Raw genomic sequence first — 57,287 nt, 5'->3', positions numbered from 1 at the left:
GTTGGAGATGCGCCAGGCCAGAACCTTGCGGGTGAAGCGATCCATGATCGCGAGGTAGAGGAACCCGCGATGCACCTGCAGATATGTGATGTCTGCAGCCACAACCTGCTTTGGCCGATCCACACGCAAGCCCCGGAGCAGATATGGCCAGATCTTGTGCCCTTTTGCGGGCCTGCTCGCGCTTCAGCCCTTCCAGGGCGACCTTCGCCTTGAACTCAGGCGCGTGCTGCTTGCGTTTCGACATCTTCGATCTCCTTCTTCTTGAAGATCAGAAGAGTGCCAATCGTAGCTTACGTCAGTGTCCGATCCCCGGGGCGTCGCCAAGCTGGCTCAAAGCCGGAGAGGAAGACATCTGCAGGGCTCGGGGCCGTTCGTCCGCCTTCCTTCCGCAGTCCGCGAGCCGTGTCGTCTCCACTCCACTCTTCACCGTCAATAGGGGACGGCAGGATCGCGAACGAGCAGGCAGATGAGGGATGCCATGAGCAAGAAGGCGATCGAGGCAAGAAGGCCGGCCGAGTAGGTGTTGGTGGCATCGAAAAGAACCCCGGTCATTGTCGGTCCGATCAGTGCCCCCGCCCCCCATGAAGTGTAGAGCGCGCCAATGATGGTGGAGAGCTGCCGTCCGCCAAAGAACGTCATTGCCAGAACGGGCAGGGTCGAAATGTAGCCGCCGTAAAAGGCGCCGAAGACCAGGGCATAGACATAGAGACTTCCCAGCGTCGGTGCTGTGAGCAGCCACCAGGCGACCCCCAGCGCCATGCCTGCGGACATCAGGCTTATGGTTCGGCGGCTGCCAATTCGGTCTGACAGCCCTCCGAAGAGAAAGCGCCCGGCGATGCTGGCAATGCCGACTGTGCCAATAAGCCCAACGCTGGACGCGCGATCATTGCCATTGTCGATCGCAAAGGGAACAAGGTGGACATAGGTGGTGAAGATCACCGCCGCGGTAAAGAGGCTTGCGAAGTAGAAGTGCCAGAAGGCGCGGTGCCGCAAGGCCTCCGACAGGCTCACGCCGGAAACTGGCTGCCCGCGCGCCAGTGTGGAGGAAACGGGATCGCCGTCAGGGTTCAGCCCCATCGCCTCTGGTCGCGGAACGAGGAAAAAACTCACCCCCCCGCAGACACCCAAGGCAATGATGGCGAAGAGGACATGCGCACCATCCCATCCAAGCGGAACCAGCAGCGCTTCGCCGAGCAGTGGCATCGCGAATGTCCCCAAGCCAACGCCACAAAGCGCAATGCCGGTCGCAAAGCCGCGCCGCCGCTTGAACCAGCACGGCACGAGACTGATCGACGGGATGTAGATGAACCCCCCGCCAATGCCGACGCCGACCGCATAGGACAACACGATCCCCGTGATGGTCTGGGACTGACTGGCGCAAAAGAGCCCCCCGGCCATGAGCACGGCTCCGAAAAGGACGATGCGGGTGGGGCCCAGCCGATCTGCCAGAAAACCGCCAAGGAAACCAGACAGGAACCAGATGCACTCCGCCCCGGAAAAGATCAGGGAAACCTGCGCGCGTGTCGCATCGAATTCCTGCGAAATCGCATCGAAGAAAACGGAAAACGCATAGATGAGCCCGGCGGCGGTTCCGGCAATGCAAAAGACTGCAAAAACAATGATCCAGCCATAGAACATGCTGCGCGCTTGTACGGTGGTCGGCGTGTTGGCCATCATGACTGTCCTTGTGTCAGCCAGAAACGGAAACGAGGCATTTTTCATCAGACGAAGCGGCAGGTCATGGCCATTTGGCAGGCGCACTTCATCATAGGGGCCGGGCGTGCAACCTGCACGCAAATAGAGCATTCAGCAGTTTGGGACGCCGTCAGGGGCAGTTGACGAAGGCCCGCGGACACGGCGTCCGCCTCGATACGGCGCAGTATTTTCCGACCCAGACCATGATGGGCGTATTGAGGGGAAACGCAGACGCAGCGGACCACGTCGCCGTCACTCTCTCCGTGAGCACCGATCTCGGCGGGGATGTAGCCAAGCTGTCCGCGTGCCCAGCCTCCGCCTGCAAGGGGGGGGCTGGCGATCCGTCAGCACGAAATAGTGTCCTTCCTCGATCAACTGGAGGGGCAGCCATGAGAAAGTTCTTTGAGTTTTTCATCGGACGGCAGCGCATCCGTGACGAGAAGTGTGGCGCCAAGTCCAATGAGGGTTTCGGCGAGGTCTGTTTCCGGACCTTTGATTGGCTCCAGATGCGCCGGACAGAGGATCTCCCTCTCCCGATAGCTCGGCTCAATCATGGTGGCCACGCATTTGACGGCGCGTTTTCCCGATTCCAGCGCGTAAGCGCGAAAAGTCGGATCTGCCGCGGTCTTGTGAAAATTCACGGCAGACATCCTCCAGTATCCTGATCACGGTCGAGATTTCTTCCGCAGAAACCGTCAGCGGCGGGAGCAGGCGGACGACACTGTGGACCGCGACCATGACGATCAATCCATGTTCGAGGCAGGGCCTTTATCGTTGCGGCGGAACCGGCCGTCTTCAGTCGAAGAGCCTGACTTTCGATGAAGAAATAGATGCAGGTTCGCAAATGGACATGATCGCCTCGATACAATCGTTGAACGCAAGGTGAGGGATGTTCGGTCCGGATTGCACGGGCCGGGCTGTACGCTGCCTTCTTTCAGACAGTTCGCGATAGAACAGCACATTTCCAAGTCTTCCGCGGTTGAAGTCTACGAACGTCTTGTTGCACTCGAACGCATCGAAGCTCAGGGGCAGCAAGGGTTTTTCGTTCGCAAGCTGCGCGCAACCAGTCCCCACACGTCGCCGGTGGACAAGGTGCTGGGTCTGGAGGGCGCGCGGCGAGGCCGCCGGCTTTCGCGCCAGTACCATCCGAGTGGCGGGTAGATCGAGGTTGGACAGGATGAAATCCTCACTACGGATTCGGCCAGCATGGCGATCGGTCTCATTTGCCGCCTTCTGTTGAAGCCGGGCGAAGCCGTGCTGGTCGACAACCCCACCTCGTTCGATTTCGAGGCTTTGAGGCGATTACATCAGGTTAAGGTGGTCGGCGTGCCTTTTCGCGACGGACAGCGGGATTTTGGGGCAGCTGGCAGAGCTTGTCGGCCGCCTGCGGCCGAAGCTCTTCCTCCTGGCCTCGACCCTCCAGAACCCGACCGGCTTGAACCTGCCGACGGCGCAGGCATTCGATCTTCTCGCGGCCCTGCGCTCCGCCGGCGTCTATAAGGTTGAGGACGATGTCCATGCGGATCTGGTCGATGAGCCCGCTACCCGCCTTGCCGCCCTTTCGGGTCTCAAGGGTTTGGTTTATGTGCGCAGCTTTTCGAAGACCATATCCGGAGGTCTGCGCTGCGGCTCCGTTTCTGCCGAATCCGGCACCATCGAGGCGATCGCCGCGCTGACCCTGGATTTCAGTTTTGGGCTGAATTCCCTTTCGTCAGTCGCCGTGTTCAAGCGTCTCAAGAGTGGCCTGTATCGCAGAAATCTGAGCGCCCCGCGAACCTCCATCACCCGGATGCGCGTCGACATGACCCGCAATCTGCGCGGGACAGGTTTCGAAGGTCCGATTGAGCCGGATGGCGGGATCTTCGTCTGGGCGCGGTGGACGGGGCAGCCGATGCCGCGCAGATTGCAGATGTCGCGAGGAAAAAACAAAGCCTTGTGCCGATCGGACCGATTTTCAGCCCGTCAGGCACGTTTGGCCCGTGCATGGGCTTCAGCTGCACCCTCGTGAAAGCCGCCGTCTTCTGGACGCTGTTTCGCGAGGTCTTGGCCGTTGGCCGATGGAGTGCGCCTGGCCTCAAATGGAAACGCGTCGCGGATAACCGCGGCGTAGCTTCCGGCGGCCCTCTTCGTCGCCGGACCCGAGCCCGGCGCGGATCATTCTTGCGCGCCGGCGAGGGGATCGTCGGTCACATCGTCGGTGACAGGGGGCAGGCCCAGCACATCGTGAAAGCGTTGCAGCATGGCCAACGTTCCCGGAGCCATCTCGTCGATCTTGCCCGGGATGAATTGCACCACCGCAACGGCCTTCTCGCGCTCCGCCTTGCGCGGCAGCAGCAGGGGCAGGGTTTCGATGGCGCGTTCGGGATCGAATTCGGCGATCAGCGACTGCTCGTGAATGATGCGCATGCGCTCATCTGCGCTGAGCGAGGAGAAGGGGGCGTCCTGCGTGAGCACGTGACTTGAGCGTTCCAGCCGGTCGCGACGCACACTGCCGCGATTGTCGGCCAGAAGGATAAGCATCCGCACCACTGCCTCGATGAACCCGCCATTGCCGATATGGGCCAGTGCGGCCTGAACCTCCGGCAATGTGCGCAATTCCACTTCGGATATGAGCGGCCGACCCACGGCTTTCGGCTTGCCGAACGCAACTGCGAACGGGTTGGTCCACAGCGCCAGAAAGCTCGCCTCGTAGATTGCATCCCGCGTGTCGCGCCACAGGTCCATTTGCTGTTCCACCAGCGCCGCCCATGCCCGCTCCGCCTTGAGGAACGGGTTCTCCTGATCAAGGGACTTTCCGCCACCGAAAGCCGCGGACATCGCCTCGATCCATGCGGTTGCGGGGCTGTTCCCGGAGAGCATCGCGCGTTGCAGCCGAAGAGGGTGCAGGGTGCGCGTGGCCTCCGCCAGTGCGGGATTGACCATGGCCCGCACCCAGGGGCGCAGGGCAACGTCGTAAGCTTCGGCCTGCATTTCCGAAAGCCGCGCCACGGCGGCCAGCCCGGCCTCTTCCTTGCGCGAACCGGCAATGTCCCGGATATCGCCGAGCGTGCGGTCGTGGAAGCTGACGAGGAAGGTCTTGCCCATGCCCTCGCCCTCCACATCCTCGATCTTCATCTCGTAAAGCCCTGGGCGCAGCGTTTCGATCGTCTTCAGGGTCGAGGCGACTTCGCTGTGCTCCCTTCGCGCGATCTTGGAGGAAACGAAAATGCCGAGATGGCCGACCTGATCGTGCAGCATGTAGACGATCCGCTGTCCGCGAACGCGGATTTCCTCTTCATCGGCATAGCTGTCAACGATCCAGTTGAGCGCCTGTTGCGGCGGCGTGATGTTGTCGCCGAAGCTGGTGAAGATGATGATCGGCGCCTTGACCGCCTTCACATCGATCGTATGCCCCGGTTCCAGCTGCGCCTGGTTCTTGACGAGCTTGTTGCCGACGAAAAGCTCGTCGACGATCCAGCGGATCTCGGGCTCGTTGAGGATGAAGAACCCGCCCCACCAGCGCTCGAAGTCGAGAAAGCGCTGCCGCCCGCCGTCCGGGTCGGTGAAGAGGTCGTAGTATTTGCCGAAATAGTTCCGGCTGGGGTTCAGCTGCTCGAAATTCATCACCAGATGCGCGCCGTCGAACTGGCCGCCGCCGAGATCCGACCAGAACATCGGTTGCCAGGCGCCGCCCAGCAGGCCGCCATTGTACCGCATCGGGTCCTGTCCGACCTTGCCCGACCACGGCGCGACAGGCGCCCCGTTCAGCACGATCGGTCCGGTGATATCGGGATTGGTTGCGGCCAGCAGCAGGGTCGCCCAGCCGCCCTGACAATTGCCGACGACGATCGGCTTGGGGCTCTCTGGATGCCGCCTTTGCACTTCGCGCACGAATTCCGCCTCCGCGCGCGTCACATGGGCAAGCGTCTGGTTCGGTTCCGGTTCGCGCCGGAAGCTCACGAAATAGACCGGATGACCGCTCGACAAGGCCACGCCGACCTGGCTTTCGCTCTTGAAACCGCCAATGCCGCCACCGTGCCCGGCCCGCGGGTCGATGATGATATAGGGGCGCTTGTCGCTGGAAAGCTCCACCCCGCCCGGCGGCAGAATGCGAAGAAGCTCGTAATTGCAGGCCGGTGTCAGATCGCGACCGTCGACAATGCGCTCGTAATCATAGGCGAGAACCGGCGGACAGCCGGCCGCCTCGTGCTCCAGAAAGATGTCGCCGCGCTCGCGCAGCACATCGAGGGTCCGGACCCAGCGTCGGGTCGCATCCCGCAGATAGTCGGCAAAGGCTCCTCCCAGGTTCGCTCCGGACGCGTTCATCGCGTCGGCGATGTCGGTAAGCCTCGGCATGTGCGCCCGTGTCCGCTGCGAATGGGTCTGCGAGATCTTTTGCGACTGGAGCGAAACCGAGTTCATCATCAGCTCGGCCGCGTTTGAGGCGTTGTCATAGCTTTCGGCCATGTCCGCCAACCCGCGCGCAGGGTCCGCGCCGATGAAGGGGCGCGCATCCAGCGCCGCATCGGCGGAGAAAGCCCCCTCCATCGAACGTGCTTCGCCAGCCTTCGCCATATTCGCTTCTCCTGAAGGGTCAGTCGATAATGCTGTAGCCGCCGTCGATCGGGTGAACGCCACCCGTGACATTGGCCGCCGCATCGCTCGCGAGGAAGGCCGCATAGGCCCCGACATCCTCGATCGTTGCAAGTTGATGTGTGGGCGCGCGATCCGCCGCCGCGTTGAGAAGCTCATCGAAACTGTCGATGCCGCTCGCCGCGCGGGTGCGCAGGGGGCCGGGCGATAGCGCATGCACCGAGATGCCCTTGGGGCCCAGCTCGGCCGCCGCATAACGCACCGCGCTTTCAAGCGCGGCCTTGACCGGGCCCATCATGTTGTAATGCTCGACGACGCGCGATGCTCCCTGGAAGGACACGGTCATGCAGGTGCCCCCATGTGGCATCAGTGGTTCCGCCTTGCGGATCATCCGCAGGAAGGAATGGACGGAAATATCCATGGCGATGCCGAAGCCCTCCGCAGAGCAGTCGATCACCCGGCCATGCAGATCCTCTCGCGGGGCGAAGGCGATGGAGTGCAGGACCGTATCGAGCCGCCCCCATTTCGCGCCGATCTCGTCAAACAACGCATCCACCTCAGCCGTATTGCGGACGTCCAACGGCAGAAAGATCTCTGCCTCAAGTTCCTCCGCCAGGGGGCGCACATGCGGTTCCGCCTTTTCATTCAGATATGTGATCGCCAGATCCGCACCCTGTTGGCGAAAGGCGCGCGCACAGCCATAGGCGATGGATTGCGCGTTCGCGATGCCGACGACCAGAACCTTCTTGCCCGATAGCGAAAACATCGACACCTCGTCCGTTCGCAGATTGCGTCATGCTGCAGAGCAACATAAAATTGTAAACTAAATATGTCGAGGATCGGTCGCCATCCGATCGGCCATGTATATATGAAATGAAAACACGTTTCGTATGCAATTATACATGCGGAAAAGCACCGTAAAATTCATGATAATTCGTGATTAGAAAATAAACAGGACTTCAATCTGGTGTGAAAATTAACTGAATATTAAAGTTGGTAGGTAGGTAAGATCTCTTATTATCGGAGATGGTTGTAATATTATTGATCATTTGCCTGGACTTTTGTTGTTCTTTGTTTGGTTTGAGCGGTGGTTTTATTTCTTTCTGAGGCAATAGAAAATTGTGCATGTGCGAAATGAAATGACCAGTCCGTGCGGTTCGCAACGCGCGCCGGGGGCTTGGCGCCGGTCGGGTGGCCATGTGCGGGAGGACCTGACCCGGTGTGCCATGCTGATCGACAGGCTAGATCCGGCATGAGGCCGCTCGGGCCGGAACACGCACGCCAAAGGCGTGCCGTGTGAGGCTTGGCCCTTCGTGCTGTCTGCGCGGCTCTTGCGGCCTGCGGCAACCTGTGAATAATCGAAAAATGATTGCAGAACGCTAGTAATTTCCAGCTTTGGGGAGAGCACAGTGGCTGCCGCACGCAAGGATGGCGCACGCAAGGATGGCGCGCACGGTTCGGGGTCGGGACGCGGCGACGCGCTTCAGCTTGAAAACTGGCTGCCCTATCGGTTTTTTCGGATATCGGTCCGGATTGCGGATGTGCTCAGTGCCTTTTATGGCCCTCGCTTTGGCCTTTCCCGCCCCGCCTGGCGTACCATGGCCATCGTCGCCAACCGTCCCGGGGCGAGCGCGAAGGAGATCTCTCAGGCGGCGGGACTGGACCCGTTCTCGGTATCGCGCGCTGTCAGGCAACTGGTGGAACTGGGTTTCGCCCACCGTCTTGCCGGACGCGTCGACCGGCGTTGCGTCGCCATCGAGCTGTCGCACGCGGGTTGGGAGGCATTTTGTGAAATCTCCGATCTCGCCGGGCATCTCGACCGGGAGCTGACGGAAGCGGTTGATCCCGAGGAGCTGGCGAAGCTCGGTTCCGTTCTCGACAGGCTGGAGAGCGCCAGCGCGGGTATCCTGGCGCGAGACTGGCAATCCATGGGCGACACCCCACGGTGGGAGGAGCCGGCAACGCGCGGCTGAGCGCGGGTTGGCGCGCGCGGATTGGCGCCCGGGCAGGGCATTTTCAGGTTCGGCATGCCGGGGAGGGCAGCATGCACGTACTCTTGTTTCTGGCGACCTCAATCCTGTGGGGCAGCAGCGCAATCGTCACCGCCCAGCAGGCGAGTGCCGGGGCGCCGGAAGTCTCGGTCGCCTATCGGCTGGTGCTGGCCAGTCTGGTGATGTTCGGCTGGAGCCTGGCCCGCGGGCACGGCATTGCCCTGCGCAAGGGAGATCGCCTGTGGGTGGCGTTGCAGGGCGTTCTGTTTTTCGGGGTGTCCTTCATCTCCTTCTACCACGCGACGACGCTGATCCCCTCCGGCATCGCGGCGCTGGTCCTGTCGACCTCGTCGCTCTTTGCGGCCCTTGCCGGATGGCTGTTCCTGTCGGTTCCGGTAACGCGGCGCATGCTTGCCGGCATTTGCGTGGGGCTCCTCGGCCTCGCGGTCATCGCCGCGCCCCAATTCGCGCTGTTTTCCTCCGGCCGGGAAGCCATGGCCGGGCTGGGGTTGGCGCTTTCGGCGGCCGCGGGCACGGGCTGCGGGACGGTCGTTGCGATGCGCAACCAGCGCACCGGCATCCCGATCGTCGTTCTGATGAGCTGGACAGCCCTTTGCGGTGCGCTTTTCGCCTTCACCCTGGCGCTTGCCGAAGGGCGCAGCTTTTCCGTCGACGTCTCGCTCGCCTATCTGGCAGGGCTCGCCCACCTGGCGATCGTCGCCTCCTGCGTCACGTTCTTCATGTATTTCAGTCTCGTACAACGCATCGGTGCGGCAAGCGCGTCCTATACGCTGGCCCTTGTGCCGGTGGTGGCTCTGGTCATTTCCGCGCTGTTTGAAGATCTCGCCATCGACGCGCTGGTCGTGAGTGGGGGCGTGGCGGTGCTGGCGGGGAACGTTCTCGTGCTCAGCGCAGGCCAGAGCCGTCCGGCAGCCGCAAAATCAGCTGGTTGATCCGGAGGGCTCGTGCAGCCCGTGTGCGTGGATCGCGTGCACATGGGCATGAACATGCGTATGGGCGTGGCTGTGAAGGGTCGCGGGCAGAAGCCTGCCCGCCTCCAGAACCATCGCGCGGGTCGCGAGATCGGCAATCAGGGTGGTGTCGTGCGAGACAAGGATCATCGCGCCATCATATGCCGCAAGTGCGTCGCGCAGGCGGGTCTCGTTGGCGGCATCGATGCCGTTGGTGGGCTCATCAAGCAGCAGCACACGCGGCTTCATCGCCATCAGGCCCGCCAGACAGACGAGTCGCTTTTCGCCCCCCGACAGTCGGTGAGAAATCCGCTCCGCCAGATGCGCGATGCCCAGCCCGTCAAGTGCGATGCGCGCGGTCTTTTCCGCCTCCGCCGGGCAGAGCCCCATGTTGAGAGGTCCGAAGGCCACATCCTCGATCACGCTCGGACAGAAAAGCTGATCGTCGCTGTCCTGGAACAGAAAGCCGATGCGGGGCCTGTGGAGGCGGAACTGTCTTTCCGTGCCGCAGGTCTCGCCGAAAAGGTGGATGGTCCCGCTCGCCGTCCGTTCCAGCCCGACGAGTGTGCGCAGCAATGTCGTCTTGCCCGCCCCGTTCGGCCCGACAATGGCGAGCCTTTCGCCCAAACCGAGCCGCAGGTTGATGTCTTCAAGGACGGACTGTCCGTCGCGGCGTACACAGATGCCGTCAAGATGCAGGAGGTCGCTCATGCGCGGTCTCCGACAAGGGTGGCGACCGCAAGGCCGGTCAGGAGTGCAAAGCCGAGCCAGTCCCGCGCAGAAGGGGGCTCCAGGTCGGCATGGGGAAGGCGGCCATTGAAACCGCGGCAAAGCATGGCGTCCTCCACCCGTTGCGCCCTTTCCAGGGCGCGCACCAGCAACATGGCGATCAGATAGCCGTAGCTGCGCCATGTATGTCGGTTGGAGCGCGCACGAAACCCGCGTGCGCGCATTGCCTCGTGACCGCGCCGGGCCTCCGCCCGCAGGATCGCGAGGTAGCGCACACACATGACGAGCAACCGCACCAGCTTTTGCGGCATCCGCAGGCCCTGCAGTGCCGCGCCGAGCCGGGCGGGCTCCAACGCACCCAGAAGGACCATCAGCGCGAGCGCCGCGGCGGTGATCTTGCAGGCGAGAAGGCCCGCATGGATCAGGCCCTGTGCGCTGGCGACGAGTGGGCCGAAGCTGAAAACGGGCGTTCCCTCCTCGGTGAAAGGCAGTGTGACGACGAGCAGCGCGACAAGCCCTTCAACATGCCACAGACGCCGCGCGAGACCTGCCTCCAGCCCGCCCGCAAGCGCAAACAGGACGAGACTGCCAAGGACCGTCGCGGCAAGCGTGAGGCTCTGGAGTTGTGACAGCACGATTACCACGACGAAGGCCGCGACCAGTCTCAGCCGCAGGTCCTGGGGAACCACTAGCCTCGCCATGTGCGGAGCCACAAGCCACCTCCCACAAGCCCGATGATCAGGAAGAGACCGCAGAGAATGTCTGTATAGCGCATCCGCGCATCCATTTCCTCGATGCGCTCCAGCAGGGGGGTGACCTGCCGTTGAACGGCCACATCAACCAGAACGGCGACCTCCTCGCCCGTCAGGACCTGCGCTGCCGATCCGCCTTGCGGGGGGCTGCTTGGGGCGGCGGGTAGGGGGTTGGTGGCCGAAAGGGTCTTTGACGCGCCATGTCCTTCGCCGGTGTCGATTGTCACCGTGAGGGGGCGGGCGGGCACCGGTTCGAAACGGAACCGGCCCTGCTCATCGGTCTTGCCTTCGCCCAACAGGGCGCCGGTTTCGTCATGGACGATCCAGCGCGCGCCCGCCGCGCGTCCGCCGCCAATGAAAAAGCCATAGCCTGAAATGGTTGAGCCCTGAACCGTCGCAAAGACCTTCAGCTTGTGCGCGCAAGCTTGTGTGCTGAGGCCGGCAACCATGAGAAGGGCGATGAGAAGGGCACGCAGGCTCATGACAACATCGGCCTCAGCGCATCAGGCGAGACGCGGGCGAGAAACGCGACGATGACCGCTGTGATGAAGGCTTCGCCTGCCGCAAGCGGCAGATAGGTGGCAAGCAGAATGCTGGCGACGGGCGTATAGGCGGATGATGACAGGGCGAGCGCGAGCGCGACCAGCGCACCGGTTCCCAGAACAGCTCCTGCGCCAACGACGGCGGCCAGGCACAGCCGAAGTGTCGGGTGCGGGGTTGAACGGATCACGGGCCCCAGCAACAGGCCGAGAACGACACCCGGCAGGGCGATATTGACGAGATTGATGCCCAGCGTCGTCAGTCCGCCGAAGCCGAAAAGCAGCGCCTGCAGAAAAAGCGCAACCGCCATGGCGGGAAAGGTCGCGGTGCCGATGAGAATGCCGAGAAGCCCTGAGAGCAGCAGATGCACGCTTGACGGGCCGACGGGCACGGCGAAAAGCGAACCCGCGAAGGCCGCCGCCGCCAGGATGCCCGTGCGCGGAATGGCCCGTTCGTCGAGAGTGCGCAGCCCAAGGGCGATGCCGCCCGCGGCGAGGGCCGCCCCCGCGATGAGCACGGGGGCGGAGAGAACGCCATCGGGAATATGGGCCACGCCGGATCTCCGCCTATTGCTGTGCGGAGGCGCTATCTTGCGCACGCACCCAGATGAGGCCGCCTTCCTCAACCGGCACGGCCTTGCCGTCCGGGGCGGTCATGGAGGCTTCGCCGGTCACCAGCGCCGCGAAGCCCCACCACCCCGCATGCGGCATGGCGTAGGAAAAGGTGCCGTTTGCATCCGCTGTAATCACTTGCGTGATGAAGGCCTCATTCGGTGCCTGGATCGATCCGTCATTGATGAACTCCACCTCGATCTCGGCAAACGGCACGGGGGCCTCGCCTTTCATCACGACGCCGGAAAAGAGATTTCCGGTCCAAAGGCCGGTCGGGCGCGTGAGCGGTCGGATTTCCACCGGAAGGCCGACCATGGCGTCCCAGCCCTCGCCGGAGGCGTAATTGTCCACCACCACCTTGGCGTAATGCTTGATGAACTTGCCTTCTGCGGGCTCCCAATAGGGAGCGGGATCGACAAAGAAGACGGAGGCCCCCGGTTCGGCAAGTTCGCGTGAGACAGTCCAGCCCTCACCACCGCCCGAAGGATTTTTCGCGATGTCGGGCAAGAGGTCGATGATCTCACCGTTGTTCAGCATGCCCAGCCGCTCGGGCCGCTCCATCGCCATGATCGGTCCGCCCTCGAAGGGATGGGTGAAGAGCATGTCGAGAAGCACCGTTCCGCCTTCGGGCAGGACGTCCTCGGAAGGGATGATCTGAAGGAAATGCGCGGATGCGGGCCCATTGGTGAGCAGCAGAGCAGAAAGTGCGAGGCTGGCAAAGGTGGAAAGGGCAGAGGGTCTACGCATGGTGCATCCTTCGGACGGACGTGAGGTGTGGCGGCGGCAGGGGAGCGGCTGAGCCGCGAAGTCTGGAAGTATGATAAGTTTAGTAAAAAATCACACTGCTCCGGTCGGCGCAAGGGCTTACGCAACGTTTGTGCTAGGCTTTGCGCGAAGCGCGAAGCGAGGGAGGAAACATGCAACGCATCACGATCACGCTGGATGACGCTCTGGCTGAGGAGCTCGATACGCATATGAAGGCGACGGGCGCGGCGGGGCGGTCTGAGGTGATCCGGGATCTCGTTCGCCGGGGGCTGGCCACGGTGCCTGATGCGCCGGGCGAGGCGCAGTGTTTCGGCATCATCAGTTGCGCCATCGACCAGTCGGTCCGGGGGCTCGCCGCCCGTGTGCCGCAGGGCAGGCTCGACCGCCACGACCAAACGGTTGCCACCCTTTCCGTGCCGCTCGACCACACCACCTCGATCGACGTGACGGTGATGACGGGACGTGCCGCCGATGTCACGACCTATGCCGAGGCGCTTTTCGCCGAGCGTGGCGTGATGCACGGGGCGTTGGGGCTGGTGCCGGTCGCGCGCGACAGCGAACCGCATGTTCATGGACATGGGTCCGAACAGGCTCACACGCATTACAAGGTCCGGACCTCGCTCTAGATGTGGAGCCTTAAGCTAGATGTGGAGCCTCAAGAGGGTATCTCCGCCCTTCGTGCCCTTGGCATCCCGGATAAAACCGACAATGCTGAGCCAAGTCGAAAAAAAGGCAGGGCGCCCGGCGATTGAAACGGGCCCCGGATGGGGGGACGAATGGGGCGTTCGCAGGGTGACGCGCGACAGTTTCTGGAAGGGCTTTTTCACGCCGCTGTGGCGGCCGCCCAGCCACGTCAGAGCATTGCGCGCTTTCTCCCCGATCCGCCAAGGGGCCGCACGATTGTTGTTGGCGCGGGCAAGGGCGCGGCGCAAATGGCGCGGGCTCTGGAAGACCTTTGGCCCGGCCCCCTGGAAGGTATCGTTGTCACCCGTTACGGCTACGCAGCCGAGTGTCGTCGGATAGAGGTTCTGGAGGCAGCCCATCCCGTGCCGGATGAGGCGGGGCTTGAAGGGGCTGCCCGGCTTCTGGAACGGGTGGCCGGGCTGACGGCGGACGATCTCGTCATCGCTCTTGTCTGCGGCGGCGGATCCGCGCTGCTTCCAGCCCCGCCGGACGGCTTCACTCTGGAAGATGAAATCGCGCTCAACGAGATCCTGCTCGCCTCCGGCGCGCCGATTTCCGCGATGAACACGATCCGCAAGCAGTTTTCCCGCATCAAGGGTGGCCGGCTGGCCGCCGCTGCCTATCCTGCGCGCGTTGTCAGTCTTCTGATTTCCGACATTCCCGGCGATGAGGCGGCTTTCATTGCCTCCGGCCCCACTGTCGCCGACAAGATGATGCCCGCCGATGCGCTGCGGGCCGCCGAGCGCTACGCCATCGCGCTGCCGCCCGCGATCCGGGCGCATCTGGAAACAGCAGAAGGCGCCCCCTCCCCCGATGATCCGCGCCTCAAGAACACCGAAGCCCATGTGATCGCATCGGCCCGCGTTTCGCTGGAAGCCGCTGCCGATGAGGCGCGCAAGGCGGGCGTGACCCCGGTCATCCTGTCGGACGCGATCGAGGGCGAGGCCCGCGAGGCGGGACTTTTCCATGCAGCGCTTGCCCTGGAAATCGAGCGACGCGACGAACCGTTTGCCGCCCCCGTCGTGCTGCTGTCCGGCGGGGAGACGACGGTGACCCTGAAAGGCTCCGGCAAGGGCGGGCGCAACAGCGAATTTCTGCTGTCCTTCGCCGCCCGAATTGCCGGATCGCAGGCGATCTCCGCGCTGGCCGCCGATACGGATGGGATTGACGGCAGTGAGGACAATGCGGGCGCGTTCGCCGATGGGGAAACGGTCGCGCGCCTTGCCGCCGCCGGTCTCGACGTCAATGCCTGCCTTTCGGACAACGACGCCTGGACGGCCTTTGCCGCCATAGGGGGGCTCTTTGAGCCCGGCCCAACCGGCACGAATGTGAATGATTTCAGGGCGATCCTGATCGATCGCCGCGATTGAGAGAGGTTCTGGGAGGAACAGGCATGACGATGAACAGGGATGGGGCCTCTTGAGCGGGGCTGAGCGGAAGGGGCCGCTGGCCGGGCTGAAGGTCGTGGAAATGGCGGCCATCGGGCCGGTGCCTTTCGCGGCGATGGTGCTGAGCGATCTGGGCGCGGAGGTCGTGCGCATCGATCGGCCGGGAGAGGACGTGACCAACCCGCGCGAGATCACCTGCCGTGGGCGGGCCGCGCGCATCGGGCTCGATCTCAAGAACCCGAAGGACGTCGCGCGGGCCCGCGGGATCATTGCCTGCGCCGATGTGTGGATCGAGGGGTATCGGCCCGGTGTTCTGGAGCGCCTCGGCCTCTCGCCCGATGATCTGATGGCGGAAAATCCTGGCCTCATTATCACGCGGGTCACGGGCTGGGGGCAGGATGGTCCCTTAAGCCCGCGCGCAGGCCACGATCTGACCTATATCGCACTGTCCGGCGCGCTTCATGCCATTGGCCCGGCGGACGGTCCCGTGCCGCCGCTCAATCTCGTCGGCGATTATGGTGGTGGCGGCATGCTGGCGCTTGTCGGCCTGCTTTCGGCGCTTTTCGAGCGGTCCCGCTCAGGCCGCGGTCAGGTGGTCGATGCCGCCATGACCGACGGTTCGAGCCTCATGATGGCCTATCTCTACGAGCTGATGGCGGGTGGGATGTGGAAGGACAGGCGCGAGGCCAACATGCTCGACGGGGCGGCCCATTTCTACGCCGCATATCGGTGCCGCGATGACCGTCACATCGCTGTCGGGCCCATCGAGCCGCAGTTCCATGCGGCCTTCGCCAGGGTGATGGGCGTGGAGGACTTCGGGGCCGATCAATATGATCCCGCGCTCTGGCCGGAACGCAGGGCAAAGCTGCAGGAGATCTTCCTGACCCGCGATCGCGATGACTGGATCGCCGCTTTCGAAGGACTGGATGCCTGCGTCGCACCGGTTCTGGGCATGGGGGAGGTGATGGCGCATCCGCACAACGCGGCGCGCCGCACCTTCATCGAGAAAGCGGGCGTCGTTCAGCCTGCGCCCGCTCCCCGCTTTGGCCGCACCCCCGGTGCGCTTGTAGATGAGGACGCCTCCGATCCGGGGGACGTTCTGGCCCGGTGGGGCCTCGCTGGCGAGGACCTGACCGCAATACGGAAACGGCCCTAGGCGGGGCTATTCGCCGACGGGCGGTGTGCCATGGGTGTGGAAGGAGGGGATGGTCTGGAGCCCCCAGGCCTGCCCCTTCTTGCGCTCTTCCTCTGTCCAGGTGACGGTTTCCCAATCGGGCGCGAGGATTAGGCGCGCGCCCGCATTGCAGACCTCCACCCGATTGCCCGCCGGCTCATAGACATAGAGAAAAAAGGTCTGCTGGACGGCGTGCTTGTGCGGGCCGGTTTCGATGTGGATGCCGTTTTCCAAAAAGATGTCGGCCGCCTGCAGGATCTGTTCGCGCTGGTCGAGCGCATAGGTGACATGGTGGAACCGCCCATGCGCGCCGGTATGGTCGCCCGTATAGGCGATGTCGTAGCTCTTGTTGTTGACCGTGAACCAGCAGCCGCCGAGATGGCCGGAATCGAGCATGATCCGCTCGGTGATGCGTGAGCCGAGCGCGCGTGGCATGAAATCGGCGATGGCATCCACATCGCTTGCCAGCAGGTTCAGGTGGTCGAGACGGCGCACGCACACACCGCGTCCGTGATAGCGCTGTGCCTGGTTCTTCAACGCAGGCTTTTCGGAAGTCGGCGCCACATATCGGTTGGTGTCGTAATAGATCTCGAAGATGTGTCCGTCCGGATCCGCGAACCGGTAGGCGGCGCCGTGACCGAGATCGCCGTCACTCCAGCCGATGCCCGCTCCCATCCCCTCGATGGCCTTCACCCGGCGTTCCAGTGCCTGCGGGCTGGAGGCGCGATAGCCCACGTGGCCGACGCCGGTCGTGTTGGACGCGGTGAGTTTCAGCGTGTGAAACTCGTAGTCATCCCATGCGCGCAGGTAGACGCTGTCGCCTTCCGTACCGGATGCGGTCAGGCCCAGCACGTCGACAAAGAAATCGAGGCTTTGTTCCGGCTTGTTGGTGAAGAGTTCGACATGGCCCAGATGCGCGATATCGTAACAGGGCTCCATCATCGGCGTGAATGCGGGCATGGCGTGTCGTTTTCCTCGTCCGGTCGGTCGTCTTGAGCGTGGTTCGTGTCGCCTGTTTTGCGAAGTTTCCGTAAGGGAGGCAATGGATAAAGCCGACCGCAGTGATAATATCTGGCTATTGCGATATGGAACTTCCGGGCCACTCGAACGATCTAACAGGGGCAGGCCTGTGTCTCGAAACCCGGCCTGCATGTGTTCAACACGAGAGCGGATGGGAATGCGTTCATGTCGGGAAAAGAGAAACTAAACATTGTTGGCCTTTGTGGCAGCCTGCGTGCGGGCTCCCTCAATCATGCCTTGCTGCGCACCTTGCCCGATCTGGCCCCGGACCGCATGTCGATCACCGAGGCCCCGTCCATCGGCAAGATCCCGCTCTACAATGCCGATCTGCAGAACCAGTCCGGATTTCCCGCCGAAGTGACCGCGTTGGCCGACGCCGTGCGCGCCGCCGATGGCGTCATCATCGTTTCACCCGAATACAATTACTCGGTGCCCGGTGTCTTGAAGAACGCGCTGGACTGGGTGTCGCGCGTCGAGGATCAGCCTTTCAAGGCCAAGCCTGTCTGTCTCCAATCCGTTTCCCCCGGCACGCTTGGTGGCGCGCGGATGCAGTATCATCTGCGCCAGGTCATGGTGTTCCTGGGGGCGGATGTCTTCACGACGCCGGAGGTTTTCGTCGGCGGTGCCATGCAGAAATTCGATGAGGAGACGCTGGCCCTGACGGACGAGGGGACGCGCGAATTCGTCTCAAAACAGCTTGGCGCCTTTGCAGCCTATGTCGACCGCCTCTCCGCTTGAGCCAAGGCCACAAGCGCGGAAGCCGCTCTGAGCCCTTTCAGCTGTCAGAGAAACGAAACCCCCGGTCAAAGCCGGGGGTTTTCTTGATCATGCTTGCGATCCGATGCCTGGATGCGGGCAATGGGGTCGGGCAGGCTGCTCAGGCCGCGAAGCGGGCGGGCGCGGCGATCTGCGGGCGGCCCTCGCGCTGACGGCGGCGCTCTTCCGGCGAGATATAGACCAGCGCGTGATGCTCTGCGCAGTAGGAGATGCCCGACTCGACGCGGTTGTTGCAGGGAAAGATGTAGTTGCCGCCCGTGCCCTCGGCCCATTTGCACTGGCCGGTACGGGGAAGTCGAAGATCGTTCATGTTGTTCTTGCCTTGCTTGCCCCGCATCTGTTTTCGCGGGGGCATAAATCGGAATTGCGGCGCCAATGCTCTTTAAAGGAGCCTGCGCTGGGTCAGTGTGTCCCCGAACCCCGGCGCGATGCGCTGGGGCCTTTCCGGGGCGGGCCTGAAGAAGCTGTGTTCCCGGTCCAATGGAAGCTGACGGCCAGCTGGCTCTCCGCTTCCCGGGTGGGGCTTCGATGACTGGGGATCCGTTTCACCGCAAACGGCTCGGTCGCGGGGCAATTCTGCCCGTCCCGACCGCTGTTTCATCTTGCGCCCGCGCCTTTGCCGGGTGCGAAGAAAAAGGCGCGAACGATGCGCGCCCTTGAAACCTGCCCAAATCGATCGGATCGCGCCAACGCCAAGCGCCATGCTGGATCCGTTCCACCGACTTCGACAGTACTGTTCCTGTTGCCTGTAGACAATTGCAGGACTCACATGGATGCCATGCAGCTAACGCAAGGGTAAACGTCTGTTGAACGATCCGTCTCAATCAGGCGCGGATTCGTCCTTTTCTCGCAGCGTGTTCGTAACAACGCGGAAGTTCTGTACCGTATAGTCCGCCTGCTGACATCCAGACGGTCATGACTGGTTCAACCCGTTTGGTGGTAACGGGGTGCAAGGTGGATCTGACTTCAGGTTGCGCGTTGAGCGTGTTTTCATCTCATCGCAACACGGCACGGGGGTGAGCGGTCGATCAGGTGTCGTGCCCGCCGGTCATGAGCGTGCCGCCCGCCGCCGCAAGCGCCTGGGGCGTGTCGAGATCAAGCCGGGCGGCGTCCCCGATCTCCACTTCCACCACCGCCTGCGGATTGGCCCCGATCAGGTGCCGGGCGCCGACATCGCCCCGGATGTCCATGAGCTGGGGGAAAAAGCGGTTCGACCAGAGGACCGGGTTGCCCTGCTTGCCTTGCGCCGTCGGCACGACGATCAGTCCTTCATGGGCCGGGTCATAGGTGTCCATGAGACGGCGTACGATGTCCGGCGTGATGTCCGGCATGTCGGCAAGCATGACGAGAACCGCATCCGTATCTTCCGGCAAGGCTGCAATGCCTGCCCTGAGCGAGGTGGAAAGCCCTTGCGCATGGTCGTCATTGTGGACGAGACGCAGATCAAGCCCGCAAAGCGCGTCCGCCACCGCGTCCTGCATGTGTCCTGTCACGACGGTGACGCTTGCGGGGGCAGCCTCCAGCGCATGACGGGCGGCGATGCGCACCAGCGGCTCCCCCTCGATGGTCGCCAGCAGCTTGTTTGGCCCGCCCATGCGGGTGGAACGCCCGGCGGCCAGGATGAGGACCGCAATGCGCGGGCTTTTCTTCATGCCACGTTCCTCTTCCATCTGCCCGCCTTCACGCGGCTGCGGGCGTGAGACGATCTCCATCAGCAACCCGCCGACGCCGAGCCCGGTCAGATCGTGGGCGGTGACGGGCAGGCCCGCAAGCGTTCGGCGCAAGACCCAGTCGAAGCCGTTTTCCGCGGGACTGCGCGCGCAGCCCGGCGCGCCGATCACGGGAATGGAGCCGAGATGGCCGAGAACCAGCAGGTTGCCCGGATCGACCGGCATGCCGAAATGCTCAACCCGCCCTCCGGCCTTCTCGATGCCATCGGGCACGACATCGCCGCGGTCCACATTGGCCGAGGCCCCGAAGACGATGACAAGCTCAGCCCCGCCCTCCCGCGCCTTTTGCAGTGCTTCGGCCAAAGCCTCCGCTTCATGCGCGATACGCAGGTCGGCAAGCAGGCGCGCACCGGCGGGGGCCAACCGCTCCACCATCACCGCGACCGTCTTGTCGATGGTGCTTTCCTTGAGAGACGGCAGCCGGGTTGAAACCAGCGCAACCCTCATCGGTTTGTAGGGCGCAAGCCGCAACAGGCCGTCCGGCCCATGCGCCGACGCCTTCGCCACGAGACCGCCCGCAACCGCGTAGGGAATGATCTTCACGGTCGCGACCATCCGTCCGGCCTCGACCGGGGCGTAGGCCTCAAGGGTTGCCAGCGTGATCGCCGGATCGATCCGGTTGAGCCGGTCGATCTCTTCGCGGTCCACGACGAGCAGACCTGCCTTGTTTGCAAAGATGTTTGCGCGCCCCGTAAAGGCGCGCTCCACCTGCACGCCGGGGCCGGCCACAGCCTCCGCGATCAGGGCCGCAGCGCGATCCTCTTTCACGTCGTCCGCATCCAGCCGAGCGACCGTCAACTCTGTGACCCCGGCCTTGGCGAGCGTGTCGAGATGGTCGCGCGTCAGCTCCGTGCCCTTGCGCAACCTCAGCGAGGGTGTCTTCAGCGAATGGGCGAGGACCGCGCCTGCGCACTCCGCCAGCGCAAGTGTGGCGAAAATCACGCCACACCCTCGTGCACGGGGGCCGGGGTTGTCTCGCCCTTGCGCAGGGCGTCGATGACTTCTGCCATGATCGCTATCGCGATTTCCGCCGGGCTCGCGGCCCCGATATTGAGCCCGATCGGCGCGCGGATCCGGTCGATGTCGGCTTGCGAGACGCCCGCCTTTGCGAGCCGCGCCACGCGGGCGGCATGGGTCTTGCGGCTGCCCAGCGCCCCGACATAGAAACACCGCGCGGCAAGCGCCTTCATCAACGGAAAATCGTCGATCTTCGGATCATGGGTGACGGCGGCAAGGGCGGTGTAGCGATCAAGGGGAACCGTCTGCGGAATGATCTCCTCCGGCCAGTCTGCATGGAGCGGGACGTCTGGAAACCGCTCCGGGCTTGCAAAGGCGGTGCGCGGATCGATCACCGCCATGTCGAAACCTGCGATCTTCGCGATGGGCGCAAGCGCCTGCGAGATGTGAACCGCACCAATGACCACGAGCCGCGGCGGGGGCACGTGGACATTGAGAAAGACCTGCGCACCGTCCGCGCCCGCCACCATGCCGGACTTGCCGGAGCGAAAGCGCGTGCTGAGTTCCTCAGCCAGCGGGTCGGCGGAAAGGTCGGTGTCTTCTTCCACCAGTCGCTGCGCGCCGCTGGCGATCGTGGTGATCAGGATGCAGCCGCGACGGGCGGCGCGTTCCTGGTTGAGCCGTTGGAGAAGGGGGAGATCCATCACGCGACCTTTTCCACATAGACCCGGATCCGTCCGCCGCAGGAAAGCCCGACCTTCCATGCGGTCTCGTCGGCAACGCCGAATTCCAGCATGCGCGCCGTTCCGCTTTCCAGCACGTCCAGCGCCTCGCCGACAACCGCCCCTTCCACGCATCCACCGGAAACCGAACCCTCGAAATTGCCCTCGCCATCGATGACGAGATGGCTGCCCACGGGGCGTGGTGCCGAGCCCCAGGTTTCCATGACCGTGGCGAGCGCGACGTCGCGTCCGGCCTTGCGCCAGCCTTCGGCGACGCAGAGCACGTCGAGCGTGTCCTGAACGGTTTCAAGCGCCTGATGATTGGCGCTCTGATAGCTGGCGGAGCTGGTCATGTTGGCGTTCTCCCGGCAGTCGCGTCCCGTTTGGGAAGGGATCCAGCATATAGGAACATACGTTACGGGAGGAAGGGGAGAACGCGGCAATTGTCGGGGGCTCGTGCAAGGTCACGGCTGCGTCAGGAGTTCGATGGCCGTCGTGACGAGCCGCGGATGCGCGGCCTGGAAGTTCTGCCAGGTGAAGTTCGTGGTGCGCGTTTCGCTATGCGAGCAGGCTGAAAAGATCCGTCCGTCGTCAGCATTGGCAAAAAGCTGCGCGCTGCCTTGAGCGAAGTCCGCGTTGCCCGCTAGCGCCGCATGTCGCGCATCGAGCCGGACCAGAGTGGCCTTCTCATCCAGCGCGGCGAAGAAATCATCGCGCAAGGCGACCGGCAGTCGGGCAACCTGGAGATCGAACAGTGTCTGGGCCGGGCGCATCGCGGCAAATGCCGGAAAGAGCTCGTCCTGGGGCAAGCCCCGGCGGTCCGCAAGAGCGCCGTTGAGAAGACGCGAGATCTCCGTCAGCCGCCAGTCCTGCCGGCGATTGATCCGTCGGATCGGGGTCTCTCGAACGGCAGGCGCAATGATCTCCTCCACGCCGAGCGCGCGAAGAAGCGCGGGCACGGCATCGCCGTCTTCTTCCACCGCCCGGTCATAGGAAACAGCGGTCACCTCGCCGTGCCGCGCTACGCGTTCGATCACCCGGTCGTAGTGGCCGTCGATGAAACTGTCGTGGTTTGCGACGAAGGCAAGATAGTCGTTGAAGCGCGCACTGTCGCGCCGTCGGCAATATTGCGACCAGCGCGAAGGGAGGTAGTGGCAGGGATCGCGGAAGGCAAAGACGAAGCGGATCGGCGCGCCGTCAAACGCATCGACGATCATTGCCAGCGTCTCCGCAGGTTTCGCGGAGATGATCTCGCCCGACAGGAGCAGCGTTTCTGCCCCCAGCGCCCGCGCGTCTTCCAGAGCTGCGCGCGGTTTGCCCTCATGGACCGCATCGTCACCGAAAAGCTGCCAGTGATTGCCGCCCGGTGCGTCCGGGTAGTGAATGCCGGCAGTGGCGAGCGCCTGCCTGTTTTGCCCAAGAAGAGCTTGCAGGGTGGAGGTGCCCGTCTTGTGCATCCCCCCATGGATGATGATCCGCATGGTCTTACTCGTGCGCGCCGACAGAACGCCGGAACTTAGGCCACAACCGGAAAGGCGCGCAAGCTCATGAAACCACACCAAGAATAAGGCGCCCGGATTGCTCCGGGCGCCTGCTGTCGTCAATCCTTCACGCTTGGCTCATTCGGCGGCAGCGCGCTGGCCGCCGGGCGCGGCGTTGAGCACCGCAGCGTCCACGTGTTCCTCGAAGGGAGCGAAGTTGTCGATGAACATCCGCACCAGCTTGCTCGCCTGAACGTCGAAGGCAGCCTTGTCGGCCCAAGTGGAGCGCGGATCGAGAATGGCGCTGTCCACCCCCGGAACCTCGACCGGAACCTCGAAGCCGAAATTGGCGTCGGTGCGGAACTCCGCGTTCTTGAGCGAACCGTCGAGCGCGGCGCTCAACAGCGTACGGGTCGCCTTGATCGGCATGCGGGCGCCGACCCCGTAGGCGCCGCCGGTCCACCCCGTGTTCACCAGCCAGCAATCGACTTCATACTTGGCGATGAGATCGCGCAGCAAGTTGCCATATTCGGACGGGTGGCGAGGCAGGAAGGGCGCGCCGAAACAGGTGGAGAAGGTCGCCTGCGGCTCGGTCACGCCGCGTTCGGTCCCGGCCACCTTGGCGGTATAGCCGGACAGGAACGTGTACATGGCCTGTGCGGGGGTCAGCTTGGCGATTGGCGGCATCACGCCGAAGGCGTCCGCCGTCAGCATGATGATGTTCTGCGGCTGCGGCGCGCGGCCCGTCAGGCTGGCATTGGGAATGTAGTGGATCGGATAGGCGCAGCGGGTGTTTTCCGTCTTGCTGCCATTCGCGAAATCCGGCTGCCGGGTTTCCGGGTCGATCACCACGTTTTCCAGGATCGTGCCGAAGCGTTCGGTCGTGGCGTAGATTTCCGGCTCCGCCTCACGCGAGAGGTTGATCGTCTTGGCGTAGCACCCACCTTCGAAGTTGAAGACGCCCTCAGGGGACCAGCCATGCTCGTCATCACCGATGAGCGTGCGCGTGGGATCGGCGGACAGCGTCGTCTTGCCGGTGCCGGACAGGCCGAAGAAGACAGCCGTATCGCCCTTGTCGCCCACATTGGCGGAACAGTGCATCGGCATGACGCCCTTGGGCGGCAGGAGGAAGTTCAGGATCGTGAAGACCGACTTCTTCATCTCGCCGGCATATTCCGAGCCGCCGATCAGGATCAGCTTCTGCTTGAAATTGCAGGCAATGACCGTCTCAGAGCGGCAGCCATGACGTTTCGGATCGGCCCGGAAACTCGGCAGGTCGATGATCGTGAATTCGGGGTCGAAGGAGGTGAGTTCCTCGCGATCCGGCCGGATCAGCAGGTTGCGGATGAAGATGCTGTGCCAGGCATATTCGGTATAGACGCGCGTGGCGATGCGGTGCGCGGGATCGGCCCCGCCGTAAAGGTCCTGGGCGAAAATCTCCCGGTCGGCGGCGTGGGCGCGGAAATCCGCATAGAGCACGTCGAACTTGGCCTGCTCCATGCGCCCGTTATTGTCCCACCACACGACATCGCGGGTGACGTCGTCCTCGACGACGAACTTGTCCTTGGGAGAGCGGCCGGTGTGCTGGCCGGTATCGGCGACAAAAGCGCCACCTGCGACCACCTGGCCCTCATTGCGGCGCACGGCCTCCTCATAGAGCTTCGGCTCCAGAAGATTCCAGTGCACCGCAGCCGCTTCGCTCAGGCCGACGAGTTCCGGCCCCTTGGCTGCGTTGCGAAGTCCCGTTTCGATCATTTCGAAGACACCCTGATTGGATCGCGCTTATCTGCCCGGCTGTTTTCTCTTGCCGGCTCCCGACGCGCCTATGACCAAGATCCGGCCCCGCGACCGGATGCTCCCGGCTTTCCCGCCGGTTATTCGTGATTGTTGCGGACGCATGGCGTGCGTCCGGTCGACCATCGGCCGGTATTCCTTCGACATGTGAGCGCAGATGCGGTCCTGGCCGCAAGGTCAGGGCACGGTCGGCTCCTGCGCACAGCTGGTCCGGCGTCGCCGAACGGAGCAAGGAACGGCGGGTGAACCCTTCCATCCTCACCCAAGCAATGCCTCTCCGTAAAGGGGCGGCAAGCCGCGCGAAGTTAGTGGATCGACCGCAGGGGAACAAGGCTGAATGTTAGGATAATCAGGTAGCTAAATCGATTTAGTTTGTAATTATCTAATTCTTACGTAGAAAGCGGGCCCGTTTGCCGGCTCATTGGTTGCAGGCGGCGCGCAGCGATCTCTCGAAGAGGCGCGCTTTCGGGCGGCATCGGTTACCGGATGACGGGTGGATGACGAGCGGATGACGGGACATCGGCCGGTCTGTTTGCCCGGCCCGCGCGGGCAGTCTGTCGTGGGCATCGGCAATCGCGAGATCGGTGCCACGGGCTGAAGGGCGACCGTGATCCAATCTGCCGGGGAAGGGTTTAAACGTGCTCGCTCAGGCCGACAGCGCGATGCGGCGATCTTCGGCCCTGTGCGCGACGGGGCTTTTCAAGCTTCGCGGTGGCGCGGATGGGCTGGGCCGCGGCGAAAACCCGATGGCGTTCATTTCTTTATTGATAACAGGCGTTTGCGTTGAATTGTCGACGGTAACATGATAGGCATTTGATGCGTTTGCCTTAATTTGTTCGCATTTTAGTCGCCAAACGCGACATGATGACGGTATTCTTGATCGAACAGGAAAGCAGGCTCGCCTCATGCCCACGATCGCTCTTGTGGACGACGACCGCAACATTCTCACGTCAGTCTCCATTGCGCTGGAATCCGAAGGATACCGGGTCCAGACCTACACTGACGGCGCATCGGCGCTCGATGGACTGATGTCGGATCCGGTCGATCTCGCCATCCTCGATATCAAGATGCCCCGCATGGACGGCATGGAACTGCTGCGCCGCCTGCGTCAGCGCACCGACATGCCAGTGATCTTCCTCACCTCCAAGGACGACGAGATCGATGAGCTGTTCGGCCTGAAGATGGGGGCCGACGATTTCATCCGCAAACCCTTCTCCCAGCGCCTGCTGGTCGAGCGTGTGCGTTCCGTCCTGCGCCGGGCCCAGCCGCGCGATGCCGCCGCTCCCAAGGGCGAGGACGCGCGCACGCTGGAACGTGGCCAGCTGGTGATGGATCAGGAGCGCCATACCTGCACCTGGCAGGGGCAACCGGTGACGCTCACCGTGACGGAATTCCTCATCCTCTATTCGCTCGCCCAGCGTCCCGGTGTCGTGAAGAGCCGCAACGCCCTGATGGATGCGGCCTATGACGATCAGGTCTATGTCGACGATCGCACCATCGACAGCCACATCAAGCGACTTCGCAAGAAGTTCAAGGTGGTGGACAAGGAATTCGACATGATCGAAACCCTCTATGGCGTCGGGTACCGCTTCCGCGAGTAGCGGGCCGTTGCTGGCAATTGACTTGACCCGTCTCGGGGCGGCAAAACCGACCTGAGGGGCGGGGGGCCTGTTGCGTCATGTTCCTGGAAGACGCGGGTCGCCTGAGGGTTCGCGCGAAGATTCGCATGCCGGAGTGAAGATCATCGACACGCGCAGGGAAGCCACGAATGCGGGTGGCAAGCGCCGCGGGGAGCGACGGGGAACCCGGCGGCTTTTTCGCATGCGCGCGAATTCCCTGCTCGGCACCTATATCTTCTCCAGCCTGACGCGCCGCATCGTTGTCCTCAACCTGGTGGCCCTGCTGGCGCTGGCTTCCGGCATTCTCTATCTCAACCAGTTCCGCGCCGGGCTGATCGACGCCCGTGTCCAGAGCCTGCTCATTCAGGGCCAGATCATTGCAGGCGCGATCGCGGCGTCGGCGACGGTCGATACCGATGCGATCACGATCGATCCGGAAAAGCTGTTGGAGCTTCAAGCCGGTCAGAGCATCTCGCCCAGCGACGAGCAGTCGCGCGCGCTCGATTTCCCGATCAATCCCGAACGTGTCGCGCCCGTCTTGCGACGCCTGATCTCGCCCACCAAGACGCGCGCCCGCATCTACGATCCCGACGGCACGCTCATCCTCGACAGCCGCCATCTCTATGCGCGCGGCCAGATCCTGCGTTTCGACCTGCCCACCGGCAAGGAAGACACCGCCGGCTGGATGGAAAACCTCTGGCAGAAGGTCAAGCTGTGGCTGCGGCGCGGCGACCTGCCGCTTTACGAGGAAGCCGGGGGCGGCAGCGGCAAGAAGTATCCGGAGGTGGTGGCCTCGCTCGGCGGCTCGCCCGCCTCCATCGTGCGGGTCTCCGAAAAGGGCGAGATGATTGTCTCGGTCGCCGTGCCCGTTCAGCGCTTCCGCGCGGTTCTGGGGGCGTTGCTTCTGTCCACGCAGGGTGGTGACATCGATGACATCGTGGCGGCGGAGCGATGGGCGATCCTGCGCGTCTTTCTGGTGGCTGCGGTCGTGACCACGGTCCTTGCGGTGATGGTGGCGGGCACGATCGCCGGGCCTGTCAGGCGGCTGGCGGCGGCGGCGGAACAGGTGCGCCGCGGTGTCGATTCACGTCAGGAAATCCCGGAATTCGAGGGGCGTCAGGATGAGATTGGCAATCTGGCGCGCAACCTACGGGATATGACCAACGCTCTCTACAACCGTATCGACGCCATTGAACGGTTCGCCGCGGACGTGGCGCACGAACTGAAAAACCCGCTCACCTCGCTCAGAAGCGCGGTGGAGACGTTGCCTCTGGCGCGCAACGAGGAATCGCGTGGGCGTCTGCTTCACGTGATTCTCCATGACGTGCGACGCCTCGACCGGCTGATCTCCGATATCTCCGACGCTTCACGGCTCGATGCGGAGCTTGCGCGCTCCAACACCGAGCAGCTCGATCTGGCCGAATTGCTGGAAGGGCTTGTGCATGTGGCGCAGGAGGTCCGCCGCGAAGGCCAGCCCGATGTCACGCTGAAGCTTGAGAAATCGCGCGATCCCAATGCCTTCAGGCTCAATGGGAACGGGTCGCGGCTTGGGCAGGTCTTCCATAACCTCCTGGACAATGCCCGCTCCTTCTCGCCTGCCAATGGCACGGTGGCTGTGACGGCGCGGCGCGAGGGCCACGAGATCATCGTGACCGTGGACGATGAAGGTCCCGGCATTCGTCCCGACGTGGCGGAGCGGATTTTCGAGCGGTTCTACACCGATCGTCCCGAGGGTGAGGAGTTCGGCAACAATTCCGGCCTCGGCCTGTCGATTTCGCGCCAGATCGTCGAAGCGCATCGTGGTACAATCCATGCCGACAACCGGGTGAAACAGGACGAGGATGGCGTCGAGCGTATTCTGGGCGCTCGCTTCACCGTTCGTCTTCCTGCCGTGCGCGCGGCGTGAGCCGCTCGCAAAATCCGCCACCAGCCCACCTCTGATCGTGCGGCTTGCCGGCGACCGGAACCCCGGATTGGAAAGCTGAACCGCGTATTCGGATAGATGGGGCTTGCCATCATGCGTTTCTCGCCTGCCATTCATGCGACCTGTGTCGTTATCGGCACGTGTGGGGTCTTGATCCGCGGGCCGTCAGGGGCGGGCAAGTCGGCGCTGGCGCTGGCGTTGGTCGAACACGCGCAGGATGCTGGGCTCCATGCCGCGCTGGTCGGCGATGACCGGGTGAGCCTGTGTGTGGCCGGCGGCCGGCTCGTTGCCCGCGTGCCCGCCACCATAGCGGGCCTGATCGAGCAGCGCGGCCACGGCATCCGCTCGCTGCCCTATCTGCCGGCGGCCGTTGTCGGCCTCGTGGTGGACCTCGTGCCGGCCCGTGTGATCGCCCGCATGCCGGAACAGGCGGCTCTCAGTATCGAGATCGACGGCGTGACCCTGCCACGCCAGCCTGCCCCGGAAAGCGACATTTCCCATGCCAAGGCTCTGACGCTCGCCGCCCTCCAGGAGCTCATGCGCAAGCCGGTCTCGATGAAAGGCGAAAGCAGCGTCGCGCCACAGATCGCAGACAGCGGCACGATGCCCGGCAATTGAGCGGGGCAGACCTCGGTAACGCGGGTAATGCGCGGATTTTTCAATGTCATTGCCACCTAACGCGTGCGCTCGCATGAATTTTAGTCGCCGATCTGGCGATTTTTCTTGCACTGCGGCGAAGCCTCGCCAAGATGAGCGTTCCCAAGAACCGGCAGGACCGGTTTCGTGGCGGGACGGCCGACCCTTCCGGGGCGGTTCGAGAACGGTTGGCGTCCCGATGCGGCGCTCCGTTTTTTCCGCGCGGACAGGCCTGTCGACAACAGGTCCGTTTTCGGCATGAGGCCGGGGCGGGCAACACGTATGGTAGCGGGTCAGCAATGATAGGTCTCGTCCTCGTCACGCATGGGCGACTGGCAGAGGAATTCAAGTCGGCGCTGGAGCATGTCGTCGGTCCGCAAGAGCGGGTCGCCACCATCTCCATCGGTCCCGACGATGACATGGAGCAGCGGCGTCAGGACATCCTCGCCGCCGTTGAGCGGGTCAATGAGGGGGCCGGTGTCGTGCTCCTGACCGATATGTTCGGCGGCACCCCGTCGAATCTCGCCATCTCCGTCATGGACGGCAACAACGTGGAAGTGGTCGCCGGCGTCAACCTGCCCATGCTGATCAAGCTGGCCAGCGTTCGCAGCGACAGCTCGCTCGATGACGCGGTCGAGCAGGCCCGCAAGGCTGGACGGAAGTACATTTCCGTCGCAAGTCAGGTCTTGTCGGGGCAGTGAGGATATGCGCGTGAGCGATGAAGCGGATATCGAAGACGGCCTTCGGCACGAGCGTATCGAAACCCCCGAGCATGTACGCGATCTGACCATCGTCAACCGGCGTGGCCTGCACGCACGGGCATCCGCGAAGCTGGTCAAGCTGGTCGAACAGTTCGATGCGCGGGTCGAGGTCTCGCGTGACGGTCAGACCGTCGGCGGCAACTCGATCATGGGCCTGATGATGCTGGCTGCTTCCACGGGCAGTTCCATCCACGTGGAGACAGCCGGCCGTGAATCGGCAGAGGCGATGGCGGCCATCGTCGATCTGGTGGAGCAGGGGTTCGGCGAAGCGGATTGACCCCGGCTGTTCAGTTTTCCGCCGGTCTGTCCTTTGCCGTCGCCGCAAGCAGGTCCCGCATGATGGCAACGCAGTTCTGATCGTCGAGACGGCGCAATTCCGCGGCCGCGTCTTCATCGAAATGCTCGGTTGATAGGAACTGCCGGACCTTGTCCTGTGCCTCGCGCCGGGCGCTTTCGTCACCTGCATGGCGCGCGGCTTCCGCCAGAGCCGCCCACAGTTTCGGCAGGATCGCGTCCCCCGGCTTGTGAAGCGCCTGTGCTCTGGCGATGGCCTTGCGAAAGAACCTCATGGCATGCGCGGGCGCTCCGATTTTCAGGCACGATTCGCCGGTATTGAAGAGCACCGTGATCGGCAATGGATGCGTGTCTCCAAGACGGGCGAAGGCCTCTTCCAGCAAGGCTTCTGCGCCATTGCAGTCTCCCTTCTGGACCAACAGGGCCGATTGATTGATTCGGATGATCGTCGGCTCTTCCGCCCCCGGCGCGCAGTCGCGGTCGAAAACCTTGCGGGCCTGCTCGTAAAGCGGGGCAGCTTCGTCAAGCCGCCCGCGGGTGCGCAGCGCCTCCGCCAGGTTGTTGGCTGCCGACGCCCAGCGCAACGATTCCGTCCTGCCGGCATCCGCCTCAGCGGCGAGCTCCCTGCGCAAGGCATCCAGTTCGCCGTCATCGGGCCCGCTCGGCGCTTGCGGGCCGGTATTTTCTGCGGTCGCAATCTTGGCGCGCAGAGCCGCGACGCGCGGGGCGGCTGTCGCGCCTGGGTTGGCGCGTTCCTCATCTGTCTCCACAAAGGACAGGATCTCGCGATAGGCGGCGACCGCCTCATCCCGTCTGCCCATGAAGACATAGAAATCGCCGAGCTTTTCCAGGGCCAGTCCAAGTGAGAAATTTCGGATGAGATCCACGTCAAAACCTTTGTCGCCCAGCCCTGCAAGGGCCTCCGCATCCGTGCGCGCCATCCGCACCAGCGCTTTCAGGTGGAGTTCTGTCTGCTCATAGTCGCCGATCCGCCTGGCCAGCTTTGCTGCGTGTTCTCGCAGCGTGGTCGACATGGGGGCGTGGGCCAGCCCGAGATTATAGGCCGTCAGTGCCTCGCCGAGCCGGGCGGTGGCCTCGCGCAATTCTCCAAGGCGAAGAGCCGCTTCCGCGGCCTGTTCGGTGTCGCCACGCCTGATCTGATCTTCCAGGGCCGTCTCCGCGGCGCTGATCGTGTTGCGGTTGCGTGTCGCCTCTGCGGCTTGCGCGTCGCGTGACGCCAGCGCCTGCATGGCCTTGTCGAGCCTGCCCTGCAAATCGGACCGGGCTGCATCGAGATGGGCGAGCTTTTCGTTTGCAAGGGCCAGTTCCGCCTCTCTGGCTCCGTCCTCGTGGCCTTTCTGGGAATGCGCCTCGATGAGTTGGTTGAGCGCAGCCCGGAGCTCCTCTGCTTTGGGCGCAAGGGTCAGATCTCCGACAACGACGAACCCGTCGCCGCCAACCAGTTGGTTGTTATTGCCCGAAATGACGATCCCGCCCGCAGCGGGGGAGGCCGCCGCGCGAGCCTGCTTGTCCGCCTTGCCCGCAGTGTTGGAGCGGAAATAGGTGAACAGGGCCCATCCCGCGCCGGCGAGAGTGACCGCCGCGCCGCCCAGCATCCCAAGCGGATCCTTGTTGTCCTTGATGAAGGTCAGAAAATCCTGGATCGCCGACACCACCCGCTCCCGTAATGGCTCGCGCTTTCTGCAAAAGGGGATTACGCAGCGTCAGACTAGCCGCATGACAGCCGCTTTGCCAATTGCGATCGGACATGTGGGCAATGGCCGGGCGCGCCTTCGGTGACGGGCGCTGGGGAGGTGGGGCCGGATTAACCTCCTGCAAACAATATAAAGAAATCTTTATATCCTTATTGCCGCATTTCCCTATCGGCGTTATAACGCGGCGATCGTTTCGACCGGCTTCCGGTCGCCTTGCGCCGCGAGCGCGCAGTCGTCGCCGCGCACTTCATCAGGTTAGCTGAACCACAGGGATTCTCATGACCGCCACGAATTACATCGTCAAAGACATCGCCCTTGCCGATTGGGGCCGCACCGAAATCGATATTGCCGAGACCGAAATGCCGGGCCTGATGGCCGCGCGTGAGGAATTCGGGCCTTCGCAGCCGCTCAAGGGCGCGCGCATCGCCGGTTCGCTCCACATGACGATCCAGACGGCGGTTCTCATCGAGACGCTTGTGGCGCTGGGCGCGGACGTGCGCTGGGCGTCGTGCAACATCTTCTCCACGCAGGATCAGGCCGCAGCCGCCATCGCCAAGACGGGCGTGCCGGTTTTCGCCGTGAAGGGCGAGACGCTGGAAGAATATTGGGAATACGCCGACAAGATCTTCGAATTCGAAGGCGAGCCCTGCAACATGATCCTCGATGATGGCGGCGACGCCACCATGCTGATCCTGCTTGGCGCCAAGGCCGAGACGGACCCGAGCGTCCTCGACAACCCCTCCAACGAGGAAGAAGAGGCGCTGTTTGCGACCATCCGCAAGCGTCTGGCCAAGAACCCGGGCTGGTACTCCACGATCCGCGACAGCATCCAGGGCGTCTCCGAGGAGACCACCACGGGCGTGATGCGTCTTTACCAGATGCAGCAGCGCGGCGAGCTGCCCTTCCCGGCGATCAACGTCAATGACAGCGTGACCAAGTCGAAGTTCGACAACCGTTATGGCTGCCGTGAATCGCTGGTGGACGGCATCCGCCGCGGCACCGACGTGATGATGGCCGGCAAGGTCGCCGTCGTGTGCGGCTATGGCGATGTGGGCAAGGGCTCCGCGCAGAGCCTTTCGGGCGCGGGTGCGCGCGTTGTCGTCACCGAGATCGATCCGATCTGCGCCCTTCAGGCGGCCATGGACGGCTACGACGTGAAGACGCTGGACGAGGTCGCTCCGACCGCCGACATCTTCGTTACCGCGACGGGCAACAAGGACATCATCACGATCGACCACATGCGCGCCATGAAGGACATGGCGATCGTGTGCAACATCGGCCACTTCGATAATGAGATCCAGGTCGCGGCCCTGAAGAACTACAAGTGGACCAACGTGAAGCCCCAGGTGGATCTCATCGAGTTCCCGGAAGGCAAGCGCATGATCCTTCTCTCCGAAGGGCGTCTCGTGAACCTCGGCAACGCCACCGGCCATCCGAGCTACGTGATGTCGGCGTCCTTCACCAACCAGGTTCTGGCGCAGATCGAGCTCTTCACCAAGGGCGAGCAGTACAAGAACGAGGTCTATGTGCTGCCCAAGCATCTCGACGAGAAGGTTGCGCGTCTGCATCTCGACAAGTTGGGCGCCAAGCTCACGGTGCTGTCCGACGATCAGGCCAGCTATCTGGGGATCGAGAAAACCGGTCCGTTCAAGAGCGAACACTACAAGTACTGAGCGCCAAACGCGCCCGGTACAGGCGGGGTCTCGCAACGCGATTGCCCCGCCGTCGACTTTCCACCGGGTTTTCCACTGGTGCAATTTGAGTCAAACCCTAGTGTTGACTCGCGGAGTGCGTCATAGGCGCGCTCCGCTTTTTGTTTTAGGGGTTGGTACTCTTCTGCCAGATTCCCAAACGCGTTATGGTGTTGCGAATCGCCTTCGTGCAACGCGAAGTGCGAGGGAATATCGGGGTTTCAATCACGCCTCCAGCGGCGGAGGGGACGGTCTAGATGCCGGATTTCGGCAATTCCCGTGCGCGCAGCGGCGCGACACGGCACGGGTGGATTCCATGCGAACTGTCGGAAAGCGACGCTACGGGCGTTGCGCCGGGCAGCACACGCATGACCGCCGCCGGGACCGGGGGCTTCTCCTGCGCCAATCGCAACCGTCCGCTCCGCATGCTTCGCCGCTCTGTCGCCTCTGCCCTGATGGCGAGCACGGCGCTGGCCCTCTCGCTCCCCGTCCTAGGTTTTTCCAGTTCCTCCGCTGAGGCCGCCATTCCGGGCCTTTCCGCGTTTGACGGCCCTCTCAATTCGCTGGAAGTCATCGCCTTCGCCGCCTTTGTCGGCACGATCGCCTTTGGCGTGGCGAGCTCCGTGGGAATGGTGCGCAACCGTCGTCGCGCCCAGGCTCTGGCCGCGCGGCTGACCGAGGAGAACGGAAATCTCAAGCTGCGGCTTGATCGCCTTGAAGGCGTCCTCGATACGGACGACCAGCGCCTTGTGATCTGGCCGTCCAGCGAAGCCGACCCTATCGTTCTGGGTGGGCTCGATAGCGCCAGCGGCGCCCCGCGCAACGCGGCCCAGCTTCTGGCGCTGGGGACCTGGCTCCATCCCGACAGCGCCGCGCGGCTTGATGCGCGGATCGCCCGTTTGCGCGATGAAGGTGCGCCTTTCTCGCTCACCCTTCAGGCGCGTCAGGGCGGCTTCATTGAGGCTTCGGGCCGCACGGCCGGAGGCTGGGCGATCCTGCGTCTGCGCGATCTGACCGGTGAGCGCGCCCGCCATGCCGATCTTGCGCACGACCATGCGCGCCTCAACTCCGACATGACCACCTTGAAGGCGCTTCTCGACTCGCTCGATGGTCCCGTCTGGCTGCGCGATTCCGAAGGCCGCATCAGCTGGGTGAACCGCGCCTATGCGGCTGCGGTTGAGTCTGGCGCCGACGAGGCGGTGAACGGCGATATCGAGCTGCTCGACACCGCCGGCCGTCGCGCCATGAGCGAGGGCCGCGACGATGACGGGCGCTTCAAGGCGCGCCTGCCCGTGGTCGCAGCCGGTCGCCGTCACGTCTTCGACGTCATCGACGTGACCCGTTCCTCCGGCAGCGCCGGCATCGCGCTCGACACCTCCGAACTGGAGCAGATGCGCGCCGAGCTGAAGCGCACCGTGGAATTCCACGCCCGCACGCTCGACCAGCTTGCCACCGCCGTCGCCATTTTCGGCGCGGATCGTCGTCTGCAATTCCACAATGCCGCCTTCCAGACCCTCTTCGGTCTCGACCCGGCCTTCCTTGAGGGCGGTCCGGACGACGGCGCGGTGCTCGATGCCATGCGCGCCGCCCGCAAGCTTCCAGAGCAGGCCGACTACCGCCAGTGGCAGAAGAAGCACTTGGAGAGCTATCAGTCGCTGGAGCCGCGCGAGGTTTGGTGGCACCTGCCCGATGGCCAGACGCTGCGCGTCATCGCCAATCCGCACGCCAAGGGCGGCGTGACGTATATCTATGAAAACGTCACCGAGCGTATCGAGCTTGAAAGCCGCTACAACGCGTTGATCCGCGTACAGGGCGAGACGCTGGACCACCTCACCGAGGCCGTGGCCGTGTTCGGATCCGATGGCCGCCTGCGGTTGTGGAACCCGGCTTTCGCCTCCTTCTGGCAGCTGGATCGCGAATATCTGGAGGAGAGCCCGCACGTCTCCACCGTGTTCGGCACCTGCGCCCGTCTGTTCCCCGATCCCGGCGCTTGGAAGAGCCTGACCACCACCATCACCGGTCTGGCGGACAACCGCGCCCGCGCCTCCGGCCGCATGCAGCGTCCCGACGGCAATGTGCTCGACTACACCACCGTGCCGCTTCCCGATGGCGGGACGCTGGTCGGCTTCGTCAACGTGACGGATTCGGTCAATGTCGAACGCGCGCTGATGGACAAGAACGAGGCGCTGCGTGAAGCGGACCAGCTGAAGAACACCTTTGTCCAGCACGTCTCCTACGAGTTGCGCTCGCCGCTGACCAACATCATCGGCTTTGCCCAGCTTCTCTCCGATCCCAAGTTCGGTACATTGACGGAGAAGCAGTCGGAATACACCGACTACATCATGTCTTCTTCCTCGGCATTGCTGGCGATCATCAACGACATTCTGGATCTTGCGACCATCGATGCGGGCATCATGGAGCTCGACCTCGGCGAGGTCGTGATCTCCGATGCCGTGAAGGGCGCGATCGAGGGCGTGAAGGATCGGCTGGCGGAAGCCCGCATCGATTTGCGTGTCGATGTGCCCGAAGACATGGGCTCCTTTGTTGCTGACGAGCGGCGTCTGCGCCAGGTGCTCTACAATCTCATCTCCAACGCCATCCGTTACTCTGATGAGGGTGGCGTCGTGGAAATGGCCTGCACACGGGCCGGCGACGAGATCCGTTTTGTGGTGCGCGACCACGGCTGCGGCATCGCCAAGGAGAATATCGACAGCGTGTTCTCCCGCTTTGTCGGCCACACCTCCGGCGCGCGTCGCCGCGGAGCGGGGCTTGGTCTCGCCATCGTGCGCAGCTTCGTGGAGCTGCATGGCGGAGCGGTGGAGATCCAGTCGGAAATGAATATCGGCACGACCGTCGTCGCCAAGTTTCCGCAAAAACCGAAGGCCCGCGAAAGGGATGCCGCCGAATAGGCGGAGGTCCCCTTCACGAGGTGGTGACGCGCGCGCTATAAGCCGCAAACCCGTCAACCTCACGAAAAGCGCCGACCGTGTCCAACTCACCATCCGCACCGGCCCCCTTGCGCATCGAGCTTGCCGACGAAAGGGCGACGCTCCGCCTTGCCGAGGACATCGCCATGGTCCTGCGCCCCGGCGATGCCGTGGCGTTGCAGGGAGATCTGGGCGCGGGCAAGACGACGCTTTCGCGCGCGCTTCTCAGGGCGCTGGCCGACGATCCGGCGCTCGAAGTGCCGAGCCCGACCTTCACGCTTGTCCAGCCTTATGATTTCAAGCGCTTTCCCGTCGCCCATCTCGATCTCTACCGCATGGAAGATCCAGACGAGATCGACGAACTGGGGCTCGATGAAATGTTGGGTGAGGGCGCTGCCCTCATTGAATGGCCGGAACGCGCCGAAGCCGCTCTTCCCGCCGATAGTCTCTGGATGACGCTTGAGGCAACGGATGCGGGCGAGGCGCGCGTCGCAACGTTCTATGTCGGCGAGGGCGACTGGGCCGAGCGGCTGTCACGCAGTTTCGCGCTTCACCGGTTTCTCGATGAGGCCGGATGGCAGGGGGCGGCCCGCCGGTTCCTGCAGGGGGATGCCTCCGCGCGCCGTTATGAGACCGTGCGCGTCGGCGAGCGCCACGCAATCGCGATGAACGCGCCCGCTCGCCCCGATGGCCCGCCGGTGCGCGATGGAAAGCCCTATAGCCGCATCGCGCGGTTGGCGGAGGATGTCCGCCCCTTCGTCGCCATCGACAAGGCTCTGCGCGAAAGGGGCTTTGCTGCGCCTGAGATTTATGCCGCCGATTGCGGGGCGGGCTTTCTGCTGATCGAGGATCTTGGGCGCGGCGCGGTCGTTGCCGACGGCGCACCGATTGGCGAGCGTTATCAGGCTGCCGCTGCGCTTTTGGCCGATCTTCATGCTTGTGACTGGCCTCGGGAGGTGGCGCTTGAGGACGGGGGCGTCCATCACGTGCCCGCCTATGACCGCGATGCCTTGATGATCGAGGCGGAGCTTTATCTCGACTGGTATGTCCCCGATGTGACCGGCGCTCCGGCAAGCGCGGAGGCGGCGGCCGCTTTTCGCGATGGCTGGAACCGGCTGATCGACCTGATGGAAGGCTCGCCCAGAACATGGTGCTTGCGCGATTACCATTCGCCGAACCTCATCTGGCGGGAAGACCGCATCGGCAATGACCGGCTCGGCCTGATCGATTTTCAGGACACCGTCATCGGACCGGAGGCCTATGACCTGGCGTCTCTGGCCCAGGATGCCCGCGTCACGGTGCCGGAGGCGCTGGAAGAGGCGCTTGTGGCCTCTTATGTGGCTTTGAGAGAGGAACGCGACGCGTCTTTCGATGCGGATGCCTTGCGGCGTGACTACGCCATCCTTTCAGCCCATCGCGCCACCAAGATCATCGGCATCTTCACCCGTCTCGCCCGGCGGGACGGCAAGCCGGGCTATCTGGCGCACATGCCGCGGCTTTTTGCCTATCTGGAAAGATCTTTGTCCCATCCTGCATTGGCTGACATAAAGCTCTGGTACGACCGGTTCGCGCCAAAGTAGAGAAGCTTCCCGATCCCGAGTGCCTACACTGGAATTTTCCTGGGCCCGCCCCGCGGGCTCTCAGCAAGACAAAAAACATGACCAACAACACGACGATGTTTCGCCCAAAGCGGGCAATGGTTCTGGCTGCCGGGTTCGGCAAGCGCATGCGCCCGCTGACCGCCACCACGCCCAAACCGCTGATCGAGGTCTCCGGCAAGGCGCTGATCGACCGCAACCTCGATTGCATGGCCGCCGCCGGTGTCGAGACCGCCGTGGTCAACGTGCACTGGCTGGCCGATCTGGTGGAGGTTCACCTGTCGCGCCGCGAAACCCCGGCGATCGAGATCTCCGATGAGCGCGGCGAATTGCTGGAGACCGGAGGCGGCATCGTCAAGGCGCTCGACCGCCTTGGGCCCGATCCCTTCCTCGTGTTCAATTCCGACAGCTTCTGGATCGAGGGTGTCAGGCCCAATCTCGACACCATGTTCGAGGCGTGGGACGAGACCCGCATGGATGGCCTGCTGATGCTCGCCTCCACGGTGGAGACCGTGGGCTACAGCGGCAAGGGCGATTTTTCCATGGAGCGCGACGGCGCGCTGGCCCGCCGTGCGCAAAGCAAGGTCGCGCCCTTCGTCTACACGGGCTGCGCGCTGCTTCATCCGCGCCTCTTCGAGGGCGCGCCGGAAGGCTCCTTCTCGCTGAACGTGCTCTTCGACAAGGCGATCGAAGCGGGCAGGCTGTTCGGTGTGCGCATGGAAGGTCTGTGGCTGCATGTCGGCACGCCCGACGCAATCCCGCGCGCCGAAGCCAAGATCGCCGAAAGCGCGGACTGATCGTGGGGCGCCATCCCCCGGCGCACCTGTCGGGGGAATGGCATTGGCACATCTCATCGGTTCAGGGCTAATCTGGCGCGGTTGATTCCATCAGGGAAATGACCATGCCGGAAACGCCGCGCCTTTATACGATCCCGCCCAATGCGGCCTTTCTGGAGACGCTGGTCGCGCGCCTGATCGACGGCACGCTGGTGCCCGGCTTTGCGCCCGCGCACGATCCGCTGGCGCTGGCGGATGCGACCATCTACCTGCCGACCCGGCGTGCGGCGCGCACCATCCGCGAGGCGTTCCAGCGTGCTTTCGGCGGCAAGGCCGCGCTGCTGCCGCGTATCCGTCCGCTGGGCGGTGTCGATGAAAGCGAACTGGTTCTCCATGCCAGCGCCGATCTGGAACCGCTTCCCCCCGCCATCAGCGACATGGAACGTCGCCTCGCCATGACCCGGCTGATCCTCGCATGGGCGACGAAGGTGCGCCGCGAGGTGTTGAAGCTTGCCCCTGGTGAGGCGGTCGCCATTCCGGCATCGCCCGCAGATGCGGCCTGGCTTGCGGGTGACCTTCTTTCGCTGATGGACCAGATCGAGACGGAAGAAGCCGACTGGAAGGCCATTCAGGCGCTGGTGCCGGACGACTACGCCGAATACTGGCAGATCACGCTGGAATTCCTGAAGATCGCCACCGAGGTCTGGCCCGCCTATCTGGCGGAAACCGGTCGCATGGATCCCAATGCGCGGCGCTCCGCGCTGATCCGGCGTGAGGCCGAACGTCTCAAAGCCTATCCCCCGCGCGGCCCCGTCATTGTGGCGGGGTCCACCGGTTCGGTGCCCGCGACCGCTGACCTCATCAAAGTCGTGGCGCATCTGGACAAGGGCGCGGTGGTGCTGCCGGGCCTCGATCATGGCATGGGCGAGGATGTCTGGCGCGCGCTGACGGACGAAAAGAACCCCGCCCCTTCCCATCCCCAATATGGTCTGAAGAAACTCCTGATGCATCTGGGCGCGGATCGCGACCAGGTGGAAATCCTGGGCACGCCGGAGAGCCCTGATCTCGCCGCCCGTGAAACCATCGTCGCCGAGGCGCTGCGCCCCGCCGACATGACCGACGCATGGCGGGGCTTCCTGGCCTCCGGTGGGGCCGACGAGGCGCCGCGCGCCTTTGACGATGTTTCGCTGATGGTCGCGCGCAACGAGGCGGAGGAGGCTCTGTCGCTGGCCCTGGCGCTGCGCGAGGCGGTGGCAGACGGCAAGCAGGCGGCGCTCGTCACCCCGGACCGCATGCTGGCGCGGCGCGTGGCCGTGGAACTGAGGCGTTGGGATCTCGCGGTTGATGACAGCGCGGGCCAGCCGCTCGATCAGTCCGCGCCTGCCACGCTTGCCCGCCTTGCAACCTCCGCCGCGCTTGACGGGCTGGAGCCGGTCACCTTGCTGGCGCTTCTCAAACACCCGCTCTGCCGGTTGGGGCTGCCCTCCGCCACCATCCGCACCGCAACGCGCGCACTGGAACGCGCGGCCCTGCGCGGGCCCCGCCCACGCCACGGCACGAAGGGCCTGAGCGATGCGCTCGCCGCGGCGCAAGGAGAGGCGTCCGCCGGTGCCCGCCTGCCGCGCTGGCAAAAGCTCAGCGACGCCGAATGGGATGCGGCCTATGATCTCTGCGCGCGCCTGCAAGTCGCTCTCGCGCCCCTGGAAGAGCTTTTTGAAGGCGTTGGTCTCGTTCCCGTGGAGCAACTGGCCGAACGCACCGTGGCCTGCCTGAGGCAGCTTGGCCGCGATGAGACGGGTTCAGACGTCGCGCTCTTTTCGGGCGATGCGGGAGAGGCGCTGGCCGCAACGCTCACCGGCATCGTGGAGGCAAAAGAGGCGGGACTTGCCATCCCGCCCGCCGACTGGCCGCCGGTTTTCGTGGCATTGATCTCCGGCATATCGGTGCACGGGCGTGCGCCCGTCGATCCGCGCCTTCACATCTGGGGGCCGCTGGAGGCCCGTCTGCATCGGCCCGACCTGTTGGTGCTGGCCGGGCTCAACGAGGGGACGTGGCCCGCGACGACGCGCAACGATCCGTGGCTGAACCGCCCCATGAAACGCGATGTCGGGCTGGAGCCGCCGGAACGCCGTATCGGTCTCGCGGCCCATGATTTCGCGCAAGGGCTGGGGGCGGACCGTGTCGTCCTTTCGCGCGCCGCGCGCTCCGGCTCCGCGCCAACGGTTGCCTCGCGCTGGTTGCAAAGGGTGTTGACGCTGGCGGGGGAGGAAACGGCAAAAGCCATGGCGGTGCGGGGCGAGCGGCTTCTCGTCTGGGCCCGTCAGCTTGATGCCTCGAAGAACCCGGTGCGCCCGGCGCAAAGACCGTGTCCCAAGCCCCCGGTGGAGGCGCGCCCGCGGCGCATTTCGGTGACCGGCGTGGAGCGTTGGGTGCGTGATCCCTATGCGATCTTCGCGCGTGAAATCCTGAAGCTCGATCCCGTCGCGCCGCTTGGTGGGGTGCCCGGTGCGGCCGAACGCGGAACGCTGATCCATGACGCCTTGGCCGATTTCATCGATGAATGGCGCGGCGATTTCGACGCCTCCGCCCTTGCGCGGCTTCTGGAAATGGGGCGTGAGCGCTTTGCGCCTCTGTCCGCCTTTCCCGAAATCCATGCGCTCTGGTGGCCGCGCTTCGAACGCATCGCGGAATGGTTCATCCACGAATTCGAGGCTCCGCGTCAGGGCATCGCGTCGCGCCATGCCGAGTGCGGGGGGCGTATCGAACTGGAAGGCCCGGCAGGCCCCTTCCGGCTGACCGGATATGCCGACCGCATCGATATTGCCGAAGACGGTTCGCTGATCCTTCTCGACTACAAGACCGGCATCCCGCCCTCCGGCAAGGAAGTGGCCGCGCTGTTTGCGCCCCAATTGCCACTGGAGGCCGCCATGGCCGCGCGCGGCGGCTTTCAGGATATTCCGGCGACGAAAGAGGTCTCCGAGATGGCCTATATCCGGCTTTCCGGGGGCACGAAGGCGGGCGAGGAGAAGTCCATCCGCGGACGCGACACCAAGGATATCGATTTCGCGGATCTCGCCGAAGCCGCCTTCGAGAAGCTGGAGGGGCTGGTGCGCGCCTATGACCGGCCCGAGACGGGCTATCTCTCGCGGGCAAGGCCGAAACGCGAGGCGGAAATGAACGGCGATTATGATCATCTCGCCCGTGTGCGCGAATGGTCGGTGGGCGAAGATGCGGAGGGCGAGAGCTGATGGAAATCCCAGCCCTCACAATCGAGCGTCAGCGCAAGGCCTCTCATCCGGAAGCCTCTGCCTGGGTGAGCGCCAATGCGGGCGCGGGCAAGACCTTCGTGCTTGCGCGGCGCGTCGTGCGCCTTCTTCTGAACGGTACCGATCCCTCCCGCCTCTTGTGCCTGACCTTCACCAAGGCGGCGGCTGCGGAAATGGCGGGCCGCGTGTTCGAGACACTGGCCAAATGGGTTTCGCTCGATGACGCGGACCTTGCCGCCGCCATTCAGGAGATGGGCGAGCCTGCCCCCGATGCCGCCCGCTGCGCCCGCGCGCGCCGTCTCTTTGCCACCGCGCTTGAAACGCCGGGCGGGTTGAAGATCCAGACCATCCACGCCTTCTGTGAATCCCTGCTGCACCAGTTCCCGCTGGAGGCCAATGTTGCGGGGCACTTCACGGTTCTGGACGAGCGTGTGCAGGATGAACTCCTGGCTGAAGCGCGCGCCACCGTGCTGCACAGCGCGTCTGAGGATGAGAAGGGCGACTTGGGGCGCGCGCTCGCCACGCTGATCGGCCTCATGTCCGACAGCAAGGTCGCGGGCGTGGTCGATGCCGTCATCGCCAAGCGCGATGATCTTCGCCGCTGGATCGTCGAGGCCGGAACGCTGCAAGCCGGTCTGGCCGATCTCGCCAGGGCCTTCGATGTCGCGCCCGGCGAAACGCTTGCCGATTGCGATGCGCAGATTCTTGACGGCGGGATCGAACCCGAACACCGCAAATCCATCGCCGAGGCGCTGAACTCCGGCTCCACGAAGGATCAGGAAAAAGCCTCCGCGCTTCTTGCCTCGCTGGAAGCGCCAGGCGAGGAGGAGCGCAGGCGCGCCTATCTCTCAGCCTTCCTCACAAAGAAGGGCGAGCCGCTCAAGACCGCGGCGACAAAGGCGATCCAGAAGGCGTTCCCTGCGGTTTTCGAGGCTCTCGAAAAGGAAGCTGCCCGCCTTGCGGCGTTGTTCGAGCATCGCCGCGCCGTCGTCACGGTGGAAGGCACCGCCGCCCTGATGGCGCTCGCCGATGGGGTGCTCCAGCATTACGAGCGCGACAAGCGCCAGCGCGGGCTGCTTGATTTTGAGGATCTGGTGGTCAAGACCGCCAATCTCCTGTCACGGCGCGATGCGGCTTTGTGGGTGCAATACAAGCTCGATCAGGGGCTCGATCATATTCTCGTGGACGAGGCGCAGGATACGAGCCCGCGCCAGTGGGAGGTGATCCGCGCGCTGGCGGAGGAGTTTTTCGCAGGCGTCGGCGCGCGCGATGCCACACGTACGCTCTTTGCCGTGGGCGACGAGAAACAATCGATCTATTCCTTTCAGGGCGCGGTGCCCGCCTATTTCGCGGAGATGCGCCGCTATTTCGAACGCCGGGCAGGCGAGGGCGGCGGGCTTTTCCATGATGTGCGCCTGACGCTGTCCTTCCGCTCAACGGCGGACGTTCTGGCCGCCGTCGATCTTGTCTTCGCCGATCCCGCCGTGCGACAGGGCTTGTCCCGCGACGGGGATGCCCCCGTTCACGAGGCGGTCAGGCGCAACGATCCGGGCGAGGTCGAGATCTGGCCGATATTGGCGAAGGAAAAGACCGATCCGCCCGACGATTGGCAGCAGCCCATCGACCACGAAGGGCCGGGAAGCCCACTCATCCGTGTCGCCGAACGCATCGCGCAGACCGTTGCGGGCTGGCAGCGTGAGGGGTCTGTCGGCGCAGGCGACGTGCTGGTTCTGGTCAGAAGCCGCGGGCCGTTCGTCACGGCGCTCAACCGTGCGCTCAAGAGCGCGGGCGTTGCCGTTGCCGGCGCGGACAGGCTGGTCCTCAGCGATCATATCGCGGTTCAGGATCTCGTGGCCCTTGGCCGTTTCGTGCTTCTGGAGCGGGACGATCTCTCCCTTGCGGCCGTCCTGAAGAGCCCGCTCTTCGGTCTCGATGATGATGATCTCTTTGCCCTTGCCCATGGGCGGGGCGAGCGCAGTCTCTGGCAGGCCTTGCGTCAGCGCGCAGATGGCAAGCCGGAATGGAAGCTGGCGCTTGAGACGCTGGAAATGTGGCGCGGCCGCGCCGACTTCACGCCTCCTTATGAGTTCTACGCCCGCATTCTGGGCGGCGATGGCGGGCGGCGGCGGATGCGCGAGCGGCTCGGTCAGGAGGTCGATGACATTCTCGACGAATTCCTGAACCTGGCGCTTGATTTCGAACGCACGGGCGTTCCGGGGCTGGAGGGCTTTCTGGAATGGCTGACCGCTGCCCCCACGCAGATCAAGCGTGAGATGGAAGGCGCAGGCGGGGCGGTGCGCATCATGACGGTTCATGGCGCGAAGGGGCTGGAAGCCCCCGTCGTGTTTCTTGTCGACAGCGGTGCCAAGCCCGCTCATCACAGCCACGACCCGGACATTCTGCCCCGCGCCATGTCGGATGATCCGATCGCCGCACCGGCTCTGGTGTGGAAGCCGTCCTCTGAGAACCATACCGCCTGGCACACCGAGGCCATCGAGGCCGTGCGCGCCGCCTCGCAGGAGGAATATCGCCGTCTTCTCTATGTGGCGATGACGCGCGCGCGCGACCGGCTCATCATATGCGGTTTCGCGGGCGCCTCCGGCCCGGCGGACGGCTGCTGGCACCAGCTTGTCGATCAGGCGCTGCAGCCGGAGGCCGAAGAGATCAAGGACGCCAACGGCGAGCTTGTTGCCCGCCACTGGCAGATGAAGCGCCCTGCGGGGGGGATGGAAACAGGGGAGACGGGCGCGCAGACGCAGGGGGGCGCTCGCGAGGTGGCAGAGATCGCCACCGCTGGGCTTCCCTCATGGGCGCGCGAAGCCGCCCCTGCCCATGAGCCGCCGCGCCGCCTTGCCCCGTCAAAGGCCGTCGATCTTCTGGGCGACGGTCTGGAGGAACCCGAACCGCGTCATGCACTGGATGCGGCACTTGACCCGAACCACTGGGGCCTTGTGCGCGGTCAGATCGTTCACCGGCTCCTGCAATCCCTGCCCGATATTGCTGCGGGTGACCGGCTTGAGAGGGCCGGGAGTTTCCTGGACGGCGCATTGGATGCTCGCTTCGCGACGCGGCGCGATACCCTTTTGGATGAAATCATGAGGGTGCTGGACGATCCCGCCTTTGCTTCGGTGTTTTGCGAAGGCAGTCGAGCCGAAGTGCCGATTGTCGGCACGTTGAGCGATCCGGCGGGCGAGACCTACGCCGTCTCCGGCCAGATCGACCGGCTGTCGGTGAGCGGGGAGGAGGTTCTGATCGTCGACTACAAGACGAATCTCGATCCGCCGCGCGAGGCACAGAATGCGCCGCCCGAATATGTCGCACAGCTCGCCGTCTACAGGCTTCTTGTGTCTGCACTCTACCCCCATCACCGGATCCGGGCGGCTCTGTTGTGGACCCAAGCGCCTGATTTGATGGAAGTTCCGGAAAACATGCTCGAAGAAGCCGTGCGCGGACTGTCTGTTTTGGGGTGAGAGGTGTCCTTGACGCCTTCCCCGCGCCTTCCTACTTTCCCCTTCCACGCGGGTCGCAAAAGCGGGACCCGCCAAGCGAAGAGGTTCCCCCATGGCGACTGAAAAGGTCACCGATGCGTCCTTTGATGCGGACGTCCTGAATTCTTCCGAACCCGTCGTCGTCGACTTCTGGGCGGAATGGTGTGGCCCGTGCAAGCAGATCGCGCCGGCGCTCGACGAGATCGCGGCCGAATTGCAGGGCAAGGTGAAGATCGCCAAGCTGAACGTCGATGAGAACCAGAACACCGCCATCAAGTACGGCGTGCGTTCGATCCCGACGTTGCTTCTGTTCAAGAACGGTGAACTGGCTGCCACCCAGGTGGGCGCGCTGCCGAAGAGCCGTCTTGCGGACTGGATCAGCAGCGCGATCTGACCTTGTGAGGCACAAGGGCGCTGAGTTGAATACGGACGGCCCCGGCGAAACAGCGCCGGGGCCGTCGTTTTTTGGGTATGGTGCGGGGCGCTGTGTCGCGCATTGACGTGCAAAGGGGCCGGCGGGCTTGATTTTCTGCGCCGGAACCCTCAAATGCGCAGCACACTTGGTATTTATTCAGCCGTTTCGATGACGGGGACACTATGAGCGACGAGATCAAGAACACCGAAAACGAAGCCGCGATGGATCCCGCCGAGGAGCAGGTGGCAACCAACCCGGATACCGCGCCGGACGCAGAGAGCCTGGCGGCGGAGAACGCCGAGTTGAAGGACCGCACGCTGCGCACGCTTGCGGAGATGGAAAACCTGCGGCGCCGCACCGAGCGCGAGATCGCCGATGCCCGTTCCTATGCGATCGCCAGCTTTGCGCGCGACATGCTGACTGTCGGCGACAATCTGCGCCGCGCGCTGGAAGCCGTGCCGGAGGAAATGCGCGCCAATGCCGACGATGGTCTGAAGTCGCTTCTGGAAGGCGTGGAGATGACCGAGCGCGAAATGCTGAACCAGCTTGAAAAGCACGGTGTGAAGCAAATCGATCCCTCGGGCGAGAAATTCGATCCGAACTTCCATCAGGCCATGTTCGAGGTTCCCAATCCGCAGGTTCCCAACGGCACGGTCGTGCAGGTGGTGCAGACGGGATATGTCATCGGCGAGCGTGTGCTGCGCCCGGCGATGGTCGGGGTTGCTCGCGGAGGCCCCAAAGCGGCGCCGCAAGCCGATGCGCCCGCCGCCGAAGCCGGTCACACGGTCGACAAGACCGCCTGAGGGCGAGGCTTCGATCACGACGGGGCCGCCTGACGCGGCCCCTGTCCTTTCAAGTGTCCGAATCCCGATCCGTTGCGACAAGGCGCTATGCCGGGAACGGCCGACAGGCTAGCCTCGCCGAATGGTTCATTTTCTCCAGATCCTGGATTTTATCGGCGTCGCCGTCTTTGCAATTTCTGGCGGCATCGTGGCGTCGCGCCTGAAGCTCGACATCCTCGCCTTCGTCCTGCTGGCCACATTCACGGGGATCGGTGGGGGCACTTTGCGCGACCTGCTTCTGGGGGTGCCCGTCTTCTGGGTGATCAACCAGACCTATCTCCTGGTCTGCGTGATTGCCGGGGTCGCGACCTGGTTCATGGCGCATCTGGGCGAGGCGCTGGGCAAACCGCTGCGCTGGGCGGATGCAGTGGGCATCGCGTGCTATTCGGTGATGGGAGCGGCAAAGACCCTGACGGTCGTCGACAGGCCCGTTGTGGCCATCATGATGGGCGTGGCGACCGCTGCGTTCGGCGGGGTCATCCGCGATACGGTTGCCCATCAGCCAAGCGCCATCATCAAGGGGGAAATCTATCTGACCGCCGCTTTCGCAGGCGCCTTTTCCTATGTGGCGCTCGTGGCCTTGCACATGCCACCGCGCCCGGCCATCGTCATCGCCGTTCTGGCGGCCTTCATCCTGCGCGCCGGAGCCATCCAGTTTGGCTGGTCCTTGCCCGGCTATCGCGCTCCAGGCAGTGACCCGGAAGCCTGATCGGGCGCGTTTGGGGAAGCCGCGCGGTTGCGATCGGCCCCGGCCAGACGTGGCCAGGGCCGCAAGTTAAACCAGGGATATACGCCGAAGCACCCGCCGCAGGCCTCTTGTACGGCAGCAAAACAGCGCTATCCCTGGACAGGGTATTGGGGAAATGGGCGGGCTACCCCGCCCAAATGGGGGCTTGGCGCTCAGATGGCCGCGAAGGCGGCTTCAAGCTTCTCACGTGTCGGCGTTGCGAGCGTGGCAACGCGTTTCGTGTCGATCATGGCCACCTCCTCTTCAGGATCGATGGCCGAAATCTCCACGCCACTATCGGTTTGCCGGACCACGATATTGCAGGGAAGCGTCACATTGGCGTCGTCCTGCGCCATCAAGAGCCGGTAGGCCACCCCGCGGACATGGGCTTTGCGGGCTGTCTTGTCAGTGTCGTCGTCAGGCGTGGTGATTGGAGCGTTCTTGAGGTCGAGTTCGTTGGTCACTTCGAAGCCGGCGCTCTTCAGCGCGCGTTTCGTACGCCCAAGCACCTCGTCGAAAACGGCATCGACCGTTCGAGCAATGTAGAAGCGCATAGTCACCTCCATCTTTTTTCCTGCCCGGCGGGTCGCCGGACCTTAAGAGGCCTGCCTGGAAGCATGGCAGGTATGGGCGGAAGGTCAAGCCATATGCGCAGTCGTCGCGACAATCCGCCGCGCGACAATGATTGCCGCAACGTCAGCAATCCCTTTGGAAATATTGGGAAAAATTCAACGACAGAACGGCTAGGTCTTCTGGAAGACGTGAACCGCGGCCGCCAGATCCTCGATGGCCGTTCCGGTCGATTTGAAAAGCGTGATCTGATCGTAGAAGCGCCTGCCGGCCTTCTCCCCCCGGCAAAGTTCGAAGAGATCACCGGCGATGTCCTCCGGCGTGATGATGCCATCTGCGAGAGGCTGGACCATGTCGCCGGCCTCTGACAGCGCCCCGCCGCGCGTATCGACAAAAAGACGGGCGCGCTTGATCGCGTCATCGTCGCTTTCGCGCAGATCCGGACGAAACGCACCGACCAGATCCAGATGGCTGCCCTCTTCCAGCCAGACGCCCTTGATCAACGGTTCGGACGAGATCGTGGCGCAGGAAATGACGTCGGCCCCGCGCACGCCTCCTTCCAGGTCTGTGGTGGCGCGCACCGTCAAGCCGCCGGTACCGTCCATGGAACGCGCAAGACGCTCCGCGCTCGCCTCCGTCCGGTTCCAGATCAGGACCTCCGTGATCGGTCGGACGGCGGCGTGGGCGCGGATGAGATAGGGGGAAAGCGCCCCCGCGCCGACCATCAGAAGGCGCGAGCTGTCCTCGCGGGCGAGATAGCTGGCAGCGAGCGCGGACGCGGCAGCCGTGCGCCACAGGGTGATTGCCTGGCCGTCCATGACCGCCAGCGGCTCACCGCTCTGGCCGGACATGAGCATGTAGGTGCCCATGACGGATGGCTTCTGGATCTTTTTGTTGTCGGGGAAGACCGAAACGATCTTCACCCCGATATAGCCGCGCCGGGTGTGGCCCTGGGCCGCGAAATCGTTCCATGCGGGCATCAACAGCAACGTCGCATCCCCTCCGTCGGGGCGGGCGATGTTGTGATGATGGCGCACGGGTGTCTCGATATCCGCGCGGAAGGCGCTGCGAAGCGTCTCCACGAGTTCGCGGAAGGTCATGACACCGTTGATTTCGGCGGCGGTTATGACGCGCATTCCTCACCCCTGGGTCGTTGTCTTGTGTCGTTGCTACGAAGGCGGGGGAAGGTCCGTTGCGCGATGTCGCTCAGGCGGCGCGCTTGCTCCCCGGTGCGGGAAGACCCGGGCGAGACGGGGTTGCGGCCTCGACCTCTTCCTTCAGCCGCTCGGTCTCGTAGCGCAGGCTTCGCGCTTCGCGGCGGTTGGAGCGGGCCTGCTTGCGCCATTTGCCCTGTCGGGCCCATGCGCCGAAGCCGCCCAGAATGATGCCAACGCCAAGGGCGCCAAAAAGCAGCCAGAAAAGCGGAACGGTCAGGGAATAGGCGGGCTGGTCCGGCGAAAGCGGATCCAGAGACAACATCGTTTCGTGCCGGTTGGCGACAGCCAGCAGGACAAGCAATGCGGCGAACAGGGCGACCGGCAGAAAGAGGATAGTCTTGGCGATCCGTTTGAGCACGGTGGGGGAACCTCATGCTGTTAGGCCATCCGCGGCCCGGCGCGGTGTGCGGCGGCGCGTTTCCGGTGGCATACGCAAATCGCGACCATGATGCCGTGATTGCCCATTTACGGCAAGTGGGGGGGCGTCGTTCCATGTGCTGCACGCCGCCGCAGTCAAGCCTGCCTCGCTGCGTCCGGTCTCGCATGGCACGCGTCCAGGGAGACATACAGCCCGAAACCCGCGCGGGAAATCCCGACGATTTCGCACATTTCCGAAAGAAGACAGCGAGAGAACCGGCTCTCGGGGGGCTGAGCGCGCTGTCAATCAGGATATGAGGACTGCGGCAGGCACCGTCCAACCATACCCATACGCCTGCGAGCGTCACACCCGGCAGGCGTCCGGCCAGAGGAGTGTCCGGCCTTTCATAAGATCAATCGTCGTCGTCGTCCGCGCCCAGATCCTTGCCGCCGTTGAGACGCTCGCGCATTTCCTTGCCGGTCTTGAAGAAGGGAACGTACTTCTCCGTGACCTCGACCTTCTGGCCGGTGCGCGGATTGCGACCGATGCGGGCTGGACGGTTCTTGACCGAGAATGCGCCGAAGCCACGCAGCTCCACCCTGTCCCCGCCTTTCAGCGCGGAAATGATCTCGTCCAGGATGGCATTGACGATGTTTTCGACGTCGCGTTGATAAAGATGTGGGTTCTGCTCTGCGATGCGCTGAACCAGTTCGGATTTTATCATTGGTTCGCCCCCCCGCTAACTTCTGCCTTGGCGATCGATGGAGCCTGCCAAACGGATACCAGACCGTCAAGCATAAGTCCCTCCGGCAGCACAATTTTACGAAATTCGGATGCACCAAGTACCGCTTCCGCGACGCCTTGGCCGAAGAGCCGACCCGCCGTTCCGGCCAGTCCAAGCTGGTCCGCCAGCCCGTCCTTCGGCTTCCAGGTGATGACCGGGAGGTTGGCGGGGACGTTATCCTGGGCGCCAAGCCACGCGATCGCGGCGTTTTCTCCGCCGATCTCGTCGATGAGTTTCGCCTCCAGCGCCTGTGCCCCCGTCATGATGCGCCCATCGGCAAGCGCGCGCGTGGCCGCCAGGTCGATATGGCGGCGTTCCGACACGAAACCGACGAACCACTCATAGGTGTCGTTGACGATGGAGGCGATCATGGCGCGGGTTTCCGGCGAGGCGTCGGAATAGAAATCCGGCGTCGCCTTGAGGGGCGCGCTTTTCACCGCGTCCATCTCCACGCCGATGGTCTCAAGCAGTTTCTTGGCATTGCCGAATTGCATGAGCACGCCGATGGAGGCCGTGATCGAGGTGCGCCGCGCAACCACGTGGTCGGCCGCGATGGCAATCATGTACCCGGCCGATGCGCCGACCGTGCCGATATGGGCGGCAACCGGCTTCGTCTTGCGCAGATCCGCGATGGCTTCCACCATGCCCTCGCCGCCGGTCGTCGAGCCTCCGGGGCTGTTGATGGCGAAAAGGACACCCTTCACGGACGGATTTTGCTTGATCTCCTCGATCATCTGCAGCCGGGCCCGATCATCGATGATCAAACCGGAAACATCGACACGGGCGATATGCGGGCGGGACTTGCCTGCCTCGTTCAGGCCGAATGCGGCCCCCCCGGCGATGATGATGGCGGCGACAACGCCAAGGGCGGCAATCACCCGCCAGAAGGTGAGTTTGCGCCGCAGGCGGCGGCGATCGACGATCACGTCGGCATCGAGCGTCATGGGGCTTTTGCCCTCCAATTGTCGCGTATCAGGTAAGGGTCGCGTGTCAGGTCATGATCGCCCAAGCAGAATCGCGCCCCCTGGGAGGTCGCGTGTCATTGCGCGACATATCCTTTGTTGCATCAGGCACTTCAAAAGAAAAGGGCCCGCACGTCAACCGCGCGGACCCTTATCAGTATCGCAGGGTTCTGAAGGGATGTCCCTCAGACCGAGGAATGATTATTCCTCGTCGCCCTCGCCACCTTCGCGCGCCTTCAGAGCGGCACCGAGGATGTCGCCGAGCGAGGCGCCGGCATCGGTCGAGCCGTACTGAGCCACGGCTTCCTTCTCCTCGGCGATTTCCAGCGCCTTGATGGAGAGGGAGATGCGGCGGGTCTTCTTGTCGAACTGCGTGATACGCGCATCGACCTTCTGGCCGACAGAGAAGCGCTCGGGGCGCTGCTCGGCGCGATCGCGCGACAGGTCCGCACGGCGGATGAAGGCCGTCAGATCGCCATCGGCGAGCTTCACTTCCAGACCGGTGTCCTTGACCTCGATGATCTCGCAGGTCACGACGGCGCCCTTGCGGACTTCGCCGGCGCCGGCGGCAGCTTCGAACGGATCGCCTTCAAGCTGCTTGATGCCGAGCGAGATACGCTCCTTGTCGACGTCCACATCGAGAACGGCGGCCTTGACGACGTCGCCCTTCTTGAACTCCTCGATGACAACTTCGCCCGGACGGTTCCAGTCCAGATCGGACAGGTGAACCATGCCGTCGACGTCGCCTTCCAGGCCGATGAACAGGCCGAACTCGGTCTTGTTCTTGACTTCGCCTTCCACGATCGTGCCGACCGGGAACTTCTCGGCGAAGGCATCCCACGGGTTCTGCAGGGTCTGCTTGAGGCCCAGCGAGATGCGGCGCTTGACCGGATCCACCTCGAGCACCATCACCTCGACCTCCTGGGAGGTGGCGACGATCTTGCCCGGATGGATGTTCTTCTTGGTCCAGCTCATCTCGGAAACGTGGATCAGGCCTTCGATGCCCGGCTCCAGTTCCACGAACGCACCGTAGTCGGTGATGTTCGTGACGCGACCGGTGAAGCGCGCGTTGACCGGGTACTTGGCTTCGATGCCTTCCCACGGATCCGCTTCCAGCTGCTTCATGCCGAGCGAGATACGGTGGGTTTCCTGGTTGACGCGGATGATCTGCACCTTGACCGTCTGACCGATGGACAGAACCTCGGACGGATGGTTGATGCGGCGCCACGCGATGTCGGTGACATGCAGCAGGCCGTCGATGCCGCCGAGGTCGACGAACGCACCGTAATCGGTGATGTTCTTGACCACGCCTTCCACGACCTGACCCTCTTCGAGGCTCTGGACCAGTTCCGAACGCTGCTCGGCGCGGGTCTCTTCCAGAACGACACGACGGGACACGACGATGTTGCCGCGACGCTTGTCCATCTTGAGGATCTGGAAGGGCTGCGGGGTGTGCATCAGCGGGCCGACGTCGCGCACCGGGCGGATATCGACCTGCGAGCGCGGCAGGAAGGCCACGGCGCCGTCGAGATCGACGGTGAAGCCACCCTTGACCTGGTTGAAGATCTGGCCGGTAACCTTCTCGCCCTTCTCGAAGGACACTTCCAGACGGACCCAGCTCTCTTCGCGGCGAGCCTTGTCGCGCGACAGGACGGCCTCACCGAGCGCGTTCTCGACGCGCTCCAGGTAAACCTCGACAATGTCGCCGATCTTCATTTCGCCGTCACGTGCCTTGGCGCCGAATTCCTTCAGCGGCACGCGGCCTTCGACCTTGAGCCCGACGTCGATGACGGCGAGGTCCTTTTCGAAGCCGATCACCGTCCCCTTGATGACGGTGCCTTCCTGCATCTCCGAACCGCCATAGGTTTCGTCGAGCAGCGCAGCAAAATCCTCGGTAGAGGGATTAAAAGCAGTCATTTAAACTCCATAGCCATCTCTGGCATGCACCGGTGGTTTGTGTTGCGTTTGTCCGCGAGGTCCAGCCGGTTCCCCGTTTCGGGAAACATCCCTTCCGCACCAGGGGCGGAAGGGCCGGTGCAGGCGCCTGGGCCCGCGGGCAGTCTTGAATTCCGATAGCTTTGCTTGTGTCCCGTACAGGGTGGCGCCGCGACGGGCGGCTGCGAAACCCGGGTTTTAGGCCGGGCCGGTCGCAAGAGGACGAGACGAAAACCTAGAGGCAAAAACGACCGCACCGGCGGAGCCGGGTGCGGATACTGCTCCTCCGCTCAGGCAATGGCAGACGGACATGGAGCCCGGAATGCCAAAAAGGGCGCATGCGTCATGCTCCCTTCGCCGTTCCGCCCTCAGATGCCGTCGATGATATCCACAGCCTTACGGAACGCGGTCTCTATATCCATTTCCGACGTATCGAGCAAGTGCGCATCGGCCGCTGGCCTTAACGGACTGTCCGCGCGCGTGGTGTCGCGCTCGTCTCGACGCTGCAGGTCGGCGAGGATCTCGGCGTAATCGGCATCGAGCCCACGGCCTGCCAGTTCATCTGTGCGACGCCGCGCGCGCACCTGCGGCGAGGCGGTGACATAGAGCTTCACATCCGCATCCGGGCACACCACCGTACCGATATCGCGCCCGTCGAGAACCGCGCCGGGCTCCTGCTCGCCGAAGCGGCGCTGCGCCTCCACCAGAACCTTGCGAACCCGCGGCATGACCGCGATGCGCGAGGCTGCCTCGCCAACCTCGTGCAGCGACAGGGCTGCGCGATCGAGCGCGGAAAGATCGACCCTGGCTGCAACCCCGCTTGCGGCATCCTCGTCATCAAGCGCGATGCCCGCCGTCAGCATGGCGGCCGCGGCCGCCCGATAGGTGAGGCCGGTGTCCAGGTGGTGAAGCCCGAAATGCTCCGCCAGCCTGCGTGCAAGGGTGCCCTTGCCAGAGGCCGCGGGGCCGTCAATGGCGATGATCATGCCGCAGCCCCCGTCGTCGTTTCGATGGAGCCGCCCAGTTCGGCGAAAAGCTCGGTAAAACCGGGAAAGCTGGTCGCGATCGGCGCGCCATCGTCGACGCTGACCGGCTTGTCGCTGGCGAGACCCAGCACAAGGAAGCTCATGGCGATGCGGTGATCGAGATGGGTGGTGACCGTTCCGCCGCCGGCAACGCTTTGCGCGCCCCTGACCAAAAGCCAGTCCGGGCCCTTCTCGTGCGGCACGCCATTTGCCGTCAGGCCGTCCGCGACAGCCGCCAGTCGGTCGCTTTCCTTCACGGTCAACTCATGCAGCCCGAGCATGCGGGTTTCGCCCTCGGCAAAGGCCGCGGCCATGGAAAGGACCGGATATTCGTCGATCATTGATGGCGCGCGTTCCGCCGGAACGGTGACGCCCTTGAGCTTCGAATGTCGGGCCCGCACATCGCCCAGCTTCTCGCCGCCCGTCTCGCGTACATTCTCGATCGTCAGATCCGCGCCCATTTCGCGAAGCGTCGTGAAGAGGCCGGTGCGGTGCGGGTTGAGGAGAACGTTTTCCACCGTCACGTCGGAACCGGGGACGATGAGCGCGGCCACGATCATGAAGGCGGCCGATGACGGGTCGCCGGGAACGGTGATCGCCTGCGGTTTCAATTCGCACTGGCCCTTGAGGCGCATCACGCGCTCGCCGGCCTCGTTCTGGGTGATCTCAAGTTCCGCTCCGAAGCCGAGCAGCATGCGTTCTGTGTGATCGCGCGTCGCAATGGGTTCGATGACGGTGGTGATGCCCGGCGCGTTGAGCCCGGCCAGCAGGACGGCGGACTTGACCTGCGCGGAGGGCACCGGCACGCGATAGGTGATCGGCAGCGCGGTCTGCGGCCCGCGTATGGTCAGCGGCAGTCGGTCGCCGGAACGCGCCAGAACTTCCGCGCCCATTTCGCGAAGCGGCTCCAGCACCCGGCCCATCGGGCGGCGCGAGAGCGAGGCATCGCCGATGAATGTGGTGGTGATGGCATGGCTCGCCACAAGCCCCATGGTCAGGCGCGCGCCGGTACCCGCATTGCCGAAATCGAGAACGCGGTCGGGTTCGCACAATCCCCCAACCCCGACGCCTTCCACGCGCCATGCGCCTTCGCCGACGCGTTCCACGCGCGCGCCGAGCGCGCGCATCGCGGAACCTGTGGACAAGACGTCCTCGGCTTCCAGCAGTCCCTCGATTTGCGTTTCTCCCACCGAAAGTGCGCCGAACATCAGCGATCGGTGCGAAATCGACTTGTCGCCCGGCACGCGGATTCGCCCGGAAAGTGCGCCGCCGGAACGGGCGGACATCGGTTTCGTCGCATGGCTCATGGGTCGGCTCATCATCCTTGTCTGCGGCACGTCCGGTGTCTGCCGGGTGGCCTGTATCGGCGCATTTGCATCCCTTTGGGCGCCTGTCGGCAGATTACCGCAGGCTTGAAAACCGGACGCCTTTTCGCAATTTGGCTACCGGTTGAAAAAGGTCTTCGCAACCTTCGTCAACATTTAGCGGTGTGCTTTGCGCGCAAGCCGCATTGAAACTGCGTTTATATGCGGCCACGATGGGTTGGTTTCCTACCATGCCGCTCAGAGTTCGTCATCTCGGCAGTCGTGTTTTCGCGTAAGGCCGATATTACGCTTTGACAGGCGAGCATTTCGGTGGTTATGGGGACGCAGATCAGCGCAAAATTGATGATTACACAGGGTTTGAAATCGTGGCGAAACCGGATCTTGGGACAAAGCAGCTGTGCCCCAGTTGCGGAACTAAATTTTTCGATCTCAACAGAACACCGATCACCTGTCCGAAATGCGGCACCATCCTGAGCCCGGCGGCGACAGGGCCCCGGCCGTCCAAGGCGAACAAGCCTGCCAAGGTAGTGGCGCCGGAGGCGGATGAGGAAGAGGATCTGGAGGTCGAAGGCGCGGAAGTGATGTCGCTTGAGGACGCCGATGCGGAAGCAACGGCGACCGGCAAGGCCGATGTCGATCTGGACGACGACGACATCGAGGACATCGATGACGGCGACGCCGATGATGACGCGTTCCTGGCGGATGAAGACGATGATGACGATGACACCATTCCAGGGGTTGTCGTGGAGCGCGACGACGAGGATTGAGTTCCGAAGGAACCCGATCGTTCCTACCAGGACGGATGTGTCGTCTTATGGCAGCGGGATGGGGATGGGGGTCCCGGTTCCGCTGTTTTCCCCAGCCTGAAAAGGGCTGGAAATGGCGGGAAATGGGGGCGAGTTGAAAACAGTGCAAACTGGCGCTTGACATACTCGCCCGTCTGACTATTTTCCGCTCGCAACACGGCGTCGGGGCCGTTCCCAACACCCGACATGAGAGTGGGGCCATAGCTCAGTTGGGAGAGCGCTTGAATGGCATTCAAGAGGTCGTCGGTTCGATTCCGATTGGCTCCACCATCTCCTCTCTTCCTTCCGACATGATTGATATGTTTGGCCACAGGCATGAAGCCTTCGTGGCGTGTCGCGACGTGTGTCTGCGTCCGGGGCCGTTTGCGATAGCCACGTGTCGCGCTGCGGCGGGGTTCCCTGCCAAGGACGGCGCGACGGTCGCACAATCCTCCGGAAGGCGTCCCTTTCGAGGCAAATTGGCCTTTCAAGGCAAATTGGCGTGCTGAACGCACAGGCTGGGCGCACGGGCAAGACATGAGCTGCCCGCGCTTTTGTGGATCCAGACGAACAGAAGACCCCACAGAAGCGGAGGATGTCGGGTCTTGAAGACAGGGGACAGCCCTGAGAGGCTTATTCAGGCGCGCAAGCCTCAGCCTGCGGCGAAGGTGTCCATGAGCCAGTTCGCCGTCGCCAGAACCCCGGCATCGTTGCCCATGGCCCCGACAATCTGAACACCAATCGGACGGCCGTGCGGGTCGGCCAGAATCGGAACGCTGCAGGCGGGAAGACCGAGCAGGCTCCATGTCCGGTTGAAGGCGGGGTTGCCGGTTCCCGAATTCCAGTCGGGGGCCGCTCCGCAGGTCGCGGGCGTCAGCCACACCGCATCAGCCGCAAGGCTTGCAACAGCTGCCGCACGAAGGCCGGTCATGGCCTGTCTGTCCGCATGGCGCTGAGCGGCGCTCATGGCGCGGCCTTCCGCCAACTGATCCGCCAGACCGGGCGAGAGCAGATGCGGTGCTATCGCCGCCTCATGGGCCAGCGCCTCGCTGCCCTCTGTCGCCATGATCCGGGCATGAAGATCCATCACCCCATCAAGACGGGCGACGAAGGGGGCGGGCAGCGTCTCGGCAAGCGTAACGCCGGTTGCCTCCAGATCGCGTTCGAAAGCCTCCCATGCGGTGACGAGATCGGCTTCGGCTGCGTGCCAGGCATTGGAACGGAAAAGCCCAAGCCTGGACGGGCGACGTGCTGTCTGCGGCAGGGCGAAGTCCAGGCCGGTCAATGCCTGTAA

48 protein-coding genes, 1 tRNA gene and 1 pseudogene (2 of these 50 only partly in view) are annotated in these 57,287 nt (G+C 63.8%); 23 read left to right on the top strand and 27 right to left on the bottom strand.

The features are described from left to right. The 3 genes and pseudogenes from ABGM93_RS12720 to ABGM93_RS12710 all read right to left on the bottom strand — a co-directional run. Window positions 1–159, bottom strand: a pseudogene (locus tag ABGM93_RS12720) (DDE-type integrase/transposase/recombinase); its annotated part reaches 133 nt to the left of the window's first position; the annotation flags it as partial. A 270-nt stretch (window positions 160–429) separates the two neighbouring features. Further along, window positions 430–1,677 carry an MFS transporter gene (locus tag ABGM93_RS12715; protein WP_321499975.1) on the bottom strand — a complete coding sequence of 416 codons (1,248 nt, stop codon included), beginning with the start codon at window positions 1,675–1,677 and terminating at the stop codon, window positions 430–432. A 389-nt stretch (window positions 1,678–2,066) separates the two neighbouring features. After that, window positions 2,067–2,345 carry a hypothetical protein gene (locus ABGM93_RS12710; protein WP_321499973.1) on the bottom strand — a complete coding sequence of 93 codons (279 nt, stop codon included), beginning with the start codon at window positions 2,343–2,345 and terminating at the stop codon, window positions 2,067–2,069. A 785-nt stretch (window positions 2,346–3,130) separates the two neighbouring features. On the opposite strand from ABGM93_RS12710, the gene ABGM93_RS12705 reads away from it, so the two are divergent. Continuing rightward, window positions 3,131–3,703 carry an aminotransferase class I/II-fold pyridoxal phosphate-dependent enzyme gene (locus tag ABGM93_RS12705; protein WP_321499971.1) on the top strand — a complete coding sequence of 191 codons (573 nt, stop codon included), beginning with the start codon at window positions 3,131–3,133 and terminating at the stop codon, window positions 3,701–3,703. 146 nt (window positions 3,704–3,849) lie between these two features. Here ABGM93_RS12705 and ABGM93_RS12700 read toward each other — a convergent pair whose 3' ends face one another. Together ABGM93_RS12700 and fabI are read right to left on the bottom strand one after the other, a co-directional pair. Further along, window positions 3,850–6,249 (bottom strand): alpha/beta fold hydrolase, encoded by a 2,400-nt coding sequence (locus tag ABGM93_RS12700; RefSeq protein WP_321499969.1) that lies wholly within the window; start codon window positions 6,247–6,249, stop codon window positions 3,850–3,852. A gap of 19 nt (window positions 6,250–6,268) precedes the next feature. Further along, on the bottom strand, window positions 6,269–7,033 hold the full coding sequence (gene fabI / locus ABGM93_RS12695) for an enoyl-ACP reductase FabI (RefSeq protein WP_321499967.1): 765 nt from the start codon (window positions 7,031–7,033) through the stop codon (window positions 6,269–6,271). Window positions 7,034–7,676: 643 nt separating this feature from the next. Between fabI and ABGM93_RS12690 the strand changes: the two genes are divergently transcribed. Together ABGM93_RS12690 and ABGM93_RS12685 are read left to right on the top strand one after the other, a co-directional pair. Next, window positions 7,677–8,240 carry a MarR family winged helix-turn-helix transcriptional regulator gene (locus tag ABGM93_RS12690; RefSeq protein WP_321499965.1) on the top strand — a complete coding sequence of 188 codons (564 nt, stop codon included), beginning with the start codon at window positions 7,677–7,679 and terminating at the stop codon, window positions 8,238–8,240. A gap of 71 nt (window positions 8,241–8,311) precedes the next feature. Beyond that, a complete protein-coding gene (locus ABGM93_RS12685; RefSeq protein WP_321499963.1) occupies window positions 8,312–9,211 on the top strand; it encodes a DMT family transporter in 900 nt (299 codons plus the stop codon). Here the strand turns inward: ABGM93_RS12685 and ABGM93_RS12680 are convergent. From ABGM93_RS12680 to ABGM93_RS12660, 5 genes are read right to left on the bottom strand one after another with little or no spacing between them, the layout of a single operon-like run. Further along, the gene (locus ABGM93_RS12680) at window positions 9,200–9,940 is read right to left on the bottom strand and encodes an ABC transporter ATP-binding protein (RefSeq protein WP_321499961.1); all 741 of its coding nucleotides are present in this window, start codon (window positions 9,938–9,940) and stop codon (window positions 9,200–9,202) included. The two genes, ABGM93_RS12685 and ABGM93_RS12680, sit on opposite strands and share 12 nt — an antisense overlap. Further along, window positions 9,937–10,659, bottom strand: coding sequence for a cobalt ECF transporter T component CbiQ (gene cbiQ / locus ABGM93_RS12675; RefSeq protein ID WP_321499959.1), 723 nt, complete (start codon window positions 10,657–10,659; stop codon window positions 9,937–9,939). The genes ABGM93_RS12680 and cbiQ overlap by 4 nt, the downstream gene beginning before the upstream one ends. Next, entirely contained in the window at window positions 10,647–11,192 is a 546-nt protein-coding gene (locus tag ABGM93_RS12670) for a cobalamin biosynthesis protein CbiL (RefSeq protein ID WP_321499957.1), read from the bottom strand. Before ABGM93_RS12670 ends, cbiQ begins: the two co-directional genes overlap by 13 nt. Next, window positions 11,189–11,803 carry a cobalt transporter CbiM gene (gene cbiM, locus ABGM93_RS12665; protein WP_319772447.1) on the bottom strand — a complete coding sequence of 205 codons (615 nt, stop codon included), beginning with the start codon at window positions 11,801–11,803 and terminating at the stop codon, window positions 11,189–11,191. Before cbiM ends, ABGM93_RS12670 begins: the two co-directional genes overlap by 4 nt. Window positions 11,804–11,816: 13 nt before the next feature. After that, complete coding sequence (locus tag ABGM93_RS12660; protein ID WP_321499954.1) at window positions 11,817–12,608, bottom strand: DUF4198 domain-containing protein; 792 nt, start codon at window positions 12,606–12,608, stop codon at window positions 11,817–11,819. Between the two features lie 170 nt (window positions 12,609–12,778). Between ABGM93_RS12660 and nikR the strand changes: the two genes are divergently transcribed. From nikR to ABGM93_RS12645, 3 genes are all read left to right on the top strand, one after another. Next, window positions 12,779–13,252 carry a nickel-responsive transcriptional regulator NikR gene (nikR, locus tag ABGM93_RS12655; RefSeq protein WP_321499952.1) on the top strand — a complete coding sequence of 158 codons (474 nt, stop codon included), beginning with the start codon at window positions 12,779–12,781 and terminating at the stop codon, window positions 13,250–13,252. A gap of 150 nt (window positions 13,253–13,402) precedes the next feature. Continuing rightward, entirely contained in the window at window positions 13,403–14,680 is a 1,278-nt protein-coding gene (locus tag ABGM93_RS12650) for a glycerate kinase (RefSeq protein WP_321499950.1), read from the top strand. Between the two features lie 49 nt (window positions 14,681–14,729). Next, on the top strand, window positions 14,730–15,854 hold the full coding sequence (locus tag ABGM93_RS12645) for a CaiB/BaiF CoA-transferase family protein (protein WP_321499948.1): 1,125 nt from the start codon (window positions 14,730–14,732) through the stop codon (window positions 15,852–15,854). 6 nt (window positions 15,855–15,860) lie between these two features. Here ABGM93_RS12645 and ABGM93_RS12640 read toward each other — a convergent pair whose 3' ends face one another. Further along, the gene (locus ABGM93_RS12640; RefSeq protein WP_321505875.1) at window positions 15,861–16,811 is read right to left on the bottom strand and encodes a catechol 2,3-dioxygenase; all 951 of its coding nucleotides are present in this window, start codon (window positions 16,809–16,811) and stop codon (window positions 15,861–15,863) included. 246 nt (window positions 16,812–17,057) lie between these two features. Between ABGM93_RS12640 and ABGM93_RS12635 the strand changes: the two genes are divergently transcribed. Then, window positions 17,058–17,630: an NADPH-dependent FMN reductase gene (locus ABGM93_RS12635; protein WP_321499946.1), complete on the top strand. Its 573-nt coding sequence runs from the start codon at window positions 17,058–17,060 to the stop codon at window positions 17,628–17,630. A 139-nt stretch (window positions 17,631–17,769) separates the two neighbouring features. Here ABGM93_RS12635 and ABGM93_RS12630 read toward each other — a convergent pair whose 3' ends face one another. The 6 genes from ABGM93_RS12630 to ABGM93_RS12605 form a co-directional block, all read right to left on the bottom strand. Further along, on the bottom strand, window positions 17,770–17,979 hold the full coding sequence (locus tag ABGM93_RS12630; protein ID WP_319772454.1) for a hypothetical protein: 210 nt from the start codon (window positions 17,977–17,979) through the stop codon (window positions 17,770–17,772). Window positions 17,980–18,697: 718 nt separating this feature from the next. Further along, complete coding sequence (locus ABGM93_RS12625; RefSeq protein ID WP_321499943.1) at window positions 18,698–20,341, bottom strand: molybdopterin-binding/glycosyltransferase family 2 protein; 1,644 nt, start codon at window positions 20,339–20,341, stop codon at window positions 18,698–18,700. Then, window positions 20,338–21,060, bottom strand: coding sequence for an XdhC family protein (locus tag ABGM93_RS12620; protein ID WP_321505873.1), 723 nt, complete (start codon window positions 21,058–21,060; stop codon window positions 20,338–20,340). Before ABGM93_RS12620 ends, ABGM93_RS12625 begins: the two co-directional genes overlap by 4 nt. After that, complete coding sequence (locus ABGM93_RS12615; protein WP_321499941.1) at window positions 21,060–21,431, bottom strand: XdhC family protein; 372 nt, start codon at window positions 21,429–21,431, stop codon at window positions 21,060–21,062. The genes ABGM93_RS12620 and ABGM93_RS12615 overlap by 1 nt, the downstream gene beginning before the upstream one ends. A 111-nt stretch (window positions 21,432–21,542) precedes the next feature. After that, window positions 21,543–22,559 carry a hypothetical protein gene (locus ABGM93_RS12610; RefSeq protein WP_321499939.1) on the bottom strand — a complete coding sequence of 339 codons (1,017 nt, stop codon included), beginning with the start codon at window positions 22,557–22,559 and terminating at the stop codon, window positions 21,543–21,545. Window positions 22,560–22,697: 138 nt separating this feature from the next. After that, a complete protein-coding gene (locus ABGM93_RS12605) occupies window positions 22,698–24,314 on the bottom strand; it encodes a phosphoenolpyruvate carboxykinase (RefSeq protein ID WP_321499936.1) in 1,617 nt (538 codons plus the stop codon). Between the two features lie 944 nt (window positions 24,315–25,258). On the opposite strand from ABGM93_RS12605, the gene ABGM93_RS12600 reads away from it, so the two are divergent. From ABGM93_RS12600 to ABGM93_RS12580, 5 genes are all read left to right on the top strand, one after another. After that, on the top strand, window positions 25,259–25,954 hold the full coding sequence (locus ABGM93_RS12600; protein WP_319772460.1) for a response regulator transcription factor: 696 nt from the start codon (window positions 25,259–25,261) through the stop codon (window positions 25,952–25,954). Window positions 25,955–26,174: 220 nt separating this feature from the next. Continuing rightward, window positions 26,175–27,878 (top strand): stimulus-sensing domain-containing protein, encoded by a 1,704-nt coding sequence (locus tag ABGM93_RS12595; protein WP_321499934.1) that lies wholly within the window; start codon window positions 26,175–26,177, stop codon window positions 27,876–27,878. Window positions 27,879–27,974: 96 nt separating this feature from the next. Then, window positions 27,975–28,514: a serine/threonine protein kinase gene (locus ABGM93_RS12590; RefSeq protein WP_321334967.1), complete on the top strand. Its 540-nt coding sequence runs from the start codon at window positions 27,975–27,977 to the stop codon at window positions 28,512–28,514. Window positions 28,515–28,831: 317 nt separating this feature from the next. Further along, a complete protein-coding gene (locus tag ABGM93_RS12585; RefSeq protein ID WP_321499931.1) occupies window positions 28,832–29,233 on the top strand; it encodes a PTS sugar transporter subunit IIA in 402 nt (133 codons plus the stop codon). A gap of 55 nt (window positions 29,234–29,288) precedes the next feature. Next, entirely contained in the window at window positions 29,289–29,570 is a 282-nt protein-coding gene (locus tag ABGM93_RS12580) for an HPr family phosphocarrier protein (RefSeq protein WP_319772982.1), read from the top strand. Between the two features lie 10 nt (window positions 29,571–29,580). Here the strand turns inward: ABGM93_RS12580 and ABGM93_RS12575 are convergent, their stop codons facing one another. Beyond that, window positions 29,581–31,260, bottom strand: coding sequence for a tetratricopeptide repeat protein (locus ABGM93_RS12575; protein ID WP_321499929.1), 1,680 nt, complete (start codon window positions 31,258–31,260; stop codon window positions 29,581–29,583). A gap of 320 nt (window positions 31,261–31,580) precedes the next feature. On the opposite strand from ABGM93_RS12575, the gene ahcY reads away from it, so the two are divergent. The 9 genes from ahcY (at window position 31,581) to ABGM93_RS12530 (ending at window position 47,014) form a co-directional block, all read left to right on the top strand. Further along, window positions 31,581–32,975: an adenosylhomocysteinase gene (gene ahcY / locus ABGM93_RS12570; RefSeq protein ID WP_321499927.1), complete on the top strand. Its 1,395-nt coding sequence runs from the start codon at window positions 31,581–31,583 to the stop codon at window positions 32,973–32,975. A 275-nt stretch (window positions 32,976–33,250) separates the two neighbouring features. After that, entirely contained in the window at window positions 33,251–35,902 is a 2,652-nt protein-coding gene (locus tag ABGM93_RS12565) for an ATP-binding protein (RefSeq protein WP_321499925.1), read from the top strand. 164 nt (window positions 35,903–36,066) lie between these two features. After that, window positions 36,067–37,500: a tRNA (adenosine(37)-N6)-threonylcarbamoyltransferase complex ATPase subunit type 1 TsaE gene (tsaE, locus tag ABGM93_RS12560; RefSeq protein ID WP_321505871.1), complete on the top strand. Its 1,434-nt coding sequence runs from the start codon at window positions 36,067–36,069 to the stop codon at window positions 37,498–37,500. A 77-nt stretch (window positions 37,501–37,577) separates the two neighbouring features. Then, complete coding sequence (locus ABGM93_RS12555) at window positions 37,578–38,315, top strand: nucleotidyltransferase family protein (protein WP_321499923.1); 738 nt, start codon at window positions 37,578–37,580, stop codon at window positions 38,313–38,315. Between the two features lie 104 nt (window positions 38,316–38,419). After that, complete coding sequence (gene addB / locus ABGM93_RS12550; RefSeq protein ID WP_321499922.1) at window positions 38,420–41,542, top strand: double-strand break repair protein AddB; 3,123 nt, start codon at window positions 38,420–38,422, stop codon at window positions 41,540–41,542. Beyond that, entirely contained in the window at window positions 41,542–45,030 is a 3,489-nt protein-coding gene (gene addA / locus ABGM93_RS12545) for a double-strand break repair helicase AddA (RefSeq protein WP_321499921.1), read from the top strand. The genes addB and addA overlap by 1 nt, the downstream gene beginning before the upstream one ends. Before the next feature lie 91 nt (window positions 45,031–45,121). After that, window positions 45,122–45,442 (top strand): thioredoxin TrxA, encoded by a 321-nt coding sequence (gene trxA / locus ABGM93_RS12540; protein ID WP_319772471.1) that lies wholly within the window; start codon window positions 45,122–45,124, stop codon window positions 45,440–45,442. Between the two features lie 242 nt (window positions 45,443–45,684). Beyond that, entirely contained in the window at window positions 45,685–46,266 is a 582-nt protein-coding gene (grpE, locus tag ABGM93_RS12535) for a nucleotide exchange factor GrpE (protein ID WP_321505869.1), read from the top strand. 121 nt (window positions 46,267–46,387) lie between these two features. Next, a complete protein-coding gene (locus ABGM93_RS12530; RefSeq protein ID WP_321499918.1) occupies window positions 46,388–47,014 on the top strand; it encodes a trimeric intracellular cation channel family protein in 627 nt (208 codons plus the stop codon). A 191-nt stretch (window positions 47,015–47,205) separates the two neighbouring features. Here the strand turns inward: ABGM93_RS12530 and ABGM93_RS12525 are convergent, their stop codons facing one another. The 8 genes from ABGM93_RS12525 to aroA all read right to left on the bottom strand — a co-directional run bounded on the left by ABGM93_RS12525 (window position 47,206) and on the right by aroA (window position 55,190). Continuing rightward, entirely contained in the window at window positions 47,206–47,586 is a 381-nt protein-coding gene (locus tag ABGM93_RS12525; RefSeq protein WP_321499916.1) for a DUF302 domain-containing protein, read from the bottom strand. 189 nt (window positions 47,587–47,775) lie between these two features. Then, window positions 47,776–48,738 carry an ornithine cyclodeaminase family protein gene (locus ABGM93_RS12520; protein WP_321499913.1) on the bottom strand — a complete coding sequence of 321 codons (963 nt, stop codon included), beginning with the start codon at window positions 48,736–48,738 and terminating at the stop codon, window positions 47,776–47,778. Window positions 48,739–48,808: 70 nt separating this feature from the next. Next, complete coding sequence (locus ABGM93_RS12515) at window positions 48,809–49,177, bottom strand: LapA family protein (protein WP_321499911.1); 369 nt, start codon at window positions 49,175–49,177, stop codon at window positions 48,809–48,811. 412 nt (window positions 49,178–49,589) lie between these two features. After that, window positions 49,590–49,901 (bottom strand): integration host factor subunit beta, encoded by a 312-nt coding sequence (locus tag ABGM93_RS12510; protein ID WP_321499909.1) that lies wholly within the window; start codon window positions 49,899–49,901, stop codon window positions 49,590–49,592. Continuing rightward, entirely contained in the window at window positions 49,898–50,905 is a 1,008-nt protein-coding gene (gene sppA / locus ABGM93_RS12505) for a signal peptide peptidase SppA (RefSeq protein ID WP_321499907.1), read from the bottom strand. Before sppA ends, ABGM93_RS12510 begins: the two co-directional genes overlap by 4 nt. 219 nt (window positions 50,906–51,124) lie before the next feature. Then, window positions 51,125–52,840: a 30S ribosomal protein S1 gene (gene rpsA / locus ABGM93_RS12500; RefSeq protein ID WP_321499905.1), complete on the bottom strand. Its 1,716-nt coding sequence runs from the start codon at window positions 52,838–52,840 to the stop codon at window positions 51,125–51,127. Between the two features lie 386 nt (window positions 52,841–53,226). Next, the gene (gene cmk, locus ABGM93_RS12495) at window positions 53,227–53,844 is read right to left on the bottom strand and encodes a (d)CMP kinase (protein WP_321499904.1); all 618 of its coding nucleotides are present in this window, start codon (window positions 53,842–53,844) and stop codon (window positions 53,227–53,229) included. Then, entirely contained in the window at window positions 53,841–55,190 is a 1,350-nt protein-coding gene (aroA, locus tag ABGM93_RS12490) for a 3-phosphoshikimate 1-carboxyvinyltransferase (protein WP_321499902.1), read from the bottom strand. The genes cmk and aroA overlap by 4 nt, the downstream gene beginning before the upstream one ends. 383 nt (window positions 55,191–55,573) lie before the next feature. Between aroA and ABGM93_RS12485 the strand changes: the two genes are divergently transcribed. Next, window positions 55,574–55,975: a TIGR02300 family protein gene (locus tag ABGM93_RS12485; protein WP_321334995.1), complete on the top strand. Its 402-nt coding sequence runs from the start codon at window positions 55,574–55,576 to the stop codon at window positions 55,973–55,975. 233 nt (window positions 55,976–56,208) lie between these two features. After that, window positions 56,209–56,284: transfer RNA gene (locus ABGM93_RS12480), tRNA-Ala, on the top strand. Between the two features lie 361 nt (window positions 56,285–56,645). Here the strand turns inward: ABGM93_RS12480 and ABGM93_RS12475 are convergent. Then, window positions 56,646–57,287: the 3' portion of an amidase gene (locus tag ABGM93_RS12475; RefSeq protein WP_321499899.1), read on the bottom strand. It continues 657 nt past the right edge of the window; only the last 642 of its 1,299 coding nucleotides appear in the window; its start codon lies beyond the right edge, outside the window; its stop codon occupies window positions 56,646–56,648.

The sequence above is a fragment of the Breoghania sp. genome, from assembly GCF_963674635.1.
Classification (GTDB): Bacteria; Pseudomonadota; Alphaproteobacteria; order Rhizobiales; family Stappiaceae; genus Breoghania.
The sequence above is the reverse complement of the archived record's forward strand: the minus strand, read 5'-3'. Positions and strand labels throughout refer to the sequence as shown.

What these genes read in the sequence shown, in the direction of transcription:
- ABGM93_RS12615 (WP_321499941.1), bottom strand. Translation starts at nt 21,431, where the DNA reads ATGACCAGCTCCGCCAGCTATCAGAGCGCCAATCATCAGGCGCTTGAA.
- grpE (WP_321505869.1), top strand. Translation starts at nt 45,685, where the DNA reads ATGGATCCCGCCGAGGAGCAGGTGGCAACCAACCCGGATACCGCGCCG.
- cbiQ (WP_321499959.1), bottom strand. Translation starts at nt 10,659, where the DNA reads ATGGCGAGGCTAGTGGTTCCCCAGGACCTGCGGCTGAGACTGGTCGCG.
- aroA (WP_321499902.1), bottom strand. Translation starts at nt 55,190, where the DNA reads ATGAGCCATGCGACGAAACCGATGTCCGCCCGTTCCGGCGGCGCACTT.
- ABGM93_RS12630 (WP_319772454.1), bottom strand. Translation starts at nt 17,979, where the DNA reads ATGAACGATCTTCGACTTCCCCGTACCGGCCAGTGCAAATGGGCCGAG.
- addA (WP_321499921.1), top strand. Translation starts at nt 41,542, where the DNA reads ATGGAAATCCCAGCCCTCACAATCGAGCGTCAGCGCAAGGCCTCTCAT.
- ABGM93_RS12600 (WP_319772460.1), top strand. Translation starts at nt 25,259, where the DNA reads ATGCCCACGATCGCTCTTGTGGACGACGACCGCAACATTCTCACGTCA.
- ABGM93_RS12595 (WP_321499934.1), top strand. Translation starts at nt 26,175, where the DNA reads ATGCGCGCGAATTCCCTGCTCGGCACCTATATCTTCTCCAGCCTGACG.
- ABGM93_RS12660 (WP_321499954.1), bottom strand. Translation starts at nt 12,608, where the DNA reads ATGCGTAGACCCTCTGCCCTTTCCACCTTTGCCAGCCTCGCACTTTCT.
- ahcY (WP_321499927.1), top strand. Translation starts at nt 31,581, where the DNA reads ATGACCGCCACGAATTACATCGTCAAAGACATCGCCCTTGCCGATTGG.
- ABGM93_RS12710 (WP_321499973.1), bottom strand. Translation starts at nt 2,345, where the DNA reads ATGTCTGCCGTGAATTTTCACAAGACCGCGGCAGATCCGACTTTTCGC.
- fabI (WP_321499967.1), bottom strand. Translation starts at nt 7,033, where the DNA reads ATGTTTTCGCTATCGGGCAAGAAGGTTCTGGTCGTCGGCATCGCGAAC.
- ABGM93_RS12605 (WP_321499936.1), bottom strand. Translation starts at nt 24,314, where the DNA reads ATGATCGAAACGGGACTTCGCAACGCAGCCAAGGGGCCGGAACTCGTC.
- ABGM93_RS12715 (WP_321499975.1), bottom strand. Translation starts at nt 1,677, where the DNA reads ATGATGGCCAACACGCCGACCACCGTACAAGCGCGCAGCATGTTCTAT.
- ABGM93_RS12680 (WP_321499961.1), bottom strand. Translation starts at nt 9,940, where the DNA reads ATGAGCGACCTCCTGCATCTTGACGGCATCTGTGTACGCCGCGACGGA.
- addB (WP_321499922.1), top strand. Translation starts at nt 38,420, where the DNA reads ATGCCGGAAACGCCGCGCCTTTATACGATCCCGCCCAATGCGGCCTTT.
- nikR (WP_321499952.1), top strand. Translation starts at nt 12,779, where the DNA reads ATGCAACGCATCACGATCACGCTGGATGACGCTCTGGCTGAGGAGCTC.
- ABGM93_RS12670 (WP_321499957.1), bottom strand. Translation starts at nt 11,192, where the DNA reads ATGAGCCTGCGTGCCCTTCTCATCGCCCTTCTCATGGTTGCCGGCCTC.
- ABGM93_RS12610 (WP_321499939.1), bottom strand. Translation starts at nt 22,559, where the DNA reads ATGCGGATCATCATCCATGGGGGGATGCACAAGACGGGCACCTCCACC.
- ABGM93_RS12640 (WP_321505875.1), bottom strand. Translation starts at nt 16,811, where the DNA reads ATGGAGCCCTGTTACGATATCGCGCATCTGGGCCATGTCGAACTCTTC.
- ABGM93_RS12590 (WP_321334967.1), top strand. Translation starts at nt 27,975, where the DNA reads ATGGGGCTTGCCATCATGCGTTTCTCGCCTGCCATTCATGCGACCTGT.
- ABGM93_RS12635 (WP_321499946.1), top strand. Translation starts at nt 17,058, where the DNA reads ATGTCGGGAAAAGAGAAACTAAACATTGTTGGCCTTTGTGGCAGCCTG.
- ABGM93_RS12565 (WP_321499925.1), top strand. Translation starts at nt 33,251, where the DNA reads ATGCCGGATTTCGGCAATTCCCGTGCGCGCAGCGGCGCGACACGGCAC.
- ABGM93_RS12520 (WP_321499913.1), bottom strand. Translation starts at nt 48,738, where the DNA reads ATGCGCGTCATAACCGCCGCCGAAATCAACGGTGTCATGACCTTCCGC.
- ABGM93_RS12700 (WP_321499969.1), bottom strand. Translation starts at nt 6,249, where the DNA reads ATGGCGAAGGCTGGCGAAGCACGTTCGATGGAGGGGGCTTTCTCCGCC.
- tsaE (WP_321505871.1), top strand. Translation starts at nt 36,067, where the DNA reads ATGGTCCTGCGCCCCGGCGATGCCGTGGCGTTGCAGGGAGATCTGGGC.
- ABGM93_RS12510 (WP_321499909.1), bottom strand. Translation starts at nt 49,901, where the DNA reads ATGATAAAATCCGAACTGGTTCAGCGCATCGCAGAGCAGAACCCACAT.
- ABGM93_RS12530 (WP_321499918.1), top strand. Translation starts at nt 46,388, where the DNA reads ATGGTTCATTTTCTCCAGATCCTGGATTTTATCGGCGTCGCCGTCTTT.
- ABGM93_RS12585 (WP_321499931.1), top strand. Translation starts at nt 28,832, where the DNA reads ATGATAGGTCTCGTCCTCGTCACGCATGGGCGACTGGCAGAGGAATTC.
- sppA (WP_321499907.1), bottom strand. Translation starts at nt 50,905, where the DNA reads ATGACGCTCGATGCCGACGTGATCGTCGATCGCCGCCGCCTGCGGCGC.
- trxA (WP_319772471.1), top strand. Translation starts at nt 45,122, where the DNA reads ATGGCGACTGAAAAGGTCACCGATGCGTCCTTTGATGCGGACGTCCTG.
- ABGM93_RS12650 (WP_321499950.1), top strand. Translation starts at nt 13,403, where the DNA reads ATGGGGCGTTCGCAGGGTGACGCGCGACAGTTTCTGGAAGGGCTTTTT.
- rpsA (WP_321499905.1), bottom strand. Translation starts at nt 52,840, where the DNA reads ATGACTGCTTTTAATCCCTCTACCGAGGATTTTGCTGCGCTGCTCGAC.
- ABGM93_RS12555 (WP_321499923.1), top strand. Translation starts at nt 37,578, where the DNA reads ATGACCAACAACACGACGATGTTTCGCCCAAAGCGGGCAATGGTTCTG.
- ABGM93_RS12685 (WP_321499963.1), top strand. Translation starts at nt 8,312, where the DNA reads ATGCACGTACTCTTGTTTCTGGCGACCTCAATCCTGTGGGGCAGCAGC.
- ABGM93_RS12620 (WP_321505873.1), bottom strand. Translation starts at nt 21,060, where the DNA reads ATGGATCTCCCCCTTCTCCAACGGCTCAACCAGGAACGCGCCGCCCGT.
- cmk (WP_321499904.1), bottom strand. Translation starts at nt 53,844, where the DNA reads ATGATCATCGCCATTGACGGCCCCGCGGCCTCTGGCAAGGGCACCCTT.
- ABGM93_RS12525 (WP_321499916.1), bottom strand. Translation starts at nt 47,586, where the DNA reads ATGCGCTTCTACATTGCTCGAACGGTCGATGCCGTTTTCGACGAGGTG.